Annotated in this window: 57 protein-coding genes (1 of these 57 only partly in view); 40 read left to right on the forward strand and 17 right to left on the reverse strand. The window is 60.3% G+C overall.

Going from position 1 to position 56766, the window contains the following annotated elements:
- From EDF75_RS17285 to EDF75_RS17295, 3 genes are all read right to left on the reverse strand, one after another.
- A partial coding sequence (locus EDF75_RS17285) for a hypothetical protein (protein ID WP_171996282.1) occupies positions 1-119 on the reverse strand: 119 nt, incomplete at its 3' end.
- Complete coding sequence (gene tal, locus EDF75_RS17290) at positions 106-1086, reverse strand: transaldolase (RefSeq protein ID WP_133600286.1); 981 nt, start codon at positions 1084-1086, stop codon at positions 106-108. The genes tal and EDF75_RS17285, both read right to left, overlap by 14 nt.
- Before the next feature lie 13 nt (positions 1087-1099).
- Positions 1100-1579, reverse strand: coding sequence for an RpiB/LacA/LacB family sugar-phosphate isomerase (locus tag EDF75_RS17295; RefSeq protein ID WP_045857825.1), 480 nt, complete (start codon positions 1577-1579; stop codon positions 1100-1102).
- Between the two features lie 330 nt (positions 1580-1909).
- Between EDF75_RS17295 and EDF75_RS17300 the strand changes: the two genes are divergently transcribed.
- From EDF75_RS17300 to EDF75_RS17310, 3 genes are all read left to right on the forward strand, one after another.
- Positions 1910-3670, forward strand: a complete 1761-nt coding sequence (locus tag EDF75_RS17300) for a dihydroxyacetone kinase family protein (protein ID WP_133600287.1) — start codon at positions 1910-1912, stop codon at positions 3668-3670.
- Complete coding sequence (locus tag EDF75_RS17305) at positions 3661-4440, forward strand: triose-phosphate isomerase family protein (protein WP_133600288.1); 780 nt, start codon at positions 3661-3663, stop codon at positions 4438-4440. The genes EDF75_RS17300 and EDF75_RS17305 overlap by 10 nt, the downstream gene beginning before the upstream one ends.
- 136 nt (positions 4441-4576) lie before the next feature.
- A complete protein-coding gene (locus tag EDF75_RS17310) occupies positions 4577-5539 on the forward strand; it encodes a sugar-binding transcriptional regulator (RefSeq protein WP_045857819.1) in 963 nt (320 codons plus the stop codon).
- Between the two features lie 45 nt (positions 5540-5584).
- Here EDF75_RS17310 and EDF75_RS17315 read toward each other — a convergent pair whose 3' ends face one another.
- Together EDF75_RS17315 and EDF75_RS17320 are read right to left on the reverse strand one after the other, a co-directional pair.
- Positions 5585-6928, reverse strand: coding sequence for an OprD family outer membrane porin (locus EDF75_RS17315; RefSeq protein ID WP_133600289.1), 1344 nt, complete (start codon positions 6926-6928; stop codon positions 5585-5587).
- Positions 6929-7017: 89 nt separating this feature from the next.
- Positions 7018-7806: a histidine phosphatase family protein gene (locus tag EDF75_RS17320; RefSeq protein ID WP_133600290.1), complete on the reverse strand. Its 789-nt coding sequence runs from the start codon at positions 7804-7806 to the stop codon at positions 7018-7020.
- A gap of 516 nt (positions 7807-8322) precedes the next feature.
- Here EDF75_RS17320 and surE point away from each other — a divergent pair.
- Positions 8323-9198 carry a 5'/3'-nucleotidase SurE gene (gene surE, locus EDF75_RS17325; protein WP_133600291.1) on the forward strand — a complete coding sequence of 292 codons (876 nt, stop codon included), beginning with the start codon at positions 8323-8325 and terminating at the stop codon, positions 9196-9198.
- 136 nt (positions 9199-9334) lie between these two features.
- Positions 9335-9955, forward strand: coding sequence for a transporter (locus tag EDF75_RS17335; protein ID WP_133600292.1), 621 nt, complete (start codon positions 9335-9337; stop codon positions 9953-9955).
- Positions 9956-9985: 30 nt separating this feature from the next.
- Here the strand turns inward: EDF75_RS17335 and EDF75_RS17340 are convergent, their stop codons facing one another.
- A complete protein-coding gene (locus EDF75_RS17340; RefSeq protein WP_133600293.1) occupies positions 9986-10897 on the reverse strand; it encodes a LysR family transcriptional regulator in 912 nt (303 codons plus the stop codon).
- A 112-nt stretch (positions 10898-11009) separates the two neighbouring features.
- Here EDF75_RS17340 and speB point away from each other — a divergent pair, with 112 nt between their 5' ends.
- The 8 genes from speB (at position 11010) to EDF75_RS17380 (ending at position 18844) form a co-directional block, all read left to right on the forward strand.
- Entirely contained in the window at positions 11010-11960 is a 951-nt protein-coding gene (speB, locus tag EDF75_RS17345; protein ID WP_123708506.1) for an agmatinase, read from the forward strand.
- A gap of 34 nt (positions 11961-11994) precedes the next feature.
- Positions 11995-12858, forward strand: coding sequence for a sugar phosphate isomerase/epimerase family protein (locus tag EDF75_RS17350; RefSeq protein ID WP_133600571.1), 864 nt, complete (start codon positions 11995-11997; stop codon positions 12856-12858).
- Complete coding sequence (locus tag EDF75_RS17355) at positions 12855-13931, forward strand: isopenicillin N synthase family dioxygenase (RefSeq protein WP_133600294.1); 1077 nt, start codon at positions 12855-12857, stop codon at positions 13929-13931. Before EDF75_RS17350 ends, EDF75_RS17355 begins: the two co-directional genes overlap by 4 nt.
- 9 nt (positions 13932-13940) lie before the next feature.
- Positions 13941-14744 (forward strand): ABC transporter substrate-binding protein, encoded by an 804-nt coding sequence (locus EDF75_RS17360; protein ID WP_133600295.1) that lies wholly within the window; start codon positions 13941-13943, stop codon positions 14742-14744.
- Positions 14745-14777: 33 nt separating this feature from the next.
- Positions 14778-16298: an amino acid ABC transporter permease/ATP-binding protein gene (locus EDF75_RS17365; protein WP_133600296.1), complete on the forward strand. Its 1521-nt coding sequence runs from the start codon at positions 14778-14780 to the stop codon at positions 16296-16298.
- A complete protein-coding gene (locus EDF75_RS17370) occupies positions 16299-17027 on the forward strand; it encodes a class II aldolase/adducin family protein (RefSeq protein ID WP_133600297.1) in 729 nt (242 codons plus the stop codon).
- A gap of 5 nt (positions 17028-17032) precedes the next feature.
- Positions 17033-17965: a 2-hydroxyacid dehydrogenase gene (locus EDF75_RS17375; protein ID WP_133600298.1), complete on the forward strand. Its 933-nt coding sequence runs from the start codon at positions 17033-17035 to the stop codon at positions 17963-17965.
- An 84-nt stretch (positions 17966-18049) separates the two neighbouring features.
- A complete protein-coding gene (locus tag EDF75_RS17380; protein WP_133600299.1) occupies positions 18050-18844 on the forward strand; it encodes an SDR family NAD(P)-dependent oxidoreductase in 795 nt (264 codons plus the stop codon).
- Between the two features lie 22 nt (positions 18845-18866).
- Here the strand turns inward: EDF75_RS17380 and EDF75_RS17385 are convergent, their stop codons facing one another.
- From EDF75_RS17385 to EDF75_RS17405, 5 genes are all read right to left on the reverse strand, one after another.
- Entirely contained in the window at positions 18867-19193 is a 327-nt protein-coding gene (locus tag EDF75_RS17385; protein WP_133600300.1) for a MerR family transcriptional regulator, read from the reverse strand.
- 50 nt (positions 19194-19243) lie between these two features.
- On the reverse strand, positions 19244-19699 hold the full coding sequence (locus tag EDF75_RS17390) for a PTS sugar transporter subunit IIA (RefSeq protein ID WP_133600301.1): 456 nt from the start codon (positions 19697-19699) through the stop codon (positions 19244-19246).
- Positions 19696-21036 (reverse strand): PTS galactitol transporter subunit IIC, encoded by a 1341-nt coding sequence (locus EDF75_RS17395; RefSeq protein WP_133600302.1) that lies wholly within the window; start codon positions 21034-21036, stop codon positions 19696-19698. The genes EDF75_RS17390 and EDF75_RS17395 overlap by 4 nt, the downstream gene beginning before the upstream one ends.
- A 3-nt stretch (positions 21037-21039) precedes the next feature.
- Positions 21040-21321, reverse strand: a complete 282-nt coding sequence (locus tag EDF75_RS17400; RefSeq protein WP_076946096.1) for a PTS sugar transporter subunit IIB — start codon at positions 21319-21321, stop codon at positions 21040-21042.
- Positions 21322-21472: 151 nt separating this feature from the next.
- Positions 21473-22225 carry an AraC family transcriptional regulator gene (locus tag EDF75_RS17405; RefSeq protein WP_133600303.1) on the reverse strand — a complete coding sequence of 251 codons (753 nt, stop codon included), beginning with the start codon at positions 22223-22225 and terminating at the stop codon, positions 21473-21475.
- Positions 22226-22439: 214 nt separating this feature from the next.
- Between EDF75_RS17405 and EDF75_RS17410 the strand changes: the two genes are divergently transcribed.
- From EDF75_RS17410 to EDF75_RS17425, 4 genes are read left to right on the forward strand one after another with little or no spacing between them, the layout of a single operon-like run.
- The gene (locus tag EDF75_RS17410) at positions 22440-24539 is read left to right on the forward strand and encodes a TonB-dependent siderophore receptor (RefSeq protein ID WP_243733543.1); all 2100 of its coding nucleotides are present in this window, start codon (positions 22440-22442) and stop codon (positions 24537-24539) included.
- Positions 24540-24541: 2 nt separating this feature from the next.
- A complete protein-coding gene (locus tag EDF75_RS17415; RefSeq protein WP_133600305.1) occupies positions 24542-25399 on the forward strand; it encodes an iron-siderophore ABC transporter substrate-binding protein in 858 nt (285 codons plus the stop codon).
- Positions 25392-27368, forward strand: a complete 1977-nt coding sequence (gene fhuB / locus EDF75_RS17420) for a Fe(3+)-hydroxamate ABC transporter permease FhuB (protein WP_133600306.1) — start codon at positions 25392-25394, stop codon at positions 27366-27368. The genes EDF75_RS17415 and fhuB overlap by 8 nt, the downstream gene beginning before the upstream one ends.
- A 40-nt stretch (positions 27369-27408) precedes the next feature.
- On the forward strand, positions 27409-29001 hold the full coding sequence (locus EDF75_RS17425) for a cyclic peptide export ABC transporter (RefSeq protein ID WP_133600307.1): 1593 nt from the start codon (positions 27409-27411) through the stop codon (positions 28999-29001).
- 5 nt (positions 29002-29006) lie between these two features.
- On the opposite strand, the gene EDF75_RS17430 is transcribed toward EDF75_RS17425, so the two are convergent.
- The gene (locus tag EDF75_RS17430; RefSeq protein WP_133600308.1) at positions 29007-30200 is read right to left on the reverse strand and encodes an MFS transporter; all 1194 of its coding nucleotides are present in this window, start codon (positions 30198-30200) and stop codon (positions 29007-29009) included.
- A gap of 75 nt (positions 30201-30275) precedes the next feature.
- Positions 30276-31037: a transporter substrate-binding domain-containing protein gene (locus EDF75_RS17435; protein WP_123552135.1), complete on the reverse strand. Its 762-nt coding sequence runs from the start codon at positions 31035-31037 to the stop codon at positions 30276-30278.
- Between the two features lie 315 nt (positions 31038-31352).
- On the opposite strand from EDF75_RS17435, the gene EDF75_RS17440 reads away from it, so the two are divergent.
- From EDF75_RS17440 to EDF75_RS17470, 7 genes are read left to right on the forward strand one after another with little or no spacing between them, the layout of a single operon-like run.
- The gene (locus tag EDF75_RS17440) at positions 31353-32225 is read left to right on the forward strand and encodes a MurR/RpiR family transcriptional regulator (RefSeq protein WP_133600309.1); all 873 of its coding nucleotides are present in this window, start codon (positions 31353-31355) and stop codon (positions 32223-32225) included.
- Between the two features lie 37 nt (positions 32226-32262).
- Positions 32263-32847, forward strand: a complete 585-nt coding sequence (gene ddpX, locus EDF75_RS17445; protein WP_133600310.1) for a D-alanyl-D-alanine dipeptidase — start codon at positions 32263-32265, stop codon at positions 32845-32847.
- A 5-nt stretch (positions 32848-32852) separates the two neighbouring features.
- Positions 32853-34406 (forward strand): ABC transporter substrate-binding protein, encoded by a 1554-nt coding sequence (locus tag EDF75_RS17450; RefSeq protein ID WP_133600572.1) that lies wholly within the window; start codon positions 32853-32855, stop codon positions 34404-34406.
- A 59-nt stretch (positions 34407-34465) separates the two neighbouring features.
- Positions 34466-35485: an ABC transporter permease gene (locus tag EDF75_RS17455; protein ID WP_133600573.1), complete on the forward strand. Its 1020-nt coding sequence runs from the start codon at positions 34466-34468 to the stop codon at positions 35483-35485.
- Positions 35486-36379: a D,D-dipeptide ABC transporter permease gene (ddpC, locus tag EDF75_RS17460; RefSeq protein WP_123708519.1), complete on the forward strand. Its 894-nt coding sequence runs from the start codon at positions 35486-35488 to the stop codon at positions 36377-36379.
- Complete coding sequence (locus EDF75_RS17465; RefSeq protein ID WP_133600311.1) at positions 36379-37365, forward strand: ABC transporter ATP-binding protein; 987 nt, start codon at positions 36379-36381, stop codon at positions 37363-37365. Before ddpC ends, EDF75_RS17465 begins: the two co-directional genes overlap by 1 nt.
- Entirely contained in the window at positions 37358-38320 is a 963-nt protein-coding gene (locus tag EDF75_RS17470; protein ID WP_133600312.1) for an oligopeptide/dipeptide ABC transporter ATP-binding protein, read from the forward strand. Before EDF75_RS17465 ends, EDF75_RS17470 begins: the two co-directional genes overlap by 8 nt.
- 72 nt (positions 38321-38392) lie before the next feature.
- Here the strand turns inward: EDF75_RS17470 and exaC are convergent, their stop codons facing one another.
- Positions 38393-39913: an acetaldehyde dehydrogenase ExaC gene (gene exaC, locus EDF75_RS17475; protein ID WP_133600313.1), complete on the reverse strand. Its 1521-nt coding sequence runs from the start codon at positions 39911-39913 to the stop codon at positions 38393-38395.
- A gap of 262 nt (positions 39914-40175) precedes the next feature.
- Here exaC and EDF75_RS17480 point away from each other — a divergent pair, with 262 nt between their 5' ends.
- From EDF75_RS17480 to EDF75_RS17495, 4 genes are all read left to right on the forward strand, one after another.
- Positions 40176-41957 carry a sigma-54-dependent Fis family transcriptional regulator gene (locus tag EDF75_RS17480; protein WP_133600314.1) on the forward strand — a complete coding sequence of 594 codons (1782 nt, stop codon included), beginning with the start codon at positions 40176-40178 and terminating at the stop codon, positions 41955-41957.
- A 114-nt stretch (positions 41958-42071) separates the two neighbouring features.
- Complete coding sequence (locus EDF75_RS17485) at positions 42072-42371, forward strand: ArsR/SmtB family transcription factor (protein ID WP_045857754.1); 300 nt, start codon at positions 42072-42074, stop codon at positions 42369-42371.
- Positions 42372-42380: 9 nt separating this feature from the next.
- Positions 42381-42902, forward strand: coding sequence for a rhodanese family protein (locus tag EDF75_RS17490; protein WP_133600315.1), 522 nt, complete (start codon positions 42381-42383; stop codon positions 42900-42902).
- Between the two features lie 129 nt (positions 42903-43031).
- Positions 43032-43211, forward strand: coding sequence for a hypothetical protein (locus tag EDF75_RS17495; protein WP_128877381.1), 180 nt, complete (start codon positions 43032-43034; stop codon positions 43209-43211).
- Between the two features lie 67 nt (positions 43212-43278).
- Here EDF75_RS17495 and stpA read toward each other — a convergent pair whose 3' ends face one another.
- Entirely contained in the window at positions 43279-43674 is a 396-nt protein-coding gene (stpA, locus tag EDF75_RS17500) for a DNA-binding protein StpA (protein ID WP_133600316.1), read from the reverse strand.
- A gap of 789 nt (positions 43675-44463) precedes the next feature.
- Between stpA and alaE the strand changes: the two genes are divergently transcribed.
- On the forward strand, positions 44464-44913 hold the full coding sequence (gene alaE / locus EDF75_RS17510) for an L-alanine exporter AlaE (protein ID WP_041146844.1): 450 nt from the start codon (positions 44464-44466) through the stop codon (positions 44911-44913).
- A 120-nt stretch (positions 44914-45033) separates the two neighbouring features.
- Here alaE and EDF75_RS17515 read toward each other — a convergent pair whose 3' ends face one another.
- Positions 45034-45396: a DUF2002 family protein gene (locus EDF75_RS17515; RefSeq protein WP_041146845.1), complete on the reverse strand. Its 363-nt coding sequence runs from the start codon at positions 45394-45396 to the stop codon at positions 45034-45036.
- A 215-nt stretch (positions 45397-45611) separates the two neighbouring features.
- Between EDF75_RS17515 and EDF75_RS17520 the strand changes: the two genes are divergently transcribed.
- The gene (locus EDF75_RS17520) at positions 45612-45938 is read left to right on the forward strand and encodes a DUF883 family protein (RefSeq protein WP_041146846.1); all 327 of its coding nucleotides are present in this window, start codon (positions 45612-45614) and stop codon (positions 45936-45938) included.
- Between the two features lie 67 nt (positions 45939-46005).
- Here the strand turns inward: EDF75_RS17520 and pdxR are convergent, their stop codons facing one another.
- On the reverse strand, positions 46006-47367 hold the full coding sequence (gene pdxR / locus EDF75_RS17525) for a MocR-like pyridoxine biosynthesis transcription factor PdxR (protein WP_133600317.1): 1362 nt from the start codon (positions 47365-47367) through the stop codon (positions 46006-46008).
- 169 nt (positions 47368-47536) lie between these two features.
- Between pdxR and EDF75_RS17530 the strand changes: the two genes are divergently transcribed.
- The 10 genes from EDF75_RS17530 to emrA form a co-directional block, all read left to right on the forward strand.
- Positions 47537-47968 carry a carboxymuconolactone decarboxylase family protein gene (locus tag EDF75_RS17530; RefSeq protein ID WP_133600318.1) on the forward strand — a complete coding sequence of 144 codons (432 nt, stop codon included), beginning with the start codon at positions 47537-47539 and terminating at the stop codon, positions 47966-47968.
- 184 nt (positions 47969-48152) lie between these two features.
- A complete protein-coding gene (gene nrdH / locus EDF75_RS17535) occupies positions 48153-48395 on the forward strand; it encodes a glutaredoxin-like protein NrdH (RefSeq protein ID WP_133600319.1) in 243 nt (80 codons plus the stop codon).
- Positions 48392-48802 carry a class Ib ribonucleoside-diphosphate reductase assembly flavoprotein NrdI gene (gene nrdI / locus EDF75_RS17540; RefSeq protein ID WP_045857737.1) on the forward strand — a complete coding sequence of 137 codons (411 nt, stop codon included), beginning with the start codon at positions 48392-48394 and terminating at the stop codon, positions 48800-48802. Before nrdH ends, nrdI begins: the two co-directional genes overlap by 4 nt.
- On the forward strand, positions 48775-50919 hold the full coding sequence (nrdE, locus tag EDF75_RS17545) for a class 1b ribonucleoside-diphosphate reductase subunit alpha (protein WP_133600320.1): 2145 nt from the start codon (positions 48775-48777) through the stop codon (positions 50917-50919). The genes nrdI and nrdE overlap by 28 nt, the downstream gene beginning before the upstream one ends.
- Before the next feature lie 10 nt (positions 50920-50929).
- A complete protein-coding gene (gene nrdF / locus EDF75_RS17550) occupies positions 50930-51892 on the forward strand; it encodes a class 1b ribonucleoside-diphosphate reductase subunit beta (RefSeq protein ID WP_123708537.1) in 963 nt (320 codons plus the stop codon).
- Positions 51893-52247: 355 nt separating this feature from the next.
- The gene (gene proV, locus EDF75_RS17555) at positions 52248-53450 is read left to right on the forward strand and encodes a glycine betaine/L-proline ABC transporter ATP-binding protein ProV (RefSeq protein ID WP_133600321.1); all 1203 of its coding nucleotides are present in this window, start codon (positions 52248-52250) and stop codon (positions 53448-53450) included.
- A complete protein-coding gene (gene proW / locus EDF75_RS17560) occupies positions 53443-54507 on the forward strand; it encodes a glycine betaine/L-proline ABC transporter permease ProW (RefSeq protein ID WP_133600322.1) in 1065 nt (354 codons plus the stop codon). The genes proV and proW overlap by 8 nt, the downstream gene beginning before the upstream one ends.
- Positions 54508-54578: 71 nt before the next feature.
- Positions 54579-55574: a glycine betaine/L-proline ABC transporter substrate-binding protein ProX gene (gene proX / locus EDF75_RS17565; RefSeq protein WP_133600323.1), complete on the forward strand. Its 996-nt coding sequence runs from the start codon at positions 54579-54581 to the stop codon at positions 55572-55574.
- 293 nt (positions 55575-55867) lie between these two features.
- The gene (gene mprA / locus EDF75_RS17570; RefSeq protein WP_133600324.1) at positions 55868-56404 is read left to right on the forward strand and encodes a transcriptional repressor MprA; all 537 of its coding nucleotides are present in this window, start codon (positions 55868-55870) and stop codon (positions 56402-56404) included.
- 123 nt (positions 56405-56527) lie between these two features.
- A protein-coding gene (gene emrA, locus EDF75_RS17580) for a multidrug efflux MFS transporter periplasmic adaptor subunit EmrA (protein ID WP_133600326.1) crosses the window boundary here: on the forward strand, positions 56528-56766 show its 5' end (the start). The gene runs 934 nt beyond the window's last position; only the first 239 of its 1173 coding nucleotides appear in the window; the start codon lies at positions 56528-56530; its stop codon lies off the right edge, out of view.

Consider the following 56766-nt stretch of genomic DNA (forward strand, 5'->3'; position numbering starts at 1 on the left):
AGGACTTCGGCAATGTCAGCCATACCCATCGGGGCACCCGGGTGGCCGGATTTGGCTTTCTGTACCGCGTCCATGCTCAGCGCACGAATAGCGTTCGCCAGCTCTTTACGCGATGACATCGTCCGCCTCCTGTTTTTCCAGCAGCTCGCTGAGCATCGTCTCCAGCTTTTGCTGGTCCTGGGCAAACAGGCGAATGCCCTCCGCCAGCTTATCAACCGCCATCGGGTCCTGATTGTGCAGCCAGTAGAACTCGGACTCGGTCAGCGGCGACGGCGGCACTTCGCCGGCCTGCGGAGGCTCCAGCGCAACGCGAAGATCGCCCTCCATTCGGCTGAGCTCCTCCAGCAGCGCGGGGGCGATGGTCAGGCGATCGCAGCCGGCCAGCGCCATCACCTGCGCCGTTTTACGGAAGCTTGCGCCCATGATCACCGTCGGGTAGCGGTGCTTCTTATAGTAATCGTAAATATTGCGCACCGAGACCACGCCCGGATCGTTCTCCGCCACGTCGTCTTTCAGCAGATTACGTTCGCGATACCAGTCGTAAATTCGCCCGACGAAGGGTGAAATCAGCCACACTCCCGCTTCGGCGCAGGCACGCGCCTGGGCAAACGAAAAGAGCAGCGTCAGGTTGCAGTGAATGCCTTCGCGCTCCAGCTCCTCCGCCGCCTTAATCCCCTGCCACGTCGCCGCCAGCTTGATCAGCACGCGGGAGCGGTCGATTCCGGCCTGCTCGTACAGGCGGATCAGCTTGCGCGCTTTTGCCACGCACAGCCCGCGGTCGTAAGAGAGGCGGGCGTCCACCTCCGTCGACACCTTGCCCGGCACCTGGCCCAGCAGCTCGAGGCCAATATTTACCGCCAGCTTATCGCCGGCGTTAATCAGCCGCGTTTGCGCCGTGCCGCCCTGCTCGCAGGCCCAGGCGATAGCCTGCTCGATCAGCGGCCGGTAGAGCGGCTGCGCGGCGGCCTTCAGGATCAGCGACGGGTTGGTCGTGGCATCCTGCGGATGGTATTCACGGATAGCGGTGATATCGCCGCTGTCCGCAACGACGGTGGTCACTTCTTTCAGTTTTTCCAGAATGGTCATCGTGATGACTCCTTTATTCTTCAGCGCGGGCCGCACCGTCCGGGTGAACCAGCGTTTCGTAGTAATCGATACGCTGCACCTTCGGCCCGGAGCGCCCGGCTTCAAACTCGGCGGCAAGCCAGGTATCGACCAGCATCAGCGCCAGCTCGCTGCCCACCACCCGCGCTCCGAGGGTCATAATTTGCGCATTATTGCTTTTGCGGGCGCGATCGGCCGAGTAAACGTCATGACACTGCGCGGCGCGAATGCCGGGCACCTTATTCGCCACAATCGCCATCCCGATGCCGGTGCCGCAAAACAGCAGCCCGCGCTCAAAGGTGCCCTGGCGGATAGCCGAAGCCAGGTTAAAGGCGATATCCGGGTAGATCTGCTCATTTCCCGCCACGTCGTGGCTGAAATCAACGACCTCGATGTCCCGCTGCTGAAGATGTTCCTTTACCAGATTTTTCAGTCCGGTCGCAGCATCATCCGCACCGATTGCGACTTTCAACATTTTTCTTACCTCATCAATGACAGCGTTAGTATCAAACTTATGTTCAGAAGCCGCTCGTGTGATGGATTCAGGCTGGAATTCCCGGCCGCTTAACTGAACTAAAGTTCACTAGTTGTTCGTATGTAATAAGGTTTAGCAAGAAAACGACGGCTAAAAAAGGGGGGATCGCACAAAAAATAGCTTTATTAAGCAAATCACGACCGCGATCACATATCCACCTGCTGAACATTTGATTGAATCATGTGATCTGATAGCGTTCATTTGTGATGGTACAAATAGCCAGAAACTGGCGGCTGGGAAACTAAATACAAATCATCTGGAGAAGACAAAATGAGCTGGATTTTTAACCGACCGTCAGACTTTGCAAAAGAAATGGTGGCGGGCTTCGTCAGCGCGCACGCGTCAATGGTGCGCCAGGTTCCCGGCGGGGTCGTGCGCAACACCCAAAGCCGGCCGGGCGGCGTGGCTATCGTGGTCGGCGGCGGATCCGGGCACTACCCCGCCTTCGCCGGACTGGTAGGCCAGGGCCTGGCCCACGGCGCGGCCATGGGCAACCTTTTCGCCTCCCCTTCCGCGCAGCAAATCTGCTCCGTCGCGCGGGCGGCCAACAACGGCGGCGGCGTGCTGCTGATGTTCGGCAACTACGCCGGCGACGTGCTGCATTTCGGCCTCGCCTGCGAACGGCTGCGCGCCGAGGGGATCCCCTGTGAAACCATGGCTATCACCGACGATATCTCCAGCGCGCCGCTGGCTGAAAAAGAGAAGCGCCGCGGCGTAGCCGGCGATCTGGTGGTGTTTAAAGCCGCCGCCGCCGCCGCAGAGCGCGGCGATTCGCTGGCCGAGGTGCTGGCTATCTCCCGTCGCGCCAACGAGCAAACGCGCTCGCTAGGCCTGGCCTTCAGCGGCTGCACCTTCCCCGGCGCCGAGCACCCGCTGTTTACCATTCCGGAAGGGAAGATGGGCTTTGGCATGGGGATCCACGGCGAACCGGGCATTAGCGAACTGGACACCGTATCGTCGAACGAACTGGCGCAGATGCTCACCCGCACTCTGCTGGAAGAGCGTCCGCAGGCGATCGCGCAGACTAAAGGCGCGCGCCTGGGCGTCATTATTAACGGTCTCGGCTCGGTGAAGTATGAAGAGCTGTTCGTGTTCTGGCACGACGTGCAGCCGCTGCTGCAGGAAGCCGGCGTCGAAGTGACCGATATCCAGATTGGCGAGTTTGTCACCAGCTTTGATATGGCCGGAATGTCGATGACCTTCGTCTGGTTTGATGACGAGCTGGAGGCCCTGTGGCTTGCCCCCGCCACCGCTCCGGCCTTTAGCCGCGGCTCCGTTCTGCCGCACGTTCCCCTCGATCCGCAGCAGCTGGCGCAGAGCGGCGAGGTCACCATTCCCCAGGGCAGCGCGGAATCGAAAGAGGTCGCCGTCAAGGTGATGGGGATGATTGATGCCGTCGCGCAAACGGTGATTGATAACGCCGAAGAGTTTGGCCGTATCGACGCGATCGCCGGCGACGGCGACCACGGCATCGGTATGGAGCGCGGCGTCGTAGCCGCCCGCAGCGCGGCGAAAAAGGTGCTGGAACGGGGTGCCGGAGCCGGTACCCTGCTACAATTCGCCGCTGACGCCTGGGCAGACGAGGCCGGCGGCACCTCTGGTGCCATCTGGGGCGTGATCCTCAATACGCTGGGCATCACCATCGGCAATCAGGAAAAGCCTGACGCCGCGAGGGTGGCGCTGGCCATCTCGCAGGCCAACGCCGGGGTGATGCATTTTGGCAAAGCCAAACCCGGCGATAAAACCCTGGTCGACGTGCTGCTGCCGTTTAGCCAGGCGCTGAGCGCGGCAACGGACGAGGGTCTCTCTCTCGCAGAGGCCTGGGGCAAAGCCGAGTGCGTCGCCCGCCAGAGCGCGCAGGATACCGCCCAGCTGCTGCCAAAAATCGGCCGCGCCCGCCCGCTGGCGGAACGCAGCCTCGGCACGCCGGACGCCGGCGCGGTCTCGCTGGCGATGATCATCGCCGCGGTAGGCGCCTGCATGAGCGACAACCCTGAAACTGAAGAACATCGGGAGAACGTATGCCCCTAAGCCCCATCGTCGGCACCAGCCATAAAACCTATTTTGGCTATGGCCAAACCCACGCGTGGTGCCAGCAGGTTGCCGATCTGCTGCGCCAGCAGCCGGCAGAGCTGACGGCGCGGCTGCAGCTGTTCACCTTCCCGGCGATGCCGGCGGTCGCCGCGGCGCTGCGCTGCTTTGAAGGAACGGCGATGGCCACGGGAGCGCAGAACATCTGCGCCGCCCCGCCCGGCGCCTGGACCGGCGAGAGCAGCGCCGCCATGCTGCAGGAGATGGGCTGCCGCTACGTCGAGCTGGGCCATGCCGAACGGCGGCGCCACTTCGGCGAAACCACCGACATCATCAACCAGAAGATCGATATGGCCTACGCCACGCATCTCACGCCGGTCGTTTGTATTGGTGAAGACCAGCAGATGAGCGCCGAAGAGGCCGCCGCTTACGCCATCGGCCAGGTACAGGCGCTGCTGGCACACCGCGGAGACGGCGCGCTGCCGCCGACGATTTTTGCCTGGGAGCCGCAGTGGGCCATCGGCGCGCCAAAGCCCGCCAGCGACGACTATATCCGCCACGTCTGCCGGGAGCTGCGCGCGCATTTGCAGCAAAATTACGGCCCGCAGCTTCAGGTTATCTACGGCGGAAGCGCGGGCCCCGGCCTGCTCAGCCGCCTGTGGCCCGACGTTGACGGCATTTTCCTCGGCCGTTTTGCCCACCGGCCCGAGGACTTTGCGTCAATTCTTGCCGAAGCGCAGCAGATAGCGGCCGACCGCCCGGAGAGCTAGCCGCCCTTCCCAAAGCGCGACGGGGTTTGCAAAGAACCGTCGCGCTTACCCTGCTTGAGGTAAAAACGTTTCTGATATACTTTCAGCAAATGTTCACCCCCTAAACATTAATCTATCGCGTGGAGAAAGCAGCCGAATGGAAAAATCGAGCGCGTCCCAGGAGTATGAGCTACTCACCGAGATTGCCGTAGCCTACTACTGTGATGAAATAACGCAGGAAGAGATTGCCAACAAATTTGGCTTCTCGCGTATTAAGGTCGGACGTCTGCTAAAACGGGCAAAAGAAGAAGGGATCGTCGAGATCAACGTCCGCTACCACCCGATCTTCAGCACCCAGCTGGAGAAGCAGCTCAAAGATCGTTTCCCCATCACCCGCGCGCTGATCGCCCTCGACCATAACGATGAAGAGGAGCAGCGTCGCCAGGTTGCCACCCTCGTCTCCAGCCACCTCAACAACATGCTGAAAGATAACGTGGTGGTGGCGGTGGGTCAGGGTCGCAACGTGGCGGCGGTCGCGGAATTCTCCGGCACCATCCAGGCGCGCGACTGTCGCTTTATTTGCGGCATCGGCGGCACCCATCGGCCGGGTGATATCATCAACGCCGATCATATCAGCCGTCTGCTGGCGAAAAAATTTGGCGGCAGCAGCGAGTCGCTGTACGCACCGGCCTACGTCGAAAATATGCAGCTAAAAGAGCTGCTGCTGCAGAACGGCACCATTAAAGAGACGCTCGACCGCGCGCGCAAGGCCGATATTGCCCTGGTTGGCATCGGCGATATGAACGAAGAGAGCTACATGGTGAAGCTGGGCTGGTTCACGCCGCAGGAGATCAACGACGCCAGCATTAACCAGGGCGTTATCGGCGACGTAGCCGGTTACGACTTCTTCAACTCCCGCGGCGAGCACGTCAACACGGTGATGGACAACCGGGTGATTGGCCTGAGCGTTGAAGAGCTCAAGCAGATCCCCTGCGTGATTGCGATTGCGTCTGAAAATACCAAAGCGATGGCGATTATGGGCGCCCTGCGCACCGGGGCCGTCGACATCATCGCCACCAGCGCCCGCAACATTCGCACGATTTTAAGCATGAGCCAGTAATCCGCCGGGCTGATTGTTAGCCCGACAAATTGCCCCCTCAGTTAATCAGAACAGGCGGAAGCGGTATTCAACGATCGCTTCTGAGGCCAGGGTGTGGGTTCGGGTGTAGCGGCCGTCGGTCAGCACCGGCGTTTTTCCGCTGCTTTTGTACGACCAGCCCGGACCAAACATCAGCCATACCGTCAGGTTCTTAAAGCGCGGGTCGGAAGGAACCCAGCGGCTGAAGGCGCTAATTTCACCGCTGCGCACGTGATTACCCCGGTAGCTAAACTGGGCAATATTGCCGGCCAGGCCGATCGCCAGCTGCGGAGTCAGCTGGTAGTCAGAGATATTCGCCAGCATCAGCTCCCGGTCGCGCATGTAGTCATCGCCCGCATAGGCCATTGAGATAAACGTGCCGCGCGAGTTTTTGCTCATATGCCGCGGGTAGAAACCCACCTCGTTCGCTTTTTTAGCCTCGGTATAGCCGATGCCCCACCTGCTGCTCCAGCGCTGCGCTTTCCAGCTGGCATCAAGGGCGAAATGGCGGGCGCTATCATCGAAGTCGCGCCTGTTCGCGGGCATCGCGCGATACTCATCAAGCGCGCGGGTCGCGTATATCTGCATGCCGATATTCAGCGGCGCTATCGGTTTGAGATTGGCAAACAGCAGGTGGCGGCGCAGATAGTTATCGCTTTCGCCATAGCCATACTGCAGATCCAGATAGCGGCCTTTCCACAGCAGCTCGCCGCTGGCCAGGTGGTTAATTTCGCGCCCGGCGTTGGTCTGGAAATGCTTCTTGTCCGGCGAATTGCGATCCATCGAGTTTTCCATGTACGCGCCGCGCAGCGTCAGGTCGCCATAGCTCAGAGCGCCGCTCCAGCCGGAGTAGGTGGTCGGCGACAGCCGCGTCGAGGTCGAGATGACGCCATAGTTTTTCAGCACCTGCCAGCCCCAACGGGCGTTAAGCTGCATATCCGCGACGCGGTACTTCAGCTTAAGATTACGCTGGCCAAATTTAGAGAAGCCTTCGGCATTATTTTTACTATTACCGGGACCGTTATTGTAGAGCACGCCGCGAGAGTTAAAGTAATCGCTGGCTCCCAGCTTAACGGCGCCATAATAGATAATATCGGCGCCGAATATATCGTTAAAATAACCCGACTGATAATCCACGGCGATCCCCTGCCCCCACGCATTATGCACACGCTTAGGATTGGCGTTCTCTTCCTTAAGATATTTCCAGTAGTTTTTTAACGATAAGGTCATGTGCGAATCGTGGAAAAAAGGCTCACTAACAATGTCGTTCATTAGCGAAGAAGGCTGCTTAGCTTCATTCTTATTACCGCCCCAGGCGGCTGTCGAAGCGCTAAGGGCGATAAGCGCTGCGGTAACGTGAGTCAGATTCATAGTATCCCCCAGAGTCGGGCCGAACCGCATCCTTACCAACGGCGGGTAATAATGAGATACGGCCCAAAAAGAGTGCAGTAAGCGTTATTTTATTTTTCGCCGAGCGCCTGCTTTCCTGCCTCAACGTATTTTAACGAGCCGATCTCATCTACCCGATAGCGGCCGTTGTGATAGCTGATTTTGACCACCGCCGCGTTGGCTAACGGCTTATTTTTCGCCGGGTCGTCGGTGAGATCGGAGATCATTATCTGCATCGCCGTACCGGATGAAATCGCCAGAATATTTTTATCGCCGTCGGCTTTCGCCTGCGCAAGCATGGTCGCCAGCGCCGCCTGAACGCGCTGCTTCACCTGGTCGTAGCTCTCCGTCATCCTCCTGGGGTCGGCGCTGGCAAGCGCGTTCTGGCTATCGCGCACCGACAGCGTTCCGGCCTTCATCTCCCGGTACAGCGCCGCCGCGTCGGCCAGCCCCAGTTGACGGGCTCCCGCCGCGGCCATATCCCGATTCAGGCCGCCCTCGAACCCGCCGAAGAACGCTTCGCGAAGGCCCGCCAGCTCGGTCGGCCGAGAGTCGGCGATCCCCGCCTGCGCCATAATAACCGCCATCGTTTCGCGCTGCCGCCCGGCATCGCTGGTGTAGAAACTGTCGAATTTAATCCCTTTGAGCCCTTCGCCTAAATAGCGCGCCACCCGCCGTCCATCCTCGGTCAGCGGGGAGTCGGCCCATCCCTGAACGCGGTCAAAGGTATTAAGCAGCGTTTTCCCATGACGGGCAAAATAGATATTCACCGTATCGCTATCGGCGACCGGCGTTTTATTTTCCGCAGACCAGGCTACGCTGCTGGTCACCACGACTAAAGCTAACAGCCATTTTTTCATGTTATATCCTTGCGTTATTCACACCTGTAATAAAAACAAAAAACCCACGCTCAATAACGAAAGTGATAACCACCGTTTTCGCTATCTGACGTAGGTTTTGCCTGTATACACAGTAACAATCCAATTATGGCGACAATATCATCAATGCGGAGTAACGCCACTCTCTTTTATGGGGCAAATTAATAAATGTGATCGCACGCATATCCAGCAGGCTTAACGCAATATATTTAATCCAATATTCATACATCGACTAATAAGCCCCATACAGAAACATAACCTGCGCAGAAAACCCCCTGCGGCGAACATTATTAATAACAGCTTTATTTATTGAAGCCGCTCACAAAAAATAGTCCTTGCCTGGACGATGGCCGCAGCCTGGCGTATTTTCGTGGCTATCCGGGATTGTTACTGAACGCAGGCAAAACCTAAGATATCCGTCGCAGCGGCGCTGCTGGCAGGAGTCTTAGGTTTTTTTTTGCGTCCGATTCAGCCCTTCTATCAACATAAGGATCCAAAGTGAAAAAAATCATCCTCACCACCGCGCTGCTCTCCGCCGTCGCCTTCGCCGCCGGGGCGGCCCGGCCCGCGCTGAAAATACTGATCGTCAACGACGACGGCTGCGCCTCGCCGGGCAGCACCTCGCTGCAGGACAAACTGGCAGCCAAAGGCTACGACGTCTGGATGGTCGCCCCCGCCACCAACCAAAGCGGCATAGGTTCCGCCATTACCTTTAAAACCGGCAAGATCTTCGACCTGCAAAAGGTCGCCGACAGGCGCTACTGCTTCCCCGGCACCCCGGCGGACGCCGTTGACTTTGGGCTTAATGGCCTGCTGAAGGACGCGCCGCCGGACCTGGTTATCTCCGGCGTGAACGACGGCCCCAACACCGGCATGGCGCAGGTCAATTCCGGTACCGTCAGCGCCGCCGCCCGCGCCGTACGCTATGGCATCCCGGCGATCGCCGCCAGCATCGGCTATATCTTTAGCGATGAGGAGATGAAAAACGGCTGGCCGGCCACGCATCAATACTGGCCGGAGTCGGTCGATTACGTCGTCGGCGTAGTCGATACCCTCAGCGCCAAACGAACCCCGGGCGCGCCCGTCTTACCCAAAGGGTCCGGGCTGAGCATTAACTATCCGCCGCTGGCAAAAGCCGAGATCAAAGGCGTGCGCTACGTCGATAACGAAGCGTTCCCGACGCCGCAGATCGGCTATGAGCTGACGGCTGACGGCAAGGCGAAGCAGACCCTCAACCCGGCGGCGCTCGCGCCCACGCTTGACGATACTGACTCCGGCTGGCTCAACAAAGGCTATATCACCTATACCCTTTTTGACGGCGCGTGGAATGCCCCGCAGTTTACCGACCAGTACAAGGCGCTGTTAGGCCAGTGACGGCCGTCATCACCGCCCGCCCTGGGAGGAAAAAAGCTCAATAGGTTAAAAAACGGCGGCAAAGGCGCACGAAGTGAAGAGGAAGTTATAAATACGGCACTTACCATATTGTTTTTCAATATATAACGTGGTGCCAATGTCTGTACTCAGAAGCCTTCTCTTTTTCCTTGGCGCGGCCTTCGCCTCCGCCGTCGCGGTACTCTGTCTATGGATTGACGTACGGGTATTCGATAACAACATTGCGGAAATCTCGCTTACCGAAATCATGCAGGAGCTGGTGCTGGCGGCAATCGTGCTGATCCACTTCTGGCTGGCAAAGAGATATGCGCTGCTGCGCTCCTGCAATCTTCTCGTCGGCGGATTTTTCCTCGCGATGCTGATCCGCGAGCTGGACGCGGTCTTCGATCTGCTCTCCCACGGCAGCTGGGTCTGGTTTGCCCTGCTCTCCACGCTGTGTACGCTTATTTATCCGCTCATCCATTACCGTCAAACCCTTGCGCAGCTGGCGCAGTATACCCGCACGCCATACTACGGGATGATGCTCAGCGGGCTGCTGGCGGTGCTGGTCTTCTCGCGCCTGTTCGGCATGCACGGCCTGTGGTTCGCCATCCTGGCGCAAGATTACGCCCGGGCGGTGAAAAACGCCGTCGAAGAGGGCAGCGAGTCGTTTGGCTACATGCTGTGCCTGACGGCATCGATCGGCTACTACTGCTATTTTCGCTACCTCGCCCGCACTTCGGCCGCGGCCAGCGCCTGATAGCGCGGTGCCGCAATGACCCGGCGGCCTCTAGTAGTTCCACTTCGGCCTGGCGACGGTATTCTTCTTGAGTAAATTACGAAACTCTTTCAGATAGGGCTCGTTGCTGCGCCCGCGTTTGCAAATCGCCGAGAACGGCGACTGGAAGCCGAACTCGTTGGGCAGCAGCACCCGCAGCCGGTTCTCCTTGATCCACGGCCAGGCGTAGTGCTCCGGCAGGTAGCCGATATATTTCCCCGAGAGGATCAGCAGCAGCTGCGCATCGACCGTCTCCACGGTGGCGCTGCCTTTGCTGAAGCCGCGCCGCCGCAGATCGCTGGTATTCCAGTAGCTGCGGGTCACCAGCGGGCACTGGCTGATGTGCTCTTTCTCGAGCTGGCGGCTGAAGAACATCGGGTGCAGGTCGCTGCAGTAGAGCCAGTGCTGCTCGCGATAGAGCGGCTCGCTGATGATGTTATGCACCTGGGAGTTGTAGCTGCCGATCGCCAGATCGATATGGTTGTTGAGCACGCCGTTCAGCTGCTCCGCCGGGGTGCGGATAATCAGTTTGATGTGCACGTGAGGAAACTTATCGCTGAAGCTGCGCAGCACCACCGGCAGCGACAGCGCGGTTTCGGTTTCAATCGAGTCGAGGGTCGAGATGCAAATCGTGCCGCTGTGCTCGCCCTTCAGCAGCGCCGACTGGCGCTCCAGCTCGTTGAGCTCGCTTAGCACGCGAATCGCCTGCTGCAAAAACTGCTGCCCTTTCTCGGTCAAAGCGAAGCCGCCGCGCCCGCGCTGGCACAGGCTAAACCCGAGCTGGCCTTCCAGCTGGGACATCGCGTTGCTGATCGCCGACACCGAAATCCCCAGCTCCTGCTGGGCTCTGCCGTAGCTTTCCAGGCGGGCCACCGCCTCAAAAATCTGCAGCTGACGAATGTTAAGGCTGCCGTCGTTGAGCATGATTAGTTCACCATTAAATGAACTAAGTATTTACAGCAGACGATTTAAAGTCCAGCGCATCTTTCGCACTATCTCCTCATCGAGCATTGGTGACTCAGATTCAGGAGCTGAAATGGATAACGTCTTTCATCAACCGCAGGGTGGCAACGAGATGCCGCGCTTCGGCGGCCGCGCAACGATGATGCGCCTGCCTTTTATCGAAGATTTACAGGGGCTTGATGCGGCTTTCGTTGGCATCCCGCTGGATATCGGCACGTCGCAGCGCTCCGGCACCCGCTACGGACCGCGCTATATCCGCACCGAATCGGTGATGATTCGTCCCTACAACATGGCAACCGGCGCGGCGCCTTTTGAGTCGCTGTCGGTGGCCGATATCGGCGACGTGCCGATAAATACCTACAGCCTGCTCAAATCGGTGCAGATCATCGAGGATTACTACACCGCTTTAAATAGTTTCCCGCTCATCCCCCTGACCCTCGGGGGAGACCACACCATCACCCTGCCGATCCTGCGCGCCCTGACCAAAAAGCACGGCCCGGTGGGGCTGATTCACGTTGATGCCCACACCGACACCAACGATGAGATGTTCGGCGAGAAAATCGCCCACGGCACCACCTTCCGCCGCGCCGTCGAAGAGGGGCTGCTGGATCTCAAACGGGTGGTACAGATTGGCCAGCGCGCCCAGGGCTACGCCGCCGGCGACTTCCAGTGGGGCGTCGACCAGGGCTTTCGTCTGGTGCAGGCGGAGCAGTGCTGGCACCGGTCGCTGGCGCCGCTAATGGCGGAGGTTCGCCAGCAGATGGGCGATGGCCCGGTCTATCTCAGCTTCGATATCGACAGCCTCGACCCCATCTGGGCGCCCGGCACCGGCACGCCGGAAGTCGGCGGCCTGACCTCCATTCAGGCGCTGGAGATCGTCCGCGGCTGCCGCGGCCTGGACCTGATTGGCTGCGACCTGGTTGAGGTCTCCCCGCCCTACGACGTCAGCGGCAACACCTCCCAGCTGGCGGCCAACCTGCTGTATGAAATGCTCTGCGTCCTGCCGGGCGTGAAATATCCATAGGAGATTCAGAATGCAGCCAACCGCCCAGCCCACCCTGCAGCTCAAGGTTTTTCGCACCCTCTGGGGCGTGACGACCCCGTGGCAACAAACCCTCAGCGAGCTAAAAAGCGTCGGCTGCTGCGGCATCGAGGCGCGGGTCCCGCCGAGCGCCGATGAGCGGCAGACGCTGTCCCGGCGCCTGCAGGAGTCCGAACTGGAGTATATCGCCATCCTCTTCAGCGGCGGCGGCGTGATCCCGGCGCAGGCCGAGACGCCGCACCAGCATCTGGAGCGCTTAAAAAGCCGCTTTGCCGAGGCAAAGGCGCTGAACCCGCGCTTTGTCAATCTGCTGGCCGGCAACGACCGCTGGCCGCTGGCGCAGCAGGTGGATTTTCTCGGCCGGGCCCACGAGCTGGCCGCCGCCAGCGAACTGATCTGCAGCTTTGAGACCCATCGCGCCACCTCGCTGTATAGCCCGTGGCTGACCCTGGAAATTATCCAGCAGCTGCCGCAGCTGCGCTTTACCGCCGATATCAGCCACTGGCTGGTGGTGAGCGAGCGTCTGCTGGATGACCCCTGCGATGATTTCAGCGCCTTTATCGACCGCGTGCACCACGTCCAGGCCCGCGCCGGCTACGACCAGGGGCCGCAGGTGCCGCACCCGGCGGCGCCGGAATATCAGGCCGCGCTGCAGTTTCAGCAGCGCTTCTGGCAGCAGGTCTGGCAGTCGCAGCGCCGGCGCGGGTATCAGCAAACCACGCTGACCCCCGAGTTTGGCCCCGACGGCTATCTGCACCACCTGCCGTTTACCAACGTTCCGGTGGCCGATCTGTGGTCGCTGAATGCGTGGATGGCGGAACATGAACAGCAGCATTTTGCCGAGTTTTTATCGCTAACCGAAAAGGATCCGCAGCCATGAACGTCGCAAAAAGTTCTTTCACCGAGTTACCGACCATCGATATCAGCGATCTGGCCAGCGACAGTCTGGCAAAGCGCCAGGCCGTCGCCGACGCCATCGGCAAAGCGGCGCGGGAAGTCGGCTTTTTCTACATCACCGGCCACGGCATTGCCCCTGAGCTGATCGCCGGGATCCGCACGGCGGCCAAACGGCTCTTCGCCCTGCCGATGGATCAAAAGATGCAGTACTACATCGGCCACTCCCGCAGCCACAAAGGCTACGTCCCGGAAGGGGAAGAGATCTACGGCTCCGGTAAACCGGACCACAAAGAAGCGTTTGATATTGGCTTTCAGGCCGCGGATGACCACCCGTTTGTGCTGGCCGGCACGCCGCTGATTGGCGCCAACGAGTGGCCGCAGCTGCCCGAGTTTCAGTCCCGGGTGCTGGCCTACTATGAAGCGGTATTTGCCCTCGGCCATCGCCTGTTTGACGCCTTCGCCCTCGCCCTTGGCCTGCCGGAGGGCTATTTCAAGGCGATGGTGACCTGCCCGCCGTCGAAGCTGCGCCTGATCCACTACCCCTTTGACGCCAGCGCCGAAGACGTTCCCGGTATTGGTGCACACACCGATTACGAGTGCTTCACACTGCTGCTCGCCGACCAGCCGGGCCTTGAGGTGCTGAATGAAGATAGCGCCTGGATCGACGCGCCGCCGGCGAAGAGCGCCGCCGGAGAAGAGGCTTTCGTGATCAATATCGGCGACATGCTGGAAGTGCTAAGCGCTGGCACGTTTGTTGCTACAGCCCACCGTGTCCGCAAGGTGCCGCAGGAGCGCTACTCCTTCCCGCTGTTCTTCGCCTGCGATTACCACACCCTGATCCGCCCGCTGCCCAACTTTTTAACCGCCGGAGAGGCCAGCGACTATCAGGAACTGAGCATTGGCGAGCATATGTGGAGCCAGGCGCTGCAGACCTATCGCTACCTGCGCGAGAAGGTCAACAAAGGCGAGCTGCAGCTCCCGGAACGCGCCCGAGGCACCAACACCTTTGGTCATCTGAAAAAACAAGCCCAGCAAAAAACCGTTACTAACCCGTGAGGATACATGATGAAAAAAACGCTCCATAAGCTCTCGCGCCGTGTGGCGGTGGGCATTGCCGTCGCCGCCTGCTTTTCTCCGCTGACCCAGGCCGCAGAGCTGCTGACGGACGGCGTCTTTAAGGTCGGGATGGAGGTGACCTATCCGCCGTTTGAATCTTACGACAGCAATAACAACATCGTCGGCCTCGACCCGGAATTCGCCGCGCTGATTGCCGAGCAGCTGAAGGCCAAACCGCAGCTGATCGATACCAAATTCACCAGCCTGATCTTAGGGATTGGCAAGAAATACGACGCGGTGATCTCCGGAATGTACATCACGCCGGAGCGCCTTAAACAGGCCGACGCGGTGCCTTACGCCCTCTCCGGCGCGTCAATTATCGCCCTCAAGAGCGGCGAGATTCAGCCGAAAACGGAAGACGACCTGTGCGGCGTCAAGGTGGGGCTGCAGCAGGGCACCAGCTGGGTCGCCAGCCTGAAAAATCACTCCGACGAGTACTGCCTGAAAAACGGCAAACCGGCCATCAGCATTCAGGAGTTCCCGACCGCGCCGGAAGTCTCCCAGGCCCTGATATCGAAAAATATTAGCGCGCAGTTAGAGATCGCTCCGGCGGCGCAAATTCTTGTCGATAAGAGCCGCGGACGGCTGGCGATTAGCTCCACCCGGCTGGTCTACCCCCTGCCGCTGGGGATTTACGTCAGCAAAGGCAATAGCGAACTGGTGGAGGCGATTAAATCGACGTTAGCCACCTTAAAAGCCAACGGCAAATATGACGCCATCATCAAGAAATACAACTTAGAACGCATCGATTAAATACGATCAAGCCAATGCGCAACAGGAGTCGGTATGGAGTTCGATTGGGGATACTTTTTCTCGTTATTTAGCATTGGGGCATTCTGGCAGGCGTGCGTTACCGTCATCGTCGTCAGTTCATTGTCGTGGTTTATTGGCCTGGTATTAGGTTTTCTTTTAGCCTGCGCGAAGCTCTCCGGCCCGCGCTGGCTGAAGGTTCCCGTCGAACTCTATATTTGGTTTTTCCGCAGCGTGCCGCTAATGGTGCTGCTGGTGTTTGTCTATAACCTGCCGCAGCTGTTTCCGGCCACCCAGCCGCTGCTCGGGGTGCCGTTTATTGCCGGCCTGGTCTCGATGACCGTCACCGAGGCGGCCTATATGGCTGAGATTCATCGCGGCGGTTTAATCTCGGTGGCGAAGGGACAAAGCGAAGCCGGCCACGCCTTAAGCTTCAGCTTTATCGGCATTCAGCGCCTGATTATTATCCCGCAGGCGTTTCGCATCTCGCTGCCGACGATGATCAATGAATACATCACCATCATTAAGCTCAGCTCGATTTTATCGGTGATCTCGCTACCGGAACTGCTGCTCACCGGCCAGCGCCTCTACGCGCAGAACTTCCTCGTGATGGAGACGCTGCTGGCGGTGGCGGTGTACTACGTAATGGTGGTAACGCTGTTTACCTGGCTGTTCCGGGCGCTGGAAAACCGGCTTGATATTCAGCAAAAGCGCCCGCAAACCTTCAACGACGCCGAATGCGAGACCCTGCGCCAGAGCCTGAAAGCGCCGCCGCAGGCGGCGAAAGCCGAACCCGCCAGCGGCAGTCCGCCGGCTCTCGATCTGCGGGCGATCGCAAAATCCTGGGGCCAGCATCAGGTGCTGAAAGGCATCGATCTGAAGGTCGATAACGGCGAGGTCATCAGCATTATCGGGCCGTCCGGGTCGGGCAAAACCACCCTGATCCGCACCATCAACGCCCTGGAAAGCATCGATGGCGGGGAAATTATTCTCTACGGCGAAGATTACCTGAAAGGCGCAGCGATCGTCGATAAGCCGCAGATGCGCGCCGGCGTACGCCGCATCGGCATGGTTTTCCAGAGCTTCAACCTCTTTCCTCACCGCACGGTGCTCGACAACGTGATGCTGGCCCCGCTGTATCACAAGCTCGCCGATCGCCGCGTGGCAAAGGAGCAGGCCCTCTACCTGCTGGATCGCGTCGGGCTGCTGGCCCATGGCGAAAAATACCCCTGGCAGCTCTCCGGCGGCCAGCAGCAGCGCGTTGCCATCGCCAGGGCGCTGGCCTTGAAACCAGACATCATGCTGTTTGACGAACCCACCTCGGCGCTGGATCCGGAGCTGGTTGGTGAGGTGCTGAAGGTGATTCAGTCTCTCGCCCGCGAAGGGATGACGATGCTGATCGTCACCCATGAGATGGACTTCGCGTTATCCATTTCCGACCGGGTGGTGATGATGGAGAACGGCGTGGTGGTGAGCAATGTGCCGCCCCGGCGCATCCGCGACGGCGCCAGCGATCCGACACTGACCCGCATCCGTGAATTTATGGGAGTACAATAAATGGCTACTGAACGTGAACTGCGCCAGGATCTGGCCGCCGCCTACCGCCTGGCGGCGCTGTTTGGCTGGGAAGATACGCTCTATACCCACTTTTCCGTGCGCCTGCCCGGCGACGGTGAACCGCGGTTTCTGATTAACCCGTTCGGCATGATGTTCGACGAGGTGACCGCCAGCAATCTGATTGTCGTCGATATGCAGGGCAAGGTGGTGGAGGGTCACGCCCCGGCGAACTCGGCCGGTTTTACCATCCACAGCGCGGTGCATATGGCGCGGGAGGATGCCCACTGCGTGATCCACACCCATACGCTGCCGGGGATGGCGGTCGCCGCCTGCCAGGACGGTCTGCTGCAGCTTAACCAGATCAGCACCGAGTTTTATCAGCGCGTCGGCTATCACCCGTATGAAGGCGTGGCGTTTGACCTCGACGAACGCGAGCGTATTCAGCGCTCGCTCGGGGATAATATCGCCATGATTTTGCAGAGCCACGGGCTGCTGTCGGTCGGGCGCACCGTCGCCGATGCGTTTTACATCATGTACTACCTCAACCGCGCCTGCGAAATTCAGCTGGCCGCCGCCCAGCTCGCCCCGCTCAGCCCGATTCACCTCATCCCGGCGCACCTGAGCCAGCACGCCTGCGAACAGCTGATGGGCGTGGAGCACGAGCGCCAGCAGGTCTGGCAGGCGTGGCTGCGCCGCCTTAACCGCCTCGACACCGCTTATAAAGAGTAATGCCTATGCCGAACCTGACTATCGTTGTCGACTGCAATGACCCAAACTACGCCCGCGAGATTTGCGACGCGCTGCACCTTTTTCCCCACGTGACGGCGGTCCTGCCCGACCACCCGGCGGCAGGTCGCGCGGAGTATGCCAGCTGCTGGTTTCCCGACCCTCAGCTGCTGGCCCGCTCGCCGGATCTAAAGCTTATCCAGGCCGCTTCGGCCGGGGTCGACCACCTTCCCGCAGAGGTGTTCGCCAGCCAGGTTCCGCTATGCCGGGTGGTGGATGAAGATTTTCGTCACGGGATGTTCGAATACGCGCTGTGGGGCGTGCTGTGGTTTCAGCGCCACTTTGACCGCGCGCTGGCGCATCAGCGCGAGCGGGTGTGGCAGGCCTACCCGCAGCGGGCCGCCGCCGATTTTCGCGTCGGGGTGATGGGGCTCGGTGAAATCGGCGGCTACATCGCTACCAGCCTTGCCGGGCTGGGGTACTGCGTCTCCGGCTGGGCGCGAAGCGAAAAGCGCCTGGCGGGCGTGCGCTGCTACCACGGCGATGCGCAGGCCGCTGATTTCCTGGGCGAACTGGACGCGCTGATCAACGTGCTGCCGCTCACCGAGCAGACCCGCGGCATCCTCGCGCAGCCTCTGCTCGACCAGCTCCCGGAAGGCGCGGTGCTGATCAACTGCGGACGCGGCGAGCATATGGTGAATCACGACGTGCTGCAGGCGCTGGACAGCCGCCGGCTGGCGGGCGCGCTGCTGGACGTCTTCCCGGTCGAACCGCTGCCGGACGCCGACCCGCTGTGGTCGCATCCGCGGGTGGTCATCACCCCGCATATCGCCTCCATCGCCCCGGCGCAGGTGATCGCCCGCCAGCTGCTGGAAAATATTCAGCGCCAGCAGCAGGCGCTGCCGCTGAAAAATCTGGTCGATAAGCAGACGGGCTATTAACACCTTGCAACCTCTCTCCCCGCCCTGCGCCGGCGTCAGCTGCTACGCTTAATGGTCCGTTGCTTACACAATAAGGCCAGGGTTATGAAGATTGATTTATCGGGGAAGGTCGCGCTGGTGACCGCATCAACCGCGGGGATCGGCTTTGCCATCGCCAAAGGGCTGGCGGAGAGCGGCGCGGAGGTGGTGATTAACGGACGCAGCGAGCGCAGCGTTAACGAGGCCATCGCCCGTTTGCAAAACGAAGTTCCGGGCGCCAGCGCGCGTCCGGCGGTCGCCGACCTGAGCAATGCCCAGGGCGTGAATCAGCTGCTGCAGGCGCTGGTTGGCATCGATATTCTGGTCAACAACGCCGGCATCTATGGCCCGCAGGATTTCTATGCAACCGATGACGAAACCTGGGAAAACTACTGGCAGACCAACGTGATGTCCGGCGTGCGCCTGGCGCGCGCCCTGCTGCCGGGGATGGTGCAAAAGGGCTGGGGTCGGGTGGTATTTATCTCTTCGGAATCGGCGCGCAACATTCCGGCGGACATGATTCACTACGGGGTGACCAAAACCGCCCAGCTGTCGCTGGCACGCGGGCTGGCGAAATATGTCGCCGGCAGCGGCGTCACCGTCAACAGCGTGCTGCCGGGCCCCACCCTTTCCGACGGCTTTGCCGACATGATGAAAGAGGAAGTCGCCAGGACCGGGAAACCGCTGGAGCAGCTGGCGAAAGAGTTTGTCATGGCCCATCGCCCCGCGTCGGTGATTCAGCGCGCGGCGTCGGTGGAAGAGGTGGCGAATATGGTGGTGTACGTCTGCTCGACCCAGGCCTCGGCGACCTCGGGTGCGGCGCTGCGCGTTGACGGCGGCGTGGTGGACGATATCGTCTGATGACGCGACGCCCGTCCGCCGGCTAGCGGTCGGGCGTTTTTGACGACTCTTTTACGCTGGTCATTTCGTACTTACCCTCAGGATCCATGGCGTTGACCGCTTTTTGCAGCTCCGCCAGCGCAAACTTGAGGGAGGCAACCTCCTCTCGCAGCGCCTGCACTTCCTGTTCCTGAGTGGTACCCCGGCTGGTTTTGGGGAACGCTTCGAAGACGTCCTCTTCGAAAAACATACGAACCTGACGATTATCAACGTTGACCAGCTGGTACTTCAGCCGGCCGCTGTTGATCGCGTTATAGATAGTTTTACGACTCACCATCGCTAACTCTATGACGTCGCTGATTCGTAACATCTTGTCCCTCTTCGCTTCCGGCATCACCGTATTGAGCCCATCATTTTATCTTACTGCGTGACGATGGCATCGGTGAACACTTTTGCAATCTCCTCTGGCGTCATTTTAACGATTTCGTTAACGCGATCGCTATCGGCCAGCAGGGCGAACAAGGATTGAATAATTGCCACCTTTTCGCAGGTTTTATCAATGGCCATCATCACCACTATCTGCGGAACTACGGCCTCCTCGGGCTCATCGGTACGCTGGAACTCGACGCCCGCGAGGTTGATGCCGATGGCAAAACCGGTGCGGTTGACGTGCTCAAACTCGGTATGCGGGATGGCGACGCTGTGGGTCTCCATAAAAATTCCCGTCGGATAGACCTTTTCCCGCTCCAGCACCCCTTCGCTAAAGCTCGGCTTGACCAGGCCATCCGCCTGCAGGACTGCCGCCAGGCGGGTCAGCAGGTCCGTCCGGCTGACGGCCTCGGTGAACTTCACCACCCGCTGTGCGCTAAACATCATTTGCCCACCTCCGCATTTGCTTCAGCTAACTGCTCGTTTTCCTGCGCCAGCTTGCGCCGGTTCCACAGCACCAGGGCGAGGGTGCACAGGGTTAAAATGCCGACCCCAATCTCTTTTAGATGGAAGCTTTGAATGATGGCCCACGGCAGCATGGCTCCGGCGTAGTCGACGCTGCTGATGCTGGTGGTGCCCTGCGGCAGGGAGAAGCCGGTGCTCACCGCCGTGCTGGTGACAATCGGCGCCAGGCTGAGCGTCAGCAGGCCGGTAAGCAGCGTACGGAACATATCGCCCCGGCATACCGCGGTAACCAGCACAAAGGCAAACGGCAGGCCGGTTAACGAAGCGAAGGGCAGGAACTGGTTGCCCGGAATAATCGCCGCCAGCACCAGCATCACCGGGATCATCAGCATCGACACCGACAGCGTCACCGGATGGCCGACGCTGACCGCCGAATCGAGGCCGATAGCAATTTTACCAAAGGAGCCGGCGCGCGACTGGGCAATCTCCTGAATACGCTCGCTGATCGGGTAAACCCCTTCCATCAGCATTTTGGCCATGCGCGGAATAATGGTCATCACCGCCGCCATGGTAATCGCCGTTTGTAATATGGCCTTCACTTCGATACCGGCAATAATACCCAGCAGCGCCCCGATAATTGCGCCAAGCGACGCCGGATCGCCGAGAATAGAGAGCCTTTTCTGAATCACCTCGGTATCAATTTTAATATCGCGAATAACCGGGATACGATCGACAATGGCGTTCACCAGCCATGCCGCCGGAACAAATGAGGCGGAGAAACCATGCGGGACCGAAATAGACGGCAGGTTCAGGTATTTCTCAACATCGCCGCTGGTACGATCGGCAATAACCATCGTGATAATACAGTTAATCGCAGCCGCAAAAATACCCAGCCAGAGGCTATCGGTAATAATGGTGACCAGCGAACCGGTAAACGCGTGGTGCCACAGGTTCCAGATATCGACGTTCAGCACCCGGGTGGTTTTGCTGTACAGCATCAGCACGTTAATGGCCACGCACACCGGAATGACCAGCGCGCCAACCCGTGTCCCCATGGCCACCGCTGCCGCCGCGGGCCAGCCCACGTCCAGCACGGTGAGGTTCAGGCCGAAGCGCTCCACCAGCGCGTGGCTGACCGGCGTCAGGGAGTCGATCATCAGGTTAACGGTAATGCTTAAGCCGATAAAACCAATCCCCACCATTAAACCAGCTTTAAGGGCTTTGCTAAGCGACAGGCGTAATATCAGTCCGAGGATCATAAATATCAGCGGCATCATTACCGAGGCACCCAGGCCCACGATATAATCAACAATAAACATGGCTTAACCCTCGGCGAGAATTAATTCTTTCACGCTGCTGAAAACTTTATCGGTGCCCATGCCGGTCAACAGCGGCAGAGCGTTAATTACCGGAACGGAAAGCGCAACCGGTGAAGTCGAAACGATAAAATCAACGTCATCGCGCGTTTTCGCTTCCGCCACGGTGCCCTGGGAAATACGCACCTTAGCGAGGAGGTTTTCTTTTTTCAGGAAATCCTGCAGCTTATTTAAGGCAACGGTGCTGGTTGCTACGCCAGCGCCACAACAAATCATCATGTGTTTCATGAGTATTCCTCTCCATTTTGGTTGAGAGGATTAAATCATGATGGCGGGTTAAGAATTGTGATCGATGTGTAATTTTACACACTGAGTACACACAGAACGCCGTTAAACAAATAACACATTGATAATAAATAACATTTATTTATTCGGCTTTTTACCCCTTCACGCCGGTGGCCTGGATATAGCGCTGGGGCGAAACGCCCAGCTTTTTGCGAAACATGGCGATAAAGGCGCTGGCGCTGGCGTAGCCCAGCTCGTTTGCCAGGGTGCTCACCGCCACCCCGCGGGCAAGATTACACACCGCCTCCAGCAGGCGGATCTGCTGGCGCCATTCGGAAAAGCTCAGCTGCGTCTCTTCGCGAAACAGCCGCGCCAGGGTTCGCTCGCTGGCCCCCACCTTTTGCCCCCACCAGGCCAGGGTCGCCGCATGATCGAGCTCGCGGCATAGCGTATCGCACACCTGACGCACCCGGCGGTCGCTGGGCAGCGTCACGTGGCACAGGGCGCAGGCAGAGAGGCGCGCAAGCTCATCGCTCAGCAGGGCGTAAACCAGCGCCTGCCGCTCCGCCGCCAGCCCCTCTTCAAGACCGGCGGCGATAAGCGCGTGCAGCAGCGGCGTGGCGGACAGGCCGCGGCAGCGGTCGCCGAACCGTCGGGACGCCGGGGGCGTTAAGTAGAGATTTTGCGTGACCACGTGGTCAACCGCCTGCAGGCCGTGCGGCATGCCGCCGGGCAGCCAGACGGCGCGCCCCGGCGACAGCAGCCAGATATGCTGAGGGGTAACAATTTTCGCCACGCCGCGCAGGGCGTAGATCAGCTGCCCCTGTTCATGTTGATGAACCGGCTCTTCGCTGCCCGGGGTGTACTTCAGCTGGCGCAGCCCTTCGATCGCGTGCTGGGTTATCATCTTCACCTGCCCTTTGTCTGATTCTCACCATTTGTGCGTACTGCTGCGTTTAGAGACAACTTTTGTCCGAATGGCGACATCCAGGTGACCAATGGCGCTATTCTGCCACGGACGGGCTTCTCTTTTATAGTTGAATAATTATCATTTCCATCCAATTCTAAAAACAGTCGGAAATGATATGAGACAGCCTGGCAAGTTTTTCAGGGATAATCCGTTGAAAGTACTGGCATGTACGATCATCGCAGGATACAGCGGGCAGGCCTTTACTGCGGATAACGGGCAGGATAGCACAAAAGAACAGACGATGGTGGTCACCGCCGCTCCCGACGCCCAGGGGCAGGATGACGAAAGCAACATCGTCACCCATAGCGCGACGGCGGCCAGCAAATCCAGCCAGCTGATTAGCCGCACCGCGCAGAGTATTGCGGTCGTCACCCAGGCGCAAATTGAAGCCCAGGCGGCGAAAACGATCCCGGAAGCGCTGCGCTACGTCTCCGGCGTCTCGTCGGAAAGCTCCGGACCGGATACCCGTTTCGACACCATTATGGTGCGCGGATTTGAGGCCGACGAGTATCTCGACGGCCTGCGCCTGCCGCGCGAAGCCTGGTGGAGCCGGCCGGCGTGGGACCCGTTCCTGCTGTCGCGCATTGAGGTCGTCAAGGGCCCGGCCTCGGTGCTCTACGGCCAGGCTAACCCCGGCGGGATCGTCAACATGGTCAGCAAGACCCCGCAGGCCGAGCCCGGCGGCGAGGTGTACGTCACCACCGGCAACCACAGCCAGTTTGGTACCGGCTTCGACGCCACCGGCCCGCTGAACGATGATAAAACCCTGCTGGGCCGCGTCGCGGGCACCTTTTTCGATACCGAAACCCAGGTCGATCACACCCGCTATCAGCACTATGCCATCGCTCCGTCGCTAACCTGGCAGCCGAGCGACCGCACCAGCCTGACGCTCCTGGCGCAGCTGCGCAAGGACCCGGACAGCGGCTTCTACAACCAGATGCCGGTCTCCGGCACGCTGACGCATAACCCGAACGGCCAGATCTCCTCCAGCTTCTACGGCGGTCAGCCCGGCTTCGATAAGTACGAGCGCAAGCAGGGCAGCATCGGCTACCAGTTCCGCCACGACTTTAACGATACGGTCACCTTCCGCCAGAACCTGCGCTATATCAGCAGCACCGGCGACTACCTGATGGTCTATCCGTGGGGCGTGCACGCCGACGCGCCGCTGATCGACCGCTATTCGATGAACCTGAAGGAGACGATGGTCAACTTCGCGGTGGATAACCAGGCGGAGTTCCATCTGCAAACCGGCCCGCTGAAGCACACCCTGCTGGCCGGCATTGACCGCATGCACAGCTCGGTGCGCAGCCAGTCCGGCTACGGCGACGCCAGCCCGATCAACTATCGCGATCCGGACTACAGCACCCCGGTGGAAAAGCCGCCGTTCGACAGCAGCACCCACTCGACGATGGATCAGACCGGCCTCTATCTGCAGGATCAGCTGGAGTGGGATCGCTGGATCCTCAACCTCGCCGGGCGCTACGACGCGGCGAAAACCAAAAGCACCGACCTGCTTACCGACGCCCGCAGCGAGCGTAACGACTACGCCACCACCGGACGCGCCGGGCTGCTCTACCACTTCGATAACGGCCTCGCGCCCTACGTCAGCTACTCCACGTCGTTCGTGCCGAGCAGCAGCAGCGATTTCTACGGCCGCGCCTTTAAGCCCACCGAAGGTAAGCAGTCGGAGATTGGCCTGAAGTACGACCCGGTCGGCCTCGACGCCCTGTTTACCCTCGCGCTGTTTAACCTGCGCGAAACCAACGTCGCCACTCCGGACCCCGATCACGCCAACTACAGCGTGCAGACCGGCGAGATCCGCTCCCGGGGGATCGAGCTGGACGGGAAGATCAACATCACCCCGGCCTGGTCGGTGCTGGCCTCCTGGGCCTTAACCGATCCGCAGGTGATCAGCGCCAACGACGGCAGCGAAGGCAAGCATCCGGTGGGGATTGCCCGCAACAGCGCTAAGCTGTGGACGCAATATGCGCTCAGCGGCCCGCTGGACGGCTTCTCCATCGGCGGCGGCGTGCGCTACGTCGGCAGCAGCTACGCCACCACCGATAACAGCATGAAGGTCCCGGCCGCCACGGTGTACGATGCGCGATTGGGCTACCAGTGGCGCGAGTGGGGCGTGGCGCTTAACGCCGCCAACCTGACCAACAAAACCTATCTCGCCTCCTGCCAGGATAACGGCTGCGAATATGCGATGAAACGTCAGCTGGTCGCCACCCTGAACTACAAGTGGTAACCATGCTTTCACGACGCAGGTTGTTAACTGCCGCCCTGCTGGCCCCCGCCCTGTCGTGGGCCAGCGGTACGCCGGTGCCGCAACGGCTGGCGGTGCTGGACTGGGGGCTGGCGGAGACGATCCTTGCCCTCGGCGTGACGCCGGCCGGCGTTTCGGCGCCGGTGTGGTATCGCAAGCTGATCCCCACCCCCGCCCTGCCGCAGGCGGTGCAGGACCTGGGGCTGCTGTTTCAACCCAATCTGGAAACGCTCTACGCGTTGAAGCCGGACGCCATCGTGATTACCCCCCAGCACGCTCTGCTCAGGCCGGCGCTGGAAAAAATCGCCCCTACCCTGACCTTTCCCGCCCACGGGCTGAGCGCGTTTATCGACTCCACGCGCCGGCTCGGCACTACGCTGCAGCGCCGGGCGCAGGCACAGAGCCTGCTCGCCCGCCTGCATCAGCAAATCGCCCGCGCCCGCGGCTGCGCGCAAGCCCTGCGCCAGCCGGTGATATTCGCCACCCCGGTCGACGCCCTGCACCTGCAGCTCTATACCGGCGGCAGCCTGCCGGGCGACGTGCTGGCAGCCTGCGGCATGCGCAACGGCTGGTCCGGCGGCGGCAGAGCGGAGGGCAGCGTGCTGATGGAGCTAACCCGCATCGCCACCCTCGACGCGCGGCTGATCCTGCTGGTGGCCGAAGATCGGCGCGACGCGGTGGCCCGCTGGCGGCAAAGCCCGCTCTGGCAGCGCCTGCCGCTGACCTCACGCTACCCGATCGGGCTGATCGAGCAGCCCATCAGCGACGCCGGGGCGCTGATCACCGCCGGGCGCTTTGCCGATATTTTCAGCCAGCTGATGGCGGGGTGGCGCGATGCCTGAACCCTTTTCCCGGCGTCTGTCGTGGGGCGTTATCGCCGCGCTGTGGCTGACTTCCCTGCTGCTGGCGGTCAGCGACGTGCTGCATCAGGGCGGATTTCATGCGCTATTCAGCGCGCAAAACGCGCGGCCGCAGGCGATTATCCTGCACGGCATGTGGCTTCCGCGCCAGGGAATGGCCATCGTCAGCGGCGCCACCCTCGGGCTGTGCGGCTGGCTGATGCAGCGCGCGTTGCGTAACCCGCTGGCGGAGCCGATGACCCTCGGTCTGACCTCGGGCGCAACCCTGGCGATGGGGCTGGCGTCGCTGTGGCTGCCGGCGCTGACCGGCGGGCCGCGAATGGCGGTGATTATCGGCGGCGAGCTGGCGGCGCTGCTGCTGGTGCTGCTCCTGAGCTGGCGCCAGCGTCTCTCCCCGCTGGTGATGATTCAGGCCGGCATGATGATCAACCTGTGGTGCGGGGCGCTGACGATGCTGATCGCGATCGTCAACGACCGCTTTCTGCTGACCGTCCTGATGTGGGGCGGCGGCTCGCTGGCGCAGGAAGATGGTCATCTGCTGCTGGCGCTGCTGCCGTGGCTGGCGCTCTGCGCGCTCCTGCTGGCCCTGCTGCTGCGCCCGCTGGAGCTGCTGCAGCTGCCGGAAACAATGGTCAGCGGCCTCGGCGCCTCGCCGCTGCGCATTCGCGGCGCCGCGGTCGCGCTGGCGCTGGCGCTGAGCGCGCTGATTATCAACGCCGTCGGGGTGATTGGCTTTCTCGGCCTCGCCGCGCCGCACCTTGCGCGCTTTGGGGGCGCCCGCACCTCGCGCCAGCTGATGCTGCACAGCGCGCTGACCGGCGCCGGCCTGCTGTGGTTTACCGACCTCTGCGTATCAAAGGTCTCGCTGTTCAACGGCCAGCTGCTGCCGGTGGGGATGCTGACCGCGCTAACCGGCGGGCCGCTGCTGATCCTGCTGGCGCGCCACGCCCGCCAGCACGGGATTGATACCTCCCCGCCGCCGCTGGCTCCGGCGCAGCCCGCCGGTCGCTGGATCCCGTGGGCGGCGGCCCTGACCCTGGCGGCGGCCGTCGTGATTTCGCTGTTCCTCGGCCACGGAATAAGCCACTGGCACTGGGCGACCCGCGGCGAGCTGGCGCAGCTGCTGCCGCTGCGGATCCCCCGGCTGCTGGCGGCCATCAGCGCCGGCGCCCTGCTGGCCGCAGCGGGAGTCCTGATGCAGCGGGTCAGCGGCAACCCGCTGGCCAGCCCGGAAGTGCTGGGCATCGGCGGCGGCGCGGCGATGGGGGTGACGGCCTATATTCTGCTGTTCCCCACCCAGGGCAGCGCTTTTTTGCTGCTCAGCAGCCTCGCCGGGGCGCTCATCAGCCTGCTGCTGACGATGTGGAACAGCCGCCGCAGCGCCTTTAATCCGCAGCGGGTATTGCTCAACGGCCTGGCGCTGAACGCCCTTTGTCAGGCGGCGGTGAGCATCGTGATGCTCAACAACCTTGCCGCCAGCGCGGTGCTGCTGCCGCTGATGACCGGCAGCACCTACTACATCAGCGCCCCGCTGGCGCAGGCGCTGTTTATCGCCACCCTGCTCCTGCTGGCGCTGGCACCGCTGTTTCGCCGTTGGCTGGTGCTGCTGCCGCTGGGCGGCGTCGCCGGTTCGCTGGGCGTTTCCCTGCCCCGCGCCCGGCTGGGCGTGCTGGCGCTGGCGGCGGTGATGACCGGACTGGCGACCCTGCTGGTGGGCCCGGTGTCGTTTATTGGCCTGCTGGGGCCGCATCTGGCGCGCCGGCTCGGCGTCAGGGGGCCGCTGGCGCAGCTGTACGCCGCGGCGCTGCTGTCGGCGGTCATTATGACGGTCGCCGACTGGCTGGGGCGCAACGCGCTCTATCCGCGCCAGCTGCCGGTTGGGCTGGTGGCATCGCTTATCGGCGTTCCGCTGCTGGTCTGGCCGCTGATCCGCTCCAGGGCCCATCGTTAATTCGCATAACGCATTGTGAGTAATGAATAAGGAATTTCGCATGTCGGTGTTGTTGGTTTTGTTTCGAATGGTCGGCGGCTGGCTGCTGCTGGCGGTGGTCGCCGGGCTGATTAGCGGCTTTAGCAACGCCTCGCTGCTGGCGATGATTAACCACAGCCTGACGCTGCCGCAGACGGCGAGCTGGCTCGGGCCCGGCGTCCAGTTTGCGCTGCTGGCGCTGCTGATGCTGGCCACCCGCGTCATCTCGCAGACCACCTTTATGTACCTCGGCCAGAAGGTGAAGGCCCGCCTGCGCAGCGAGCTGACCCGCCAGGTCAGCGAAACCCGCTGGCTGCAGCTGGAGAAGTCCGGGATGAGCAAAACGATATCGGTGCTCACCCAGGACCTCGACACCCTGGTGGTGTTTTTCGTCAGCCTGCCCAACCTGTTCATCTACGGCGCGGTGATCGCCGGCTGCCTGATTTATCTCGCCACCCTCTCCGTCAGCGTTCTCGGGCTGGCGCTGGCGGCCATCGCCCTCGGCAGCCTCGGCTACCGCGCCGCGCACGGCCGGGCGATGGGGCTGCTGCGCCAGTCGCGGCTGCGGGAGGATACCCTGATTCAGCAGTGCAAAAAGCTGTTCGACGGCGGACGCGAATATCGGCTTAACGCCGACCGTCGCCGCCGCTTCGTCGCCGGCGAGCTGGCCGATAACATCGAGGCCGTGCGCCAGCAGCGCACCCGCGGCTACGTGCTGTACGGGCTCGCCACCAGCTGGGGCAGCATTTTGTTCTTCGCTTTTATCGGCCTGGTGCTGTTCGGCCTGCGCGACCTGCTGACGCTGGAGCCGGCGACCATCACCGGCTACGTCATGATATTTCTGTATATGATTGTGCCGGTGGAGGGCGTGCTGTCGTCGCTGCCGACCCTCGCCAGCGCCAGGGTCGCGCTGCAGCGGGTGCAGCAGCTGCGCGAGGATCTGCCGCCGGAGCAGCCGCAGCGCCCCTTGCCTGCGGAACCCTTTCGCTCCCTGGCGCTGGAAGCCATTCGCTATCAATACCGGGGGGAAGACGGGGAAAGCTTCACCCTCGGCCCGCTCGATATGCGCTTCACCCCGGGGGAGCTGGTGTTTATCGTCGGCGGCAACGGCAGCGGTAAAACTACCCTCGCCAACCTGCTGGTGGGGCTCTATCCGCCGGATAGCGGCGCGATCGTGCTTAACGGCCGCGCCGTCGCCGGCGACCAGCAGGAGGGGTATCGTCAGCTATTCTCGGCGGTATTTAACGACTTTTTCCTCTTCGACGACGTGGCGTTTGTCCACGAGCGCACGGCGGAGCAGGTTAACCATCTGCTGCGGCTCCTGAAGCTGCAGCACAAGGTCCGCTTTGCCGGGGGACGCTTCTCAACCACCGCCCTGTCGCAGGGGCAGCGCAAGCGGCTGGCGCTGCTGCAGGCGTGGCTTGAGGAGCGCCCGCTGTACCTGTTCGACGAGTGGGCGGCCGATCAGGACCCGGAGTTTAAGGCGGTGTTTTATCTTGAGCTCCTGCCGATGCTGAAGGCCGAGGGCAAAACCATCGTCGCCATCACCCACGACGATCGCTACTTCCACCTCGCGGACCGCATCATCAAGCTGGAGTCGGGGCGGATCGTATAGGTGCCTCAGGGCTGGCGCCTGGCGCGCGCGCCGAACAGCAGCGCCGCCAGCGCCGCCATCACCGGAACCAGCGAGCCCCAGAGCACGGCATTCCAGCCGAAGAGGTTCATCAGCGCGCCGGAGGCGAAGGCCCCCACCATCATCACGCCGAAGACGATAAAGTCGTTCAGCGACTGCACCTGGGTTTTCTCTTCCGGACGGTGGAAATCCATAATCTGCGTCGAGGCGCCGGTGAAGCCGAAGTTCCAGCCGATGCCCAGCAGAATGAGCGATACCCAGTAGTGCATTACCTCGGTGCCGGCCAGCCCAACCAGCACCGACAGCGCGAGAAGCGCCAGCCCCGCCGCGTTAATGCGCCCGGCGCCGAAGCGGGCGATAAGCCTGCCGGTAAAAAAGCCGGGACCGTACATCGCCACCACGTGCCACTGAATGCCGAGGTTTGACGCCTGCTGTGAAATCCCGTGCAGGTGCATGGAGAGCGGCGCGGCGGTCATCAGGAAGTTCATCACCATATAGGCCACCGCCCCGCTGAATACCGTGCGGGCAAACCCCGGCTGGCGCACGATCTCCCCGAGCGGGCGGCCGCCGCTCTTCGCCTGGGCTACCGGCTCTGCGGACTTGACCCCCAGCAGCACCAGCGCCGACACCGCCGCCACCGCGCCCTGGGCAAGAAAGGTCATGGCGAAGGTATGCGCTGGCCACAGGTTCATCGTCCCGGTCACCAGCATCGGGCCAATCACCCCGGCGGCCACGCCGCCGCCCATCACCAGCGACAGCGCCCGGGCGCGACGCTCGACGCCGACGCCGTCGGTGGCGGCAAAGCGAAACGAGACCGCCACCGCCGCGTAGGCGCCGCCCAAAAATGCCGCCACGCAGAAGAGCCAGAAGGAGCCGGTCACCACCGCCAGAGCGGCCAGCAGGCCGGTCAGAACCCCGGCGCCGGTACCCAGCATAAATACCGCCTGGCGCCCGCGCTTTCTGGCAAGAAAGCCAAAGGGTAAAATGCAGGCCGCCATCCCGAGGACGAAAATGGCGATCGGCAGCGTGGCAAGGGCGCGATCCGGGGCAATGGCGTTGCCGACAATCGCCCCGGTGGCGTAAAAGACCACCGAGTTGGCCCCCGCCAGCGCCTGGGCGGTCGCCAGGCGGATGATATTGTTGTTCTGTTGCCTGACGGGCAGGGTTATCTCAGCGTTCATCAATTCTCGTTATCCGGTTTCGCTGCGCAGCGTGTAAACAGCCACTTTACCCGGCAACGAGACAATCGCCACCGCCTATTCGTGAATTTTCCACTTCTGCTTGAGCACATTTTTATCCTGGCTATCCAGCCAGCGGTTGACCTTCTCCAGCAGCGGCTGATTATCCTTTTTCATCATGTAGACCTTAAAGCTGGCGGTTCCCGGGAAAGGCTGCTCGTTGGCGACGCAAAAGACCCCGGGCTCTTTGTTCTGGTAATAGATGCCCTCAATCAGGTCGGTCACCATCATGTCGGCGGTTTTCTGCCGCAGCGCTTCAAGGTTATCGACGTTGTTTTTCACCCGGATAATCTGCGCATGTTTAATATGCGCATCGACGTAGCTTTGGTTGGTACCGCCGGGGTTCACAATCACCTTCACGTTCGGCCGATCGATTTTTTCGAGGCTCCCCAGCGCCGGCGCCGCCATGCAGCTGGCGAGGGCAATTTTGCCGTTGGCAACCACCGGATGGCTGAGGGCGAAATCTTTCGCCCGCTCCGGCGTCTCGGTGACGCCGCCCATGGCGATATCAAACTTATCGGCCTGCAGATCGCCCGACAGCGTCGGCCAGCTGGTCTGCACGAACGTCACCTTAAGCCCTAGCTTCTCGCCAAGATCTTTGGCCATATCAACGTCATAGCCGAGCAGCTCGCCGACGCCGTTATGAAACGCCAGCGGGGCGTAATCTCCCGGCACGCCGACCTTCAGCTCGCCGCTTTGCTGAATTGTTTGCATATCACGTGCCAGGCTGCTGCAGGCAATGCTCGCCAGCGCCAGGGCAATACAAACCTTAACCTTCATACCATCATCCTTATTAATTAGTCAGTTATGTTAATTGTGCGCGCCCGTTGCCCGCCGTTTTTCTCTATTCGTTCGCGGGCATTAATGACAGCTTTGTTAACCATATGTTTTCTTTTTGTGATGCACAACCAGGAAATGTTGCACCTTCTTTGTGCATATTTTGCTGAAAATCTACGCTCATAGTTCGCCTGCCTCCACTCTTTTCCCCGTCATACCGCAAACGACGGTGTTCCGTAATAGATGGCATGCATCGTGCTTTGTTATCTGAGTAACAGCGCAATGATTTATGAGAACCCAATATCACCGGGAGTGAGGATGAACGAGAGTAGCGACGAGCTGTTTCGCACCATTGAAGCGACCTTCAGCCAGCTGACGCCTAGCGAGAAGCGCATCGGCAGCTGGCTGCTGAGCCATCGTCAGCATATCCCCTTTGAGACCGCGGACAGCATTGCCCAGGCAACCGGCACCAGCGGGATCACCGTCGGACGCTACCTGCGCAAGCTGGGCTACCGCAACCTCGATGATGTTAAAAACAGCCTGAAGGATCGCGCGCCGGTGCCCTATAGACACTGGGGCGTCATCGATCGCCTCGACTCCTGGGCGCAGCAGCAGGCGCAGCCCGACCGCGCCAGCCTGTCGCTGCAGATGGAGCTCGACGCTATCCGCTACGTCTACCAGCTGGCGCAGGAGGAGACCTTCGCCCGCATCAGCGAGCGGATTGCGCGAGCCGACGCGGTGATTGTGATCGGCATCCAGTCCACGCGCGGTCTTGCCAACACCTTTTTTAGCCACCTCGAATATCTGCGCCCGCGGGTGACCTACGCCGACGGCAGCTCCGGCAGCTGGCTGGAGGCGCTGAACTCCGAATATGAGCATCCCTACGTGGTGATCACCGATACCCGCGCCTACTCCAGCACCGCCCGCCAGTTCTGCCGGGTGGCCGCAGAGCGGCGCATCGCCACCGCGCTGGTGACCGATATCTGGTGCCCGTGGGCCCGCGACTATCCGCTCGATCTGCTGCAGGTCAAAACCGATACCGGCCACTTTTGGGATTCGCTCGCGCCGATCGGCTGCCTTTTCAACCTGCTGCTCTCGGCGGTGGTCGAGCGGCTCGGCCCGTCGCTGTCGCAGCGGCTGGCCGAGAACCGGGCGCTGCAGCAGGAGTTTGGTCAATTTGAACGTGAATAAGCGCCTGCTCGCCAGGCTCCAGGACAGGAAATAACAGATGAATCAGCAAGTCACCCTGGTCGATATCCGCGCGCGGTTTCCGGCGCTGGCTATCGATCTCAAGTACGCCAGCGCCGATAACATTACCGGCCAGCCTATCTATGCCGAAGCCCGCTGCCTGCTGCACCCGGACGCGGCGGCGGCGCTGGAGAAGTCTCTGCGCATCGCCCGCCTGGCGGGCCTGCATCTGCAGGTTCTCGATGCCTATCGTCCGCAGCAGGCTCAGCAGCTGCTGTGGAACGCCTGTCCGAACCAGGACTATGTAGTGCCGATTGCGCTGGGGTCGAACCACAGCCGCGGTACCGCTATTGATGTGACGTTAATCGATGAAAACGGCCAGCCGCTGGATATGGGCACCGCCTTCGATGAGATGGACGACCTGTCCCACCCTTACCACCCGGCGGTTCCCGCCGCCGCTCAGCGTAACCGCCTGCTGCTGAACGCCGTGATGTTTGGCGGCGGCTTTAAGGGTATTTCCACGGAATGGTGGCATTTCGAACTACCGGACGCGGCCGGTTATCCGCTCCTTGATGATGTTTTTGCCTGCCTGGCTCCCGCTAAGACTGACGGAGTAATTCCATGAAAAAGATGCGTACCCCCTTAACCGGTTTTCGTCCGCTGCTGCTGGCCGTCGCGCTGGCCGCCGCCGTTGCGCCGGCCTATGCCGCGGTCCCCAAAGATATGCTGGTGATCGGTAAAGCCGCCGACCCGCAGACCCTCGATCCGGCCGTGACCATCGATAACAACGACTGGACGGTCACCTACCCGGCCTATCAGCGGTTGGTGAAATACAAAACCGATGACGGGAAAGGTTCGACGGACGTCGAGGGCGAGCTGGCGGAGAGCTGGCAGGTCTCCGATGACGGTAAAACCTGGACCTTTACGCTGCACAAAAGCATGCAGTTTGATGACGGTTCGCCGGTGACGGCCGAGGCGGTCAAGCTCTCGTTCGAACGCCTGATGCGCATTAAGCAAGGTCCTTCGGAAGCCTTCCCGAGCGGGCTGAAAATTGATGCCGTCGATCCCACCACGGTCCGCTTCACCCTGCCGGAGCCATTCGCCCCGTTCCTGCACACCCTCGCCAACGACGGCGCGTCGATCGTCAACCCGGCGGTGCTGAAGGCCAACGCCGCCGACGACGCCCGCGGCTGGCTGGCGGAGCACACCGCCGGCTCCGGCGCCTATATGCTGCAGCGCTGGCAGAAAGGCCAGCAGCTGGTGCTGGTGCCCAACCCGCACTACGCCGGCATTAAGCCGGTCTTTAAGCGGGTCACGGTGAAGATTATCGGCGAAAGCTCCGCCCGCCGCCTGCAGCTGACCAAGGGCGATCTGGATATTGCCGACGCGCTGCCGGTAGACCAGTTCGCGGCGCTGAAAAAAGAGGATAAGGTCGCGGTGTATGACTATCCGGCGCTGCGCGTCACCTACCTGTACCTCAACAACAGCAAGGCGCCGATGAATCAGGTCGATCTCCGCCGCGCCGTCTCCTGGGCCACCGACTATAAAGGGATGGTCAACGGCATTCTCGGCGGCAACGGCAAGCAGATGCGCGGCCCGATCCCGGACGGCATGTGGGGCTATGACGCCAGCGCCATGCAGTACTCCCTCGATATGGACAAAGCCAAAGCCGCGCTGGAAAAAGTGGCGGATAAGCCCAAAACCCTGTCGTTCCTCTACTCCGATAATGACCCTAACTGGGAGCCTATCGCCCTCTCCACCCAGGCGAACCTGCAGGCGCTCGGTATCCCGGTGAAGCTCGAAAAGCTGGCTAACGCCACCATGCGCGAGCGGATTGGCAAAGGGGATTACGACATCGCCATCGGCAACTGGAGCCCGGATTTCGCCGACCCCTATATGTTCATGAACTACTGGTTTGAGTCGGATAAGAAAGGGCTCCCGGGCAACCGTTCATTCTACGAGAACCCGCAGGTTGACGCCCTGCTCAAGAAGGCGGTCTCCACCGCCGATCAGGCGCAGCGAACCGCGGATTATCAGGCAGCGCAGAAAACGGTGATCGATGAGGCCGCCTACGTCTATCTGTTCCAGAAAAACTATCAGGTGGCGATGAACAAAGAGGTCAAAGGCTTCGTCTTTAACCCGATGCTCGAGCAGATCTTCAATATTGCCGAGATGCACAAATAGCAGGCCGCACCTTAACCTTGTGATGCCGGGCAGCCATCGGCCCGGCAGAGGACGTCATGATGAGTTTCTGGGGTTTACTACGACAACGCAGCTGGGGGCTGATCCTCGTCGTCGCCGGCGTATGCGCGATCACCTTTATTATTTCGCACCTTATTCCCGGCGACCCGGCGCGGCTGCTGGCGGGCGATCGCGCGAGCGACGAGATCGTGCGCCATATTCGCCAGCAGCTGGGGCTGGATTTACCGCTCTGGCAGCAGTTTTTACACTACGTCAACGCCCTGCTGCACGGCGATCTCGGCACCTCTATCCGTACCGGGCGCCCGGTGCTGGAGGATCTGAAAACCTTTTTCCCCGCAACGCTGGAGCTGGCGATATGCGCGCTGTTTATCGCCCTGGTGGTCGGCATTCCGCTCGGCGTGCTCTCGGCGGTGTACCGCAACCGCTGGACCGATCATCTGGTGCGCCTGATGGCGCTGACCGGGATTTCCACCCCGGCGTTCTGGCTGGGGCTGGGGGTGATCGTTCTGTTTTACGGCAAGCTGAACTGGCTGCCGGGCAGCGGACGCCTTGACGACTGGTTTGACCCGCCGACCCACGTGACCGGTTTCTACCTGATCGACTCGCTGCTGGAAGGCAACCTTGAGGTGTTCTTTAACGCCTTTCAGCATCTGATACTGCCGGCCACCACCCTGGCCTTCGTCCACCTGGGAATTGTTGCCCGCCAGATTCGCTCGGCGATGCTGGAGCAGCTCAGCGAAGATTACATCCGCACCGCGCTGGCCAGCGGCCTGCCGAAGTGGACCATCGTGATGCGCTACGCGCTGCCCAATGCGCTGATCCCCTCGGTCACCGTGCTCGGCCTCGCGCTGGGGGACCTGCTGTACGGCGCGGTGCTGACCGAAACCGTCTTCGCCTGGCCCGGGATGGGCGCCTACGTGGTCTCCTCCATTCAGGCGCTCGATTTCCCGGCGGTGATGGGGTTCGCCGTGGTGGTGTCGTTTGCCTACGTGCTGGTCAACCTGCTCGTTGACCTGCTCTATTTGTGGATAGACCCGCGTATGGGTCGGGGAGAAAGCTAAGTGATGATGACCCAGGAAAGCCCCGCTGTCGGCGTGAAAATCAGCCGCAGCCACGCGTGGAAACGCCGCCTGTGGCTGGTACGTAAAAGCCCGCTGACGCTAATCGGCGGCGGCATTATGCTGATCATGCTGTTCCTGATGATCTTCTCCCCGTGGCTGGTGCCGCACGATCCTAACGCCATCGATCTCACCGCCCGCCTGCAGGCGCCGTCGGCGATCCACTGGTTTGGCACCGACGAAGTGGGCCGGGATCTGTTCAGCCGGGTGCTGATCGGCAGCCAGCAGTCGATCGCCGCCGGGCTGGCGGTAGTGCTGATCGCCGGGATCGGCGGCTCGCTGCTGGGCTGCCTCTCCGGCGTGCTGGGCGGACGCAGCGACGCGCTGATCATGCGGCTGATGGATATCATGCTGTCGATCCCTTCGCTGGTGCTGACGATGGCGCTGGCCGCGGCGTTAGGCCCGAGCCTGTTCAACGCCATGCTGGCGATCGCTATCGTGCGGATCCCCTTTTACGTGCGCCTAGCGCGCGGGCAAACGCTGGTGGTGCGCCAGCACAGCTTCGTGGAGGCCTCCGTCACCTTCGGCGCCTCCCGCTGGCACCTGATTAGCTGGCATATCCTGCGCAATGCGCTGCCGCCGCTGGTGGTGCAGGCTTCGCTGGATATCGGCAGCGCTATTCTGATGGCGGCGACGTTAGGCTTTATCGGCCTCGGCGCCCAGCAACCGACCGCCGAATGGGGGGCGATGGTGGCCAACGGTCGCAACTATGTTCTCGACCAGTGGTGGTACTGCGCCTTCCCCGGCGCCGCCATCCTGATCACCGCCGTCGGTTTTAATCTGTTTGGTGACGGGATTCAGGACTTACTGGATCCGAAGTCCGGAGGACGCAGCTAATGAATAATCGGGTTTTAACTATCGATAACGTCCGCTTAAGCTTCCCCGTCTATCAGGGCGCGGTGCACGTCCTGAACGCCGTTTCCCTGCATATCGACCGCGGCGAAATCGTTGGCGTGGTGGGCGAGTCGGGTTCGGGGAAATCCGTTACCGCAATGCTGGCGATGCGCCTGCTGCCGCCGGAGAGCTATCAGATCCACAGCGGTCAGGTGACCCTGATGGGCAATGATATCCTCGGCGCAACGGAAAAAGAGATGCGCGCTATTCGCGGCCGCAGGGTGGCGATGATTTTCCAGGAGCCGATGACCGCCCTGAACCCGACGCGGCGGATTGGCAAGCAGATGGTGGACGTTATCCGCCAGCACCGTCCGCTCTCCGCCCGCGAGGCGCGCGCCAGGGCGGCGGCTCTGCTGGCGGATATGCAGATCGCCGACCCGCAGCGGGTGATGGAGCGCTACCCGTTTGAGCTCTCCGGCGGAATGCGCCAGCGGGTGATGATCGCCATCGCCTTCTCCTGCGAGCCCGATCTGCTGATTGCCGATGAGCCGACCACCGCCCTGGACGTGACCGTCCAGCGCCAGGTCCTGCGCCTGCTAAAACAGAAGGCACAGGCCACGGGAACCGCGGTGCTGTTTATCAGCCACGATATGGCGGTGGTTTCCCAGGTCTGCGATCGGCTGTACGTGATGTACGCCGGGGCGGTTATCGAAAGCGGTTCGACCCCGCAGGTGCTGCATCATCCGCTGCATCCCTACTCCGTCGGCCTGCTGAACAGCGCCCCGGATAACGGCGAACCGCGATCGCTACTGCAATCGATTCCCGGCACGGTGCCCAACCTCGCGCGCCTGCCGGGGGGCTGCGCCTTTCGCGAACGCTGCTTCGCCGCCGGCGAGGGCTGCGGGACGGTCCCGCTGCTGCGACCGATAGAACACACCGAACAGCAGGCGGCCTGCTGGTATCCGCAACGGGAGAACGCCCATGTCTGACAGACTATTAACGCTGAGCGATGTTCATCTTAACTTCCCGGCGCGCAAGAACTGGCGCGGTAAGGTCGTCGAGCGCGTCTATGCGCTAAACGGCCTCGATATGACGGCCTATCGCGGCGAAACCCTGGGTATCGTTGGCGAATCCGGATGCGGCAAAAGCACCCTCGCCAGGCTGCTGATGGGCATGCTCAAACCCTCTTCCGGCCGCTTCGATCGCGGTGGGGACTCCGCCACCGGGCGCGACGCCGGCAGCATGCAGATGGTCTTCCAGGATCCGCTCTCCTCGCTGGATCCGCGCCTGCCCGTCTGGAGGACCATCACCGAGCCGGTGTGGATCCAGTCCCGGCCCGGCGAGAAGGCGCGGCGCGCGCTCGCCGAGCGGCTGGCGCTGCAGGTTGGGCTACGTCCGGAGTATCTCGACCGCCTGCCGCACGCCTTTTCCGGCGGCCAGCGCCAGCGCATTGCGATCGCCCGCGCGCTGTCGGCGAAGCCGGATATTATCGTGCTGGATGAGCCCACCTCGGCGCTGGATATTTCGGTGCAGGCGCAGATCCTCAATCTGCTGGTTGAGCTGCAAAAACAGCAGAACCTGACCTTCGTGCTGATCTCGCATAACGTCTCGGTGGTGCGTCATATGAGCGACCGCGTGGCGGTGATGTATCTCGGGCAAATCGTCGAGATGGGCGAAGCGCGCCGGGTCCTCGACGCGCCGTCTCATCCCTATACCCGTCTGCTGATGGATTCGGTGCCGCGCATTGGCATGCCGCTGGGCGACGCCCCGCGCAACACCGAGCTGCCCGGCAACCGGCATCTGCCGGAGGGCTGCTATTTTCGCGAGCGCTGCCCCTTCGCCAGCGCCGGCTGTGAAAAGCCGCAGCCGCTGCGCCCGCTGGCCAACGGCTGCGCCGCCCGCTGCTGGAAGGCGGAAAGCCTTGCCTGCAGCGGCGTAAACTAAAAAAAACCGCCACCTGAACACAAGGTGGCGGTTTTTATCTGCCGGTCACAGGGCGGCGCGGCAGATATTCAGTTAAAACAGTCCTAACGGCGCGGTACCGTAGCTCACCAGCAGGTTTTTCGTCTGCTGGTAGGCGTTCAGCGCCATTTTGTGGGTTTCGCGCCCGACGCCGGACTGCTTGTAGCCGCCAAACGCCGCGTGGGCCGGGTAGACGTGGTAGCAGTTTGTCCACACGCGGCCGGCTTTAATCCCGCGCCCCATGCGATAGGCCAGGTTAGTATCGCGCGTCCAGACGCCGGCCCCGAGGCCAAACTGGGTCTCATTGGCAATCGCCAGCGCTTCCGCTTCATCTTTAAAGGTGGTGATGCCAATGACCGGGCCGAAAATCTCCTCCTGGAAGCTGCGCATATCGTTGCGCCCCTTGATCAGGGTGGGCTGAATATAGTAACCGTTATCCAGCTCCGCGGTGATGCTGGCGCGCTCGCCGCCGGTGAGGATCTGGCCGCCTTCGTCGCGGGCAATTTTAATGTACGACAGGATCTTGTCGAACTGCTGGCGCGAGGCCTGGGCGCCGATCATCGTATCGGTATCAAACGGGTCGCCGCGGCGAATCTGCGCCACTTTCGCCATCACCCGCTCCATAAACGGCTCGTAGATCGATTCATGAATAAGCGCCCGCGATGGGCAGGTGCAGACTTCGCCCTGGTTGAAGAAGCCCAGCACCAGCCCCTCCACCGCCTTCTCAATAAACTCGTCTTCGCCGTCCATCACGTCGGCAAAGTAGATGTTTGGCGACTTGCCGCCGAGCTCAACGGTGCAGGGAATAATATTCTCCGCGGCGCAGGCCATAATATGTCGGCCTACCGGCGTCGAGCCGGTGAAGGCGATTTTCGCGATCCGCTTGCTGGTCGCCAGCGCTTCGCCGGCCTCCTTGCCGAATCCCTGCACCACGTTCAGCACGCCCGGCGGGAAGATATCGCCGATAATTTCCATCAGCAGCGTAATGCTGAGCGGCGTCTGCTCTGCCGGCTTGAGCACCACGCAGTTGCCTGCCGCCAGCGCCGGCGCCAGCTTCCACGCCGCCATCAGCAGCGGGAAGTTCCACGGGATGATCTGCCCTACCACGCCCAGCGGCTCGTGGAAGTGATAGGCCACGGTGGTTTCGTCGATCTCGGCGGTGCTGCCCTCCTGCGCGCGCAGGCAGCCGGCAAAATAGCGGAAGTGATCGACCGCCAGCGGCAGATCGGCGTTGAGGGTTTCGCGAATCGGCTTCCCGTTATCCCAGCTCTCCGCTACCGCCAGGTACTCGAGGTTTTTCTGGATGCGATCGGCAACCTCCAGCAGCAGATTAGAGCGCTGCTGGACCGACGTTTTTCCCCATGCCTCTGCGGCGCGGTGCGCGGCATCGAGGGCAAAATCGATATCTTTGGCATCGGAGCGGGGAAATTGCGCAATGTCGCTCCCGTCCACGGGGGAGGTATTCATAAAGAATTCGCCGCCGAGCGGCTCGACAAACTTGCCGTCAATATAGTTGCCGTAGGCGGATTTAAGTGTCACTAACGCGCCCGGGGTGCCAGGATGAGCATAACGCATTGCAATCTCCTTCTTGTAGGGTTGAGGCGCAGCGGCGTATTGGTTTTTTGCTGTTGCCTGCTGCAGCAAGGCTATTGCAGGGGTTATGCCAGTTTTATCGCACTTTAAAATAGCAAATAAAATCAGCCAATTAACTTTCACCCCTGGTCGACGTCTCACATTCTGCGGCAGCGATGTTTGCTTCTGTGTCGCAAATCGCAACACATAAGAAACCGTAAAGCTACAATGTTGCAACATAACTCAGCCGACCATGAGGTGCTCCGTGCAAGGAAACCCGTTTACCCTCGCCCCGGAGGAAACAGCTAATCCGCTGCTCAGCGATTCGTGGTTTCGCAGCCAGCTGTATGGCCTGCAGCCCACGACGGATGACTTCCCGCGCCTGCGCTCCGGCGAGCTGGCGGATCTGCTGGCCAGCCATAGCGGGCTGCAGCAGCTCACGCAGCCGGTGGTTGGCGCCCTGTCGCGTAAAGTCGCCGACCTGCAGTCGGTGGTGATCCTCTCCGATGCCAGCGGCCTGGTGCTGCAAACCTTCGGCAATATGCACGCCTTGCAGAAGGCGCAGAGCTTTGCCCTCGCGCCGGGAAATTTATGGAGCGAGAGCGGCCGCGGGACTAACGCCATCGGCACCGCGCTGGCGATTGACGACAGCTGCGAAATTGACGGCCGCCAGCATTTTCTTACCAGCAACCAGGATCTCTACTGCGCGGCCATCCCCATTCAGAGCCCTGACGGGCAAATTGCCGGCGTGCTGGATATTTCCGGGCCGGCGCATTTCCCCCATCCGCATACCCTGGGATGGGTGAAAGAGGCGGCTAAACAGATCGAGTATTTATGGGTAAAACAGAGCCTGCACCCGCAGCAGTGGCTGATGAGCCTGCACTCGCAGCCGCAGAAGCTCGACAGCGTTGAGGAGCTGCTGCTGGTCTTTTCCGATAACGTTCTCACCGCCGGCAACCGGCTGGCGATGCGCGAGCTGGGGCTCGGCAGCGAGCAGCTGGGCCACATCACCTTCCAGCAGCTCTTTCCGCTGCTGACGCAAACCGCGGTCAGCGTTCCGCTGCCGCTCACCGTGCGCCGGCAGGGCTATTACTACCGGCTACGCGCCCCCACCCGCAGCGCCGTGGCGGTGTCGGACCCGCCCGCCGTCGACCTTCCCTTCGCCGGACCGCGCGAAGGGGAAAAAATGGTGCGCCTGCTCAACGCCGGCATCGCGCTGTGCATTGAAGGTGAAACGGGGTGTGGGAAAGAGTACGTCAGCCGTACCCTGCACCAGCATAGCCGCTGGCGCAGCGGTAAGTTTGTGGCCATCAACTGCGCCGCCATTCCCGAATCGCTGATTGAGTCAGAGCTCTTTGGCTATCAGCCGGGGGCCTTCACCGGCGCCAGTAAAAACGGCTATATCGGTAAAATCCGCGAGGCCGACGGCGGCGTGCTGTTCCTGGATGAGATTGGCGATATGCCGATGCTGCTGCAGACGCGGCTGCTGCGGGTGCTGCAGGAAAAAGAGGTCACTCCGCTCGGCGCCAGCCAAAGCACCCCGGTTAACTTCGCGGTGATCTGCGCGACCCACCGTAATCTGGCCCAGCGCGTCGCCGACGGTGAGTTTCGCGAGGATCTGTTCTATCGCCTGCGGGAATTTGCCCTCGCCATTCCGCCGCTGCGCGGCTGGCCGGCGCTGCCGGCGTTTATCCAGCGGCTATGGCAGGCGCTCGGCGCGGGGCAGCGTCGGGTGCAGCTGTCGCCGGAGCTGCTGGGCAACCTCGCCCGCCAGCCCTGGCCGGGCAACGTGCGCCAGCTGCAAAGCCTGATGAAGGTCCTGCTGGCGCTGGCCGACGACGGTGCCCGCCTCGAGGTTGACGATTTGCCCGCAGAGTACCGGGCAGCGGCGGCACCCGCCGCGCCGCGCGGGCTGCAGCAGCACGATAGCCAGCTGATTGCCGATACCCTGACCACCTACAACGGTAACGTCAGTAAGGCGGCGCAGGCGCTGGGCGTGGCGCGCAGCACGCTCTATCGCCGGGCCGCGCGATCGGGACGAAATTAATCCTCTGCGGGGCCCCGCGCCCCGCCAACGACGCAACATACCGCCATCCGCGCTGGCATCATGCGCCCCTTTATTTTAGAATAAGCTAAATTTAGACAATACTAAAATAAAGAGATGAACACGCCACAAGAGCTGCAGGTCAGCGCCGGGGAAGCCGCGGCCCTGTTAAAAGCAATGAGCAACCCCAACAGGCTGATGATTCTGTGCATGCTTTGCGACGCGCCGCACGCCAGCGCCGGCGAGCTGGCGCGGATCACCGGCCTGAGCCCCTCCGCCACCTCACAGCATCTGGCGCGTATGCGCGACGAAGGCCTCATCGACAGCAGGCGCGAGGCGCAGCGCATCCATTACTTCATCACCGATCCTGCCGTACAGCAGATTATCGCCACGCTGAAGGCCATCTATTGCCCTTAAGGAGCCGTCATGACTATCACCGCCCTTTCTCCCGAAGAAGCCCGGACGCAAATCGCCCGGGGCGCCAGATTAATTGATATCCGCGACGCCGATGAGTATGCCCGCGAGCACATTCCCGACGCCGAGCTGGTCCCGCTCAGCGCCCTGAACGGCGGTGCGACGCTGCACGCCACCGCCGATGAGACGATTATTTTCCACTGCCAGGCCGGCTCGCGGACGCAAAACAACGCCATTCGCCTGCTGGCGGCCGCCGCTCCGGCGCAGGTCAGGCTGCTGGCCGGCGGCATTCAGGCCTGGAAGGCGGCGGGCCTGCCGGTCGCAGAAGATAAATCGCAGCCGCTGCCGCTGATGCGTCAGGTGCAGATCGCCGCTGGCGGGCTAATACTTCTCGGCGTGGTGCTGGGATACGGCTTCGGCAGCGGCTTTTTCCTGCTGAGCGCATTGGTTGGCGCCGGGCTGACCTTCGCCGGTATCACCGGCTTTTGCGGCATGGCGCGGCTGCTGGCGGTGATGCCGTGGAACCGACGCTGATATCTACCCCCTCAGGTCAGTTGTCGCATGCCGTTCGGCTGAGCTATGGTTAATATCCGCAATCGCGACGCAGGGTCACGGCAGGTAGCAGGATGAGGCGTCGGATTATTCATACAGAGGAGAGAGAGAATGTATTCACCTGGCGATCTGGTACAGCCGCGAACGGGCGGTCCAAAGCTTAAAGTGGTGGCCGTCAACGACGATCAAATTGTCGCCGTGCAGGCCAGCAACGAGCAGGGCGAGAAATTTACCCTCAAAGCGGTCGACGTTACGCCCTATACCGAAGACGGCGATTTCGGCGTTTGCTGATATTTACGGTGGGTCACCCCACCGTTATTTCCCCTGCCGCAGAGAGCCTGCTGCTGCGGGATAAATATTAAATCAGGAAGCTCTCGAGAGTTTTACCCGCGGAGATGGCCCGGGCGATCGGCTTCGGCATACGACCCTGGCCGGTCCAGGTTTTTTCCAGACCGTTAAAATCGATAAAACGATATTTTGCCGGGCGCGGCCGCCGCGCTTTCGTTCCCCGCGAGGTCTTCTGGCCCAGTAGCTCATCAGGCGTAATGCCATCGGCCATCATCAGCTCCAGCCAGGTGCTAATTTTTTCCTGATATTCAGCTCTCTGCGCATGGTCAGCCTGCTGCCGGGTACGTTTTTCTTCAGTGACGATCCTGAGCTTTTCCAGCATATCGTCAAGAGCCTCAATGGAGAATTCACGCGTCATGGCCCGCAGCGAGCGGATATTATTCAGTTTCTGTAACATTAAAGACATAAATTTTCAAAAAACTCCGGATAACTAATAAAACAAAATTACGTAGCCATATTAATAGCTGAGATTATTTATTACCACCTTTAATATCCCCGTATAAATATAGAAAGATAATCCTGTTGTGAATTCATTTATACACGACCCAGGCGGCAGGCTTTTACGGGCCGGGTTCAATATAGCGCCAGCCGCTGCGAGTTATTCAGATTAGCGTAACGGCAAACCTCCTACTGAAATTACTCTTCAGGGCGCTTCGATGCGCAACAGGAATATCCCTGAGCCGCACGTCTGCTCCGTCATGCGCATATAGCGGGGATGCGTAAAGCCTTAGCATAATATCGCCAGCGGCGAAGCGCGCTACGTTGACCGGTGCCTGCATAAGCATTCATTAAAGACGAATGAAAAAAAATAACCGTAACAGTACATTATGCTGATTTATACGCCATTATCCGCCAAATAAATCTAAAAGTGATGAGCGTCACGCTTCTCTGCGAAGATCGCGCTGACTAAGGAGTCACCTATCGGCATTATCTTTTCCGCAACACAACCATAACAACACCAAGATATTGATAATTAACAATAAAAATGATATCCAGCATAAAACTAACGAAACGCTCAGCGAACAGCCTTCCACAGAGTATTTTATAGACAAAAAGCCATTAAATAAAAATTTGCAGCTAGTTGCCACCTTAAAGCCAGAGATATAACCTACTCACATCATTACAGGCAGCCCAAAAACGCTATAACAGCGCGCATTTTTTGGCGTAACAGACTTTATTTTCGAGGAGCATACCGATGTTCTCTGCGCAGTCCCGCTTGCGTCATGCGGTAGCAGACACCTTTGCGATGGTCGTGTACTGCACCGTCGTAAACATGATGATCGAGATTTTCCTCTCCGGAATGACTTTTGAGCAGTCGTTATCGTCACGTCTGGTCGCTATTCCGGTAAACATTATTATTGCGGTGCCCTACGGTTTTTATCGCGACCGCGCGATGCGCCTGGCGCGCCATATCAGCCCCTCGGGCTGGATGAAGAATGTTGCCGACGTTGTCGCCTATGTGACCTTCCAGTCGCCGGTGTACGTCGCGATTCTGTTTGTGGTGGGTGCCGACTGGCATCAGATTGCCGCGGCGGTGAGTTCGAATATCGTCGTTTCAATGCTGATGGGCGCGGCGTATGGCTACTTTCTTGATTACTGCCGCCGCCTGTTCCGCGTCAGCGCCTATCGCCAGGCCAAGGCCTGAGCCGATGACCAACCAGCGACTGGCCCGCGCCAGTCGCTCACTGCATCCACTTCCTTGTTATCATCCCCCAGCGGCAATTTGCCCGCACGTTAATGCGCAAATCCGCCGGTTAACTGTGGGTTAACTATGGGACATCGTCGGCTGCGCTTCGCCAAATAAGCCACTCAGAAAGCGCTCAAGCGCAATACGTGAGCTGAATCCGTGTGGAATACCATAATGCTGCTGCGCATCGCCGGCTAAATAGAGCGGGAACTGCTCGTAATGATCGCAGGTCTTGATATCCGAAGCGGGGTCCGCCAGCGTATTGCTGCGCTCTTTCAGCGCCGGATGAATAATTAAAGCGGTACGCCCCATGCGCGCTTCGCGGTTCACATAAACATAATTATCGCCACGGCGATAGCCGTACGCTTTTTGCGTCACAACATCCATGGTGAAGCCGGCTTTTTCAAGAACACGCGCCACCTCATCGGGTCTTAAATACATACTCATTCCTCGTTATCTTTTACCGCACATTTACCTTACCTTATTCTTGATTGGCAGGGCTTTCGGAAAATTCCAGAAACCACGATTTAAAGCATAATTCAAAATCTTGTCCTACACTTAATTGCTCTACCCTAAATAATTCTGGTTGCAATACGACAGCAGCGTAGGCACAACCTCAAGTATGGCGGGTATCGATGATATTAAGGGAGAAATCAATGGCCAACCGTGTGAATCGCAACAATGTAGATGAAAGCGCTGAGGATATTCATAACGATGTCAGCCAATTAGCGGATACGCTGGAAGAAGTGCTGAAATCCTGGGGCAGCGATGCAAAAGACGAAGCGGACGCTGCGCGCAAAAAGGCGCAGGCATTGCTGAAAGAGACCCGCGCACGCATTAACGGTAACAACCGCGTACAGCAGGCCGCGCGTGACGCCGCCGGCTGCGCCGATACCTACGTGCGTGACAAACCCTGGCAGAGCGTCGGCGCTGCCGCCGCCGTTGGGCTATTTATTGGCGTATTGCTGAATTTACGTCGATAATATAAACGTACGACGAAGATAACAAATACGCGTCAACCCCTGTATGCCGTCGGTATGCAGGGGTTTTTTATTTCTCACCGCCGCGTACGGCCTGCCCGAGCTGACGCACGAGATCAGCGGCCATCTCCGGGGAGGTCAGATTGGTAAAACTCACCAGCAGCCCTCCCTCACCGCGGCTCTGCATCCGCCAGTCGCTCAGCGCCTGAACGTCCAGCCCGGCCTCTCTTGCCCGCCGCGCCAGCTGCCGGTCGTCGCCGCACGTCGCAATCACCAGCTGAATGCCGCCCAGCTGCGGAACCACCGCAAAGCCGGCGGCCGCCAGCGCCGACTCCAGCCACTGACGGCGCAGGGCGTAGCTGGCGCGCATTTTTTTCAGATGGCGCCAGAAATGCCCCTCCTGAATAAAATCGGCCAGCGTCTGCTGCCACAGCGTCGGCACGCTGCAGCTCATCAGCTCCGCCTGGCGACGAAATGCGGCAACCTGCGGCGGGGGAACCACCAGCCACGCGGCGCGCAGCGCGGGAAAGAGTGATTTGCTGAACGTTCCGCAGTAGATCACGCGCTGCGGGGCATCGAGGCTTTTCAGCGGCGGCAGCGGCTTGCCCCGATAGCGAAATTCGCTATCGTAATCATCTTCGATAATCCAGCCGTCGTTTTGCGCCGCCCAGGCCAGCAGCTGCCTGCGCCTCTCAAGCGAGAGCGCAACGCCGGTCGGGCTTTGGTGAGCGGGCGTCAGCAGCGCGAAGTGCGCCTTTGGAAAGCAGCGCAGCGCGTGCGCTACATCCATTCCTTCATCATCGACCGGGACCGGATTAATGACCACATTTTGCCCCGTGACCACCGGACGGATCAGCGGAAAGCCGGGGTCTTCCATCCACATGGCCTGCCCGGGCCGCGCCAGGGTGCGCAGGATCAGCGTCATCGATGCGGCATAGCTGCCGGTCACCAGCACCTGCTCCGGCTGGCACTCAATGCTGCGCGAGAGGCGGAGATAATCGACAATCGCCCGGCGCAGGATCGGTTCACCGCAGGGCTCTCCCGGCGCCAGATCGAAACGGGTTTGCGTGCGCAGCCGTCGGCCCATCACCCGCGCCCACAGGCCGCGCGGGAAAAGATCCAGCGCCGGCAGGCCCATTTTAAACGGCAGGGGCGCTGTCGGCTCGCTGCCGGCCGCCAGACGCGTCGGCGCCGCCTGCTGCGGGCTGAGGCGCTCGCTGACGAAGGTTCCCGCCTGGCCGCGCCGCTCAAGCCATCCCTGAGCCACCAGCTCACCCCAGGCATTTTCCACCGTCGCCCGGGATACGCCGAGCTCCTGAGCGTAGACCCGGCTGGCGGGCAGACGGCTGCCCGGCGGCAGCTCGCCGCGCTCAATGGCGGATTTCAGCTGCCGGGCGATACGCTGATAGTGTGGCGCTTTTTTGGCTTCCATTATGGTCTGCTTTTTTCATTAAAATATGGCTATCTTTTGCAGTCCATTATAGTGCTATTTTGGCTGCCGTCTTAGAGACTATCTCGCCCGACGTCGCCGTTGACGTCCGCCCGGGCCCGCCGCGGGATCCCGTGCAGCCTAAGGGATAGCTCTTCATGTGGAGAGAAAAATGAACACACTGCGTCAGCCCTATAACGAACTGAGTCCGGAAGTCTATAACGCGCTGGTACAGGCGAAAGTTGCGCTGGAAAAAAGCGCGCTCGACGGCACGCTGCTGGAGCTGGTTTACCTGCGCGTTTCGCAGATTAACGGCTGCGCCTTCTGCCTCGAGATGCACAGTAAAGCGCTGAGAAAATCCGGCGTCGCCCAGGGCCGCCTCGACGCGCTGGCCGGCTGGCGGGTAAGCGCTCACTTTGATGCCGCGGAGCGCGCGGCGCTGGCGTGGGCCGAATCGGTAACCCACATCGCCAGCAGCCATGCGGAAGATGAGGTTTATCTGCCGCTGCTGGATCATTTTAGCCCGCGTCAAATAAGCGATTTAACCTTCGCCATCAGCCTGATGAACGCCTTTAATCGCCTTGCCGTCAGCATGCGCCTGTAGTTTTACGCCCGGCCGCCCCCGCCCTCACGGGATCGCTCCCTGGGGGTTTTTCTTATTTTAAAACGCTATATATTGCGTGGTTGAACTTTTTGACAACTACATCTAGTATTTCCTGAACAGTTAACCGATACCAACCGCTGCGCTTTTTGGCGCCGTTCTGTTATCTTAAATGGAAATACGAATCATGCGCATTACTATTTACACTAAAAATGACTGCGTTCAGTGCCATGCGACCAAGCGCGCCATGGAGAGCCGCGGGTTTGCCTTCGAGATGGTCAACATCGAGCACCATCCCGACGCCGCAGAGATGCTGCGCGAGCAGGGCTTTCGCCAGCTGCCGGTGGTGATTGCCGGCGAGACCCGCTGGTCCGGCTTCCGTCCGGATATGATTAATCGCCTGCATCCCGTCGCGGCGGCGAGCGCATGAGCCTCATCGTCTACTTCTCCAGCAGCTCCGAAAATACGCATCGGTTCGTCCAGCGTCTGGGGCTGCCCGCGGTGCGCATTCCGCTTAACGAGCGGGAGCGGATCCAGGTAGACGAACCCTATATCCTCATCGTCCCCAGCTACGGCGGCGGCGGAACCGCAGGCGCCGTGCCGCGCCAGGCGATCCGCTTTTTAAACGATCCCCACAATCGTCAGTTAATTCGTGGCGTCATCGCCGCAGGCAACCGCAACTTTGGCGACGCCTACGGCCGGGCCGGAGACGTTGTCGCGCAGAAATGCAGCGTGCCGTACCTCTATCGCTTTGAGCTGATGGGCACCCCACAAGATGTCGACAACGTGCGTAAAGGAGTAAGCGAATTTTGGCAACAACAACCGCAGAACGTCTAACCATAGAGGCGCCGGATTTCCACGCCCTCAACGCCATGCTGAATCTGTACGACAGCAGCGGGCGGATCCCGTTTGACAAGGACCGCCAGGCGGTGGACGCCTTTATGGCAACCCACGTCGGGGCTAACACCGTCTCTTTCGCCAGCCAGAACGATAAGCTGGAGTGGCTGGTGGCCGAAGGCTACTACGACGCCAGCGTGCTGGAGAGCTACGACCGCAGCTTTGTGCTGGCGCTCTTTGCCCACGCCGAGCGCCATAATTTTCGCTTCCAGACCTTTCTCGGCGCCTGGAAGTTCTACACCAGCTATACGCTGAAAACCTTCGACGGCAAACGCTACCTTGAACATTTCGCCGATCGCACCTGCATGGTGGCGCTGAGCCTGGCGCAGGGCGACGAAACCCTGGCCCGCCAGCTGACCGATGAGATCCTGAGCGGGCGCTTCCAGCCGGCGACCCCCACCTTCCTTAACGCCGGCAAGCAGCAGCGCGGGGAGCTGGTTTCCTGCTTCCTGCTGCGTATCGAAGACAACATGGAGTCGATTGGCCGGGCGGTGAACTCGGCGCTGCAGCTCTCAAAGCGCGGCGGCGGCGTGGCGTTTTTGCTGTCGAACCTGCGCGAAGCCGGGGCGCCGATTAAGCGCATCGAGAACCAGTCCTCGGGGGTGATCCCGGTGATGAAAATGCTGGAAGATGCCTTCTCCTACGCCAACCAGCTCGGCGCGCGCCAGGGCGCCGGGGCGGTCTATCTGCACGCGCATCATCCGGATATCCTGCGCTTCCTCGATACCAAGCGCGAAAACGCCGATGAGAAAATCCGCATCAAAACCCTGTCGCTCGGCGTCGTTATCCCGGACGTCACCTTCCAGCTGGCGAAAGACGACGCGCAGATGGCGCTGTTCTCGCCCTACGACGTCGAGCGGCTGTACGGTAAAGCGTTTGGCGATATCGCCGTCAGCGAGATGTACCCGCAGCTGGTCGCCGACGAGCGGGTCAGCAAGCGCTGGATCCGCGCCCGCGATCTGTTCCAGCGGCTGGCGGAGATTCAGTTTGAATCCGGCTACCCCTACATCATGTTTGAAGATACCGTCAACCGCGCCAACCCGATTGCCGGACGGGTCAACATGAGCAACCTGTGCTCGGAAATTTTGCAGGTCAACACCCCCTCGACCTTTGACGAAAACCTCGATTACGCCAGCGTCGGCCAGGATATCTCCTGCAACCTCGGCTCGTTAAATATCGCCCATACCATGGATTCGCCCGACTTTGCCCGCACGGTTGAAGTCGCCATTCGCGGCCTGACGGCGGTGTCCGATATGAGCGACATTCGCTCGGTGCCTTCGGTGGCGGCCGGCAACGCGGCCTCTCACGCCATCGGGCTGGGGCAGATGAATCTGCACGGCTATCTGGCGCGGGAGGGCATCGCCTACGGCAGCCCGGAGGGGCTGGACTTCACCAACCTCTATTTTTACACCGTGACCTGGCATGCGCTGCACACCTCGATGCTGATGGCGCGCGAGCGCGGCCAGCGTTTCGCCGGTTTCTCGCAATCGCGCTACGCCAGCGGGGAGTATTTCCAGCAGTATCTGCAGGGCGACTGGCAGCCGAAGACGGCGAAGGTCCGCGAGCTGTTCGCCCGCGCCGGCATCGTCCTGCCCGACCGCCAAATGTGGCAGCAGCTGCGCGAGGACGTGATGCGTTACGGGATCTATAACCGCAATCTGCAGGCGGTGCCGCCCACCGGCTCGATCTCCTATATCAACCACGCGACCTCGAGCATCCATCCGATCGTCTCGAAGATAGAGATCCGCAAAGAGGGCAAGACCGGGCGGGTTTACTATCCGGCCCCGTTTATGACCAACGACAACCTGGCCCTGTACCAGGATGCGTATGAGATTGGCCCGCAAAAAATTATCGACACCTACGCCGAGGCCACGCGACATGTCGATCAGGGGCTCTCTTTAACGCTCTTTTTCCCCGATACCGCCACCACCCGCGATATCAACCGGGCGCAGATCTACGCGTGGAAAAAAGGCATTAAGACGCTCTACTACATCCGCCTGCGCCAGCTGGCGCTCGAAGGTACCGAAATTGAGGGCTGCGTGTCCTGCGCGCTGTAAGGAGAACCCGATGACCCATCTATCGCGCATTAGCGCCATTAACTGGAATAAGATTCAGGACGACAAGGACCTGGAGGTGTGGAACCGCCTGACCAGCAACTTCTGGCTGCCGGAGAAGGTGCCGCTGTCCAACGATATCCCCGCGTGGCAGGCCCTCAGCCCGATGGAGCAGCAGCTGACTATCCGCGTTTTCACCGGCCTGACGCTGCTCGATACCATTCAGAATACCGCCGGCGCGCCGGCGCTGATGAACGACGCCCTCACCCCGCACGAGGAGGCGGTGATGTCGAATATCAGCTTTATGGAGGCGGTGCACGCCCGCTCCTACAGCTCGATTTTCTCCACCCTGTGCCAGACCAGGGACGTCGACGCCGCCTACGCCTGGAGCGAAGAGAACGCCCCGCTTCAGCGCAAAGCCGAGCTGATGCTGGAGTATTACCGGGCGGACGAGCCGCTGAAGAAGAAAATCGCCAGCGTCTTCCTCGAATCCTTCCTCTTCTATTCCGGATTCTGGCTGCCGATGTACTTCTCCAGCCGCGGCAAGCTGACCAACACCGCCGATCTGATTCGCCTGATCATCCGCGACGAGGCGGTGCACGGCTATTACATCGGCTACAAATATCAAAAGGGGCTGGAAAAAGTCAGCGCCGAAAAGCGGGAGGAGCTGAAGAATTTCGCCCTCGACCTGCTGATGGATCTCTACGATAACGAGCTGGCCTACACCCAGCAGCTGTACGCCGAAAGCGGCTGGGCTGAGGAGGTCACGGCCTTCCTGTGCTACAACGCCAACAAGGCGCTGATGAACCTGGGCTATGAGGCGCTGTTCCCGGCGGAAATGGCCGCGGTCAATCCGGCGATCCTCGCCGCGCTCTCGCCAAACGCCGATGAAAACCACGACTTTTTCTCTGGCTCAGGATCGTCCTACGTGATGGGTAAAACGGAAGAAACCGCCGACGCCGACTGGGACTTTTAACCTTACTTTCACCAGGAATATATTCACTCGATTCCTGGTGATCTATTTCACATTATTTCTATTCATCACACCATTATCCGTTCTGCTATTCTCGCGAAATCTTCCTGTCATATTCAGCCCAAACTCCGCAGTTTTGCCAATAATTACCAGGAGAATATTAAAAATATTACCGGTGCGAAATCAACGCTCAGCCCTTATATCACGGGGAATGCGCGGCATTGCTGCCGCGCCATATCCTCCCGCCGCGGACATTGAGGGTTGTCACAGAATCTGAGTATGTTAGGGTGTAAACAGGTAAATATCTCCACCAGGTACTATATCGACATAATACAAATAACGGGAAACTCTCTATTGCATGGCAATTAAATTAGAAATAAAGAATCTCTATAAGATATTTGGCGAGCATCCGCAGCGAGCGTTCAAATATATTGAAAAAGGATTTACTAAAGAACAACTGCTGGAAAAAACGGGGCTTTCACTTGGCGTAAAAGACGCCAGTCTGACCATTGAAGAAGGCGAGATATTCGTCATCATGGGGCTTTCCGGATCGGGAAAATCCACCATGGTTCGCCTTCTCAATCGCCTGATTGAACCCACCCGCGGACAGGTGCTGATTGATGGCGTCGATATTGCCAAAATCTCAGAATCCGAGCTGCGCGAGGTGCGCAGAAAAAAGATCGCAATGGTTTTTCAATCATTTGCGCTCATGCCGCACATGACCGTGCTGGACAACGCCGCCTTCGGCATGGAGCTGGCGGGCATGTCCGCCCAGCAGCGCCAGGAGAAAGCGCTGGAGGCGCTGCGCCAGGTCGGTCTGGAAAACTACGCTCACGCTTATCCGGATGAACTCTCCGGCGGGATGCGTCAACGCGTCGGCCTCGCCCGCGCGCTGGCGATTGACCCCGATATTCTGTTAATGGATGAAGCCTTCTCGGCCCTCGATCCCTTAATTCGCACCGAAATGCAGGATGAGCTGACCAAATTACAGGCCAAACATCAGCGCACCGTGGTCTTTATTTCCCACGATCTTGATGAAGCCATGCGCATCGGTGACCGGATTGCCATCATGCAAAATGGCGAAGTTATTCAGGTTGGTACTCCGGATGAAATCCTCAATAATCCGGCCAATGATTATGTGAAAACCTTCTTCCGCGGCGTCGATATTAGCCAGGTATTCAGCGCCAAGGATATTGCCCGCCGTAGCCCGGTAGGCTTAATTCGTAAAACGCCGGGCTTTGGCCCCCGTTCGGCGCTGAAATTACTCCAGGATGAAGACCGAGAATATGGCTATGTGATTGAGCGCGGTAATAAGTTTGTCGGCATTGTCTCCATTGATTCGCTGAAATCCGCGCTGAGCGAAGGTCAGGGAATTGACGCGGCGTTACTCGACTCCCCGCTGGCGGTGGATGCGCAAACGTCGCTGAGCGACCTGCTCTCCCACGTAGGCCAGGCACCGTGCGCGGTGCCGGTTGTGGATGAAGGGCAACAGTATATCGGCATCATTTCTAAACGAATGCTGCTGCAGGCTTTAGATCGCGAGGGGGCAAACAATGGCTGATCAATCTAACCCGTGGGATACCGCACCGGCGGCGGATAGCGCCGCACAATCTGCCGATGCCTGGGGCACGCCGGCCGCCGCGCCTGCCGATGGCGGCGGTGCCGACTGGCTGACCAGCGCCCCGGCGCCGCAGCCGGAACATTTCAACATCATGGACCCGTTCCATAAAACGCTGATCCCGCTGGACAGCTGGGTGACGCACGGTATCGACTGGATAGTGATGCACTTCCGCCCGCTGTTCCAGGGGATCCGCGTGCCGGTTGACTACATACTCAGTGCCTTCCAGCAGCTGCTGCTAGGGATGCCCGCGCCGGTGGCGATTGTGCTATTCGCCCTGATCGCCTGGCAGATCTCCAGCGTCGGCATGGGCGTCGCCACGCTGATCTCGCTGGTGGCCATCGGCGCTATCGGCGCCTGGTCGCAGGCGATGGTCACCCTGGCGCTGGTGCTGACCGCCCTGCTGTTCTGTATGCTGATCGGCCTGCCGCTGGGGATCTGGCTGGCGCGCAGCCCGCGCGCGGCCAAAATTATTCGTCCGCTGCTCGATGCCATGCAGACCACGCCGGCGTTCGTCTACCTGGTGCCCATCGTTATGCTGTTCGGGATTGGTAACGTTCCAGGCGTGGTGGTGACCATTATCTTTGCCCTGCCGCCCATCGTGCGTCTGACCATTCTGGGGATTAACCAGGTGCCGGCGGATCTGATTGAAGCCTCGCGCTCCTTCGGCGCCAGCCCGCGCCAGCTGCTGTTTAAAGTTCAGCTGCCGCTGGCGATGCCGACCATTATGGCCGGGGTCAACCAGACGCTGATGCTGGCGCTGTCGATGGTGGTTATCGCCTCGATGATCGCCGTCGGCGGCCTCGGCCAGATGGTGCTGCGCGGGATCGGCCGCCTGGATATGGGCCTGGCAAGCGTCGGCGGCGTCGGGATTGTTATCCTCGCCATCATTCTTGACCGCCTGACTCAGGCCGTTGGGCGCGATTCGCGCAGCCGCGGCAGCCGCCGCTGGTACACCACCGGCCCGCTGGGGCTAATCACCCGTCCCTTCAGTAAATAATCATCTCATCGCCCGGCGGCATTGCGCCTGCCGGGCCAGCAGTCATCCTTTCTTATTTATGAGGAACAACGATGCGACATACAGCGATTCTTGCCACAGCGTTCACCGCTCTCCTTTCTACCGGCGCCGTTGCCGCCGACCTGCCGGGTAAAGGCATCACCGTCAAACCGATTCAGAGCACCATCACCGAAGAGACCTTCCAGACCCTGCTGGTCAGCCGCGCGCTGGAGAAGCTGGGCTACACCGTCGATAAGCCGAGCGAAGTTGACTACAACGTCGGCTACACCTCGCTCGCCTCCGGCGACGCCACCTTTACCGCCGTTAACTGGCAGCCGCTGCATGACGACATGTACGCCGCGGCAGGCGGTGACAAGAGCTTCTACCGCGAAGGCGTTTTTGTGAACGGCGCGGCGCAGGGCTACCTGATTGATAAGAAAACCGCCGAGCAGTATCACATTAAATCTATCGATCAGCTGAAAGACCCGAAAATCGCCAAACTGTTTGATACCAACGGCGACGGTAAGGCCGATCTCACCGGCTGTACGCCGGGCTGGGGCTGTGAAGCGGTGATTAACCACCAGCTTGATGCCTATGGCCTGAGCAACACCGTGGTGCACAACCAGGGTAACTATGCCGCGATGATGGCCGATACCATCGCTCGCTATAAAGAAGGCAAGCCGGTGATTTATTACACCTGGACGCCGTACTGGGTCAGCGACGTGCTGAAGCCGGGTAAAGACGTGGTCTGGCTGCAGGTACCGTTCTCCTCCCTGCCGGGCGTGCAGAAGAACATCGATACCAAACTGGCTAACGGCGCCAACTACGGCTTCCCGGTGAGCACCATGCACATTGTGGCCAACAAAGCCTGGGCCGAGAAAAACCCGGCGGCGGCGAAGCTGTTCAGCATCATGAAGCTGCCGATTGCCGACATTAACGCCGAGAATGCGATGATGCACGAAGGTCACGCTTCAGAAGCGGATATCCAGGGCCACGTTGACGGCTGGATCAAAGCCCACCAGCAGCAGTTTGACGGCTGGCTGAAAGAGGCGCTGGCGGCGCAGAAATAATCCGCCTTCGTCAGATTGCCATGCAGCTCCGGCGCGCATCACGCCGCCGGAGGTTCCCGGGTTTCGCCTTCTGCGCCCTGCCCGGGCACCGCTTCTCTTTCGCTATTCCACAAAACCACCTCCGCTCCTGCCGCCTCACTATCTCCCGTCACGCATGTGCGCTAACCTACGAACCGGCAAAGAGATTTTATTCCTGGCTAGAGGTTTAACGTATCAATTGTAGTCAATAATTCATTTGATTTATTTGTCACAATAGTTATTATATCGGCTGTAATTAATGAGGTCATACCCAAATGGATAGTTCGTTTACTCCCATTGAGCAAATGCTCAAATTCCGCGCCAGCCGTCACGAAGATTTCCCTTTCCAGGAGATTCTGTTAACTCGCCTCTGCATGCACATGCAAGGTAAGCTACTGGAAAATCGCAATAAAATGCTGAAAGCGCAGGGAATTAACGAGACATTATTTATGGCGCTGATCACCCTGGAATCTCAGGAAAACCACAGCATTCAGCCCTCCGAGCTGAGCTGCGCCCTGGGGTCGTCACGCACCAACGCCACCCGCATTGCCGACGAGCTGGAAAAACGCGGCTGGATTGAACGCCGTGAAAGCGATAACGATCGCCGCTGTCTGCATCTGCAGCTTACCGACAAAGGTCATCAGTTTTTGCGCGAGGTTCTGCCTCCGCAGCATAACTGCCTGCATCAGCTCTGGTCTTCTTTAAGCACCAGCGAAAAAGATCAGCTCGAGCACATCACCCGTAAACTGCTTGGTCGTCTTGACCAGATGGAAGAAAACGGCGTGCTTGCGGAGTCGCTGCGCCAGGCGTAGCACCGCTCGAAATCTTTCTGAATTGACAAGGAAAAACAGACCAGGCCAGCAGATCTTCTGCTGGCCTTTCTGATAAACAGGTCGGCCCAGCCGATGTGAAATAATAAGATCGTGGAGAATAACATGAGCGCAAATGCGGAGAGCCAAATCCCGCAGCAACCGGGCAGCAAGAAAGGGAAGCGCAAGGGTGCCCTTCTGCTGCTGACATTGCTCTTTATTATTGTTGCCGTGGCATACGGGATTTATTGGTTTTTGGTACTGCGTCATTATGAAGAGACCGATGACGCCTATGTGGCAGGGAATCAGGTTCAAATCATGGCGCAGGTGTCCGGCAGCGTGACGAAAGTCTGGGCCGACAACAC

It is taken from the genome of Klebsiella sp. BIGb0149, from assembly GCF_004362605.1.
Classification (GTDB): Bacteria; Pseudomonadota; Gammaproteobacteria; order Enterobacterales; family Enterobacteriaceae; genus Klebsiella; species Klebsiella terrigena.

Bases quoted from the DNA above. Each gene is read 5' to 3' on its own strand.
- tal (WP_133600286.1), bottom strand. From the start codon at position 1,086: ATGACCATTCTGGAAAAACTGAAAGAAGTGACCACCGTCGTTGCGGAC.
- EDF75_RS17295 (WP_045857825.1), bottom strand. From the start codon at position 1,579: ATGTTGAAAGTCGCAATCGGTGCGGATGATGCTGCGACCGGACTGAAA.
- EDF75_RS17300 (WP_133600287.1), top strand. From the start codon at position 1,910: ATGAGCTGGATTTTTAACCGACCGTCAGACTTTGCAAAAGAAATGGTG.
- EDF75_RS17305 (WP_133600288.1), top strand. From the start codon at position 3,661: ATGCCCCTAAGCCCCATCGTCGGCACCAGCCATAAAACCTATTTTGGC.
- EDF75_RS17310 (WP_045857819.1), top strand. From the start codon at position 4,577: ATGGAAAAATCGAGCGCGTCCCAGGAGTATGAGCTACTCACCGAGATT.
- EDF75_RS17315 (WP_133600289.1), bottom strand. From the start codon at position 6,928: ATGAATCTGACTCACGTTACCGCAGCGCTTATCGCCCTTAGCGCTTCG.
- EDF75_RS17320 (WP_133600290.1), bottom strand. From the start codon at position 7,806: ATGAAAAAATGGCTGTTAGCTTTAGTCGTGGTGACCAGCAGCGTAGCC.
- EDF75_RS17335 (WP_133600292.1), top strand. From the start codon at position 9,335: ATGTCTGTACTCAGAAGCCTTCTCTTTTTCCTTGGCGCGGCCTTCGCC.
- EDF75_RS17340 (WP_133600293.1), bottom strand. From the start codon at position 10,897: ATGCTCAACGACGGCAGCCTTAACATTCGTCAGCTGCAGATTTTTGAG.
- speB (WP_123708506.1), top strand. From the start codon at position 11,010: ATGGATAACGTCTTTCATCAACCGCAGGGTGGCAACGAGATGCCGCGC.
- EDF75_RS17355 (WP_133600294.1), top strand. From the start codon at position 12,855: ATGAACGTCGCAAAAAGTTCTTTCACCGAGTTACCGACCATCGATATC.
- EDF75_RS17360 (WP_133600295.1), top strand. From the start codon at position 13,941: ATGAAAAAAACGCTCCATAAGCTCTCGCGCCGTGTGGCGGTGGGCATT.
- EDF75_RS17365 (WP_133600296.1), top strand. From the start codon at position 14,778: ATGGAGTTCGATTGGGGATACTTTTTCTCGTTATTTAGCATTGGGGCA.
- EDF75_RS17370 (WP_133600297.1), top strand. From the start codon at position 16,299: ATGGCTACTGAACGTGAACTGCGCCAGGATCTGGCCGCCGCCTACCGC.
- EDF75_RS17375 (WP_133600298.1), top strand. From the start codon at position 17,033: ATGCCGAACCTGACTATCGTTGTCGACTGCAATGACCCAAACTACGCC.
- EDF75_RS17380 (WP_133600299.1), top strand. From the start codon at position 18,050: ATGAAGATTGATTTATCGGGGAAGGTCGCGCTGGTGACCGCATCAACC.
- EDF75_RS17385 (WP_133600300.1), bottom strand. From the start codon at position 19,193: ATGTTACGAATCAGCGACGTCATAGAGTTAGCGATGGTGAGTCGTAAA.
- EDF75_RS17390 (WP_133600301.1), bottom strand. From the start codon at position 19,699: ATGATGTTTAGCGCACAGCGGGTGGTGAAGTTCACCGAGGCCGTCAGC.
- EDF75_RS17395 (WP_133600302.1), bottom strand. From the start codon at position 21,036: ATGTTTATTGTTGATTATATCGTGGGCCTGGGTGCCTCGGTAATGATG.
- EDF75_RS17400 (WP_076946096.1), bottom strand. From the start codon at position 21,321: ATGAAACACATGATGATTTGTTGTGGCGCTGGCGTAGCAACCAGCACC.
- EDF75_RS17405 (WP_133600303.1), bottom strand. From the start codon at position 22,225: ATGATAACCCAGCACGCGATCGAAGGGCTGCGCCAGCTGAAGTACACC.
- EDF75_RS17415 (WP_133600305.1), top strand. From the start codon at position 24,542: ATGCTTTCACGACGCAGGTTGTTAACTGCCGCCCTGCTGGCCCCCGCC.
- fhuB (WP_133600306.1), top strand. From the start codon at position 25,392: ATGCCTGAACCCTTTTCCCGGCGTCTGTCGTGGGGCGTTATCGCCGCG.
- EDF75_RS17425 (WP_133600307.1), top strand. From the start codon at position 27,409: ATGTCGGTGTTGTTGGTTTTGTTTCGAATGGTCGGCGGCTGGCTGCTG.
- EDF75_RS17430 (WP_133600308.1), bottom strand. From the start codon at position 30,200: ATGAACGCTGAGATAACCCTGCCCGTCAGGCAACAGAACAACAATATC.
- EDF75_RS17435 (WP_123552135.1), bottom strand. From the start codon at position 31,037: ATGAAGGTTAAGGTTTGTATTGCCCTGGCGCTGGCGAGCATTGCCTGC.
- EDF75_RS17440 (WP_133600309.1), top strand. From the start codon at position 31,353: ATGAACGAGAGTAGCGACGAGCTGTTTCGCACCATTGAAGCGACCTTC.
- ddpX (WP_133600310.1), top strand. From the start codon at position 32,263: ATGAATCAGCAAGTCACCCTGGTCGATATCCGCGCGCGGTTTCCGGCG.
- EDF75_RS17450 (WP_133600572.1), top strand. From the start codon at position 32,853: ATGCGTACCCCCTTAACCGGTTTTCGTCCGCTGCTGCTGGCCGTCGCG.
- EDF75_RS17455 (WP_133600573.1), top strand. From the start codon at position 34,466: ATGAGTTTCTGGGGTTTACTACGACAACGCAGCTGGGGGCTGATCCTC.
- EDF75_RS17465 (WP_133600311.1), top strand. From the start codon at position 36,379: ATGAATAATCGGGTTTTAACTATCGATAACGTCCGCTTAAGCTTCCCC.
- EDF75_RS17470 (WP_133600312.1), top strand. From the start codon at position 37,358: ATGTCTGACAGACTATTAACGCTGAGCGATGTTCATCTTAACTTCCCG.
- exaC (WP_133600313.1), bottom strand. From the start codon at position 39,913: ATGCGTTATGCTCATCCTGGCACCCCGGGCGCGTTAGTGACACTTAAA.
- EDF75_RS17485 (WP_045857754.1), top strand. From the start codon at position 42,072: ATGAACACGCCACAAGAGCTGCAGGTCAGCGCCGGGGAAGCCGCGGCC.
- EDF75_RS17490 (WP_133600315.1), top strand. From the start codon at position 42,381: ATGACTATCACCGCCCTTTCTCCCGAAGAAGCCCGGACGCAAATCGCC.
- EDF75_RS17495 (WP_128877381.1), top strand. From the start codon at position 43,032: ATGTATTCACCTGGCGATCTGGTACAGCCGCGAACGGGCGGTCCAAAG.
- stpA (WP_133600316.1), bottom strand. From the start codon at position 43,674: ATGTCTTTAATGTTACAGAAACTGAATAATATCCGCTCGCTGCGGGCC.
- alaE (WP_041146844.1), top strand. From the start codon at position 44,464: ATGTTCTCTGCGCAGTCCCGCTTGCGTCATGCGGTAGCAGACACCTTT.
- EDF75_RS17515 (WP_041146845.1), bottom strand. From the start codon at position 45,396: ATGTATTTAAGACCCGATGAGGTGGCGCGTGTTCTTGAAAAAGCCGGC.
- EDF75_RS17520 (WP_041146846.1), top strand. From the start codon at position 45,612: ATGGCCAACCGTGTGAATCGCAACAATGTAGATGAAAGCGCTGAGGAT.
- pdxR (WP_133600317.1), bottom strand. From the start codon at position 47,367: ATGGAAGCCAAAAAAGCGCCACACTATCAGCGTATCGCCCGGCAGCTG.
- EDF75_RS17530 (WP_133600318.1), top strand. From the start codon at position 47,537: ATGAACACACTGCGTCAGCCCTATAACGAACTGAGTCCGGAAGTCTAT.
- nrdH (WP_133600319.1), top strand. From the start codon at position 48,153: ATGCGCATTACTATTTACACTAAAAATGACTGCGTTCAGTGCCATGCG.
- nrdI (WP_045857737.1), top strand. From the start codon at position 48,392: ATGAGCCTCATCGTCTACTTCTCCAGCAGCTCCGAAAATACGCATCGG.
- nrdF (WP_123708537.1), top strand. From the start codon at position 50,930: ATGACCCATCTATCGCGCATTAGCGCCATTAACTGGAATAAGATTCAG.
- proV (WP_133600321.1), top strand. From the start codon at position 52,248: ATGGCAATTAAATTAGAAATAAAGAATCTCTATAAGATATTTGGCGAG.
- proW (WP_133600322.1), top strand. From the start codon at position 53,443: ATGGCTGATCAATCTAACCCGTGGGATACCGCACCGGCGGCGGATAGC.
- proX (WP_133600323.1), top strand. From the start codon at position 54,579: ATGCGACATACAGCGATTCTTGCCACAGCGTTCACCGCTCTCCTTTCT.
- mprA (WP_133600324.1), top strand. From the start codon at position 55,868: ATGGATAGTTCGTTTACTCCCATTGAGCAAATGCTCAAATTCCGCGCC.